The 57,305-nt window shown below is 37.2% G+C and carries 66 protein-coding genes, 1 pseudogene and 2 riboswitches; of the genes and pseudogenes, 15 read left to right on the top strand and 52 right to left on the bottom strand.

Going from position 1 to position 57,305, the window contains the following annotated elements:
- Window positions 1-359 precede the first annotated feature (359 nt).
- Complete coding sequence (locus tag ACQKII_RS19350) at window positions 360-1,406, top strand: Ig-like domain-containing protein (protein WP_427462059.1); 1,047 nt, start codon at window positions 360-362, stop codon at window positions 1,404-1,406.
- Between the two features lie 62 nt (window positions 1,407-1,468).
- On the opposite strand, the gene ACQKII_RS19355 is transcribed toward ACQKII_RS19350, so the two are convergent.
- The 8 genes from ACQKII_RS19355 to ACQKII_RS19390 form a co-directional block, all read right to left on the bottom strand.
- Complete coding sequence (locus ACQKII_RS19355; protein WP_427462061.1) at window positions 1,469-1,948, bottom strand: hypothetical protein; 480 nt, start codon at window positions 1,946-1,948, stop codon at window positions 1,469-1,471.
- 517 nt (window positions 1,949-2,465) lie between these two features.
- A complete protein-coding gene (locus ACQKII_RS19360; RefSeq protein ID WP_427462063.1) occupies window positions 2,466-3,152 on the bottom strand; it encodes a hypothetical protein in 687 nt (228 codons plus the stop codon).
- Between the two features lie 394 nt (window positions 3,153-3,546).
- Complete coding sequence (locus ACQKII_RS19365) at window positions 3,547-4,209, bottom strand: M15 family metallopeptidase (RefSeq protein ID WP_427462065.1); 663 nt, start codon at window positions 4,207-4,209, stop codon at window positions 3,547-3,549.
- The gene (locus tag ACQKII_RS19370; protein ID WP_427462067.1) at window positions 4,206-4,466 is read right to left on the bottom strand and encodes a phage holin; all 261 of its coding nucleotides are present in this window, start codon (window positions 4,464-4,466) and stop codon (window positions 4,206-4,208) included. Before ACQKII_RS19370 ends, ACQKII_RS19365 begins: the two co-directional genes overlap by 4 nt.
- A 13-nt stretch (window positions 4,467-4,479) precedes the next feature.
- Complete coding sequence (locus tag ACQKII_RS19375; RefSeq protein WP_427462069.1) at window positions 4,480-4,746, bottom strand: hemolysin XhlA family protein; 267 nt, start codon at window positions 4,744-4,746, stop codon at window positions 4,480-4,482.
- 97 nt (window positions 4,747-4,843) lie between these two features.
- The gene (locus ACQKII_RS19380; protein ID WP_427462188.1) at window positions 4,844-5,767 is read right to left on the bottom strand and encodes a polysaccharide deacetylase family protein; all 924 of its coding nucleotides are present in this window, start codon (window positions 5,765-5,767) and stop codon (window positions 4,844-4,846) included.
- A 194-nt stretch (window positions 5,768-5,961) separates the two neighbouring features.
- The gene (deoD, locus tag ACQKII_RS19385; RefSeq protein WP_427462071.1) at window positions 5,962-6,669 is read right to left on the bottom strand and encodes a purine-nucleoside phosphorylase; all 708 of its coding nucleotides are present in this window, start codon (window positions 6,667-6,669) and stop codon (window positions 5,962-5,964) included.
- A 115-nt stretch (window positions 6,670-6,784) separates the two neighbouring features.
- Window positions 6,785-7,006: a YozE family protein gene (locus ACQKII_RS19390; protein WP_427462073.1), complete on the bottom strand. Its 222-nt coding sequence runs from the start codon at window positions 7,004-7,006 to the stop codon at window positions 6,785-6,787.
- A gap of 273 nt (window positions 7,007-7,279) precedes the next feature.
- On the opposite strand from ACQKII_RS19390, the gene ACQKII_RS19395 reads away from it, so the two are divergent.
- Window positions 7,280-9,121: a methyl-accepting chemotaxis protein gene (locus tag ACQKII_RS19395; RefSeq protein WP_427462075.1), complete on the top strand. Its 1,842-nt coding sequence runs from the start codon at window positions 7,280-7,282 to the stop codon at window positions 9,119-9,121.
- Between the two features lie 55 nt (window positions 9,122-9,176).
- Here the strand turns inward: ACQKII_RS19395 and msrB are convergent, their stop codons facing one another.
- The 5 genes from msrB to ACQKII_RS19420 all read right to left on the bottom strand — a co-directional run bounded on the left by msrB (window position 9,177) and on the right by ACQKII_RS19420 (window position 12,838).
- Entirely contained in the window at window positions 9,177-9,605 is a 429-nt protein-coding gene (msrB, locus tag ACQKII_RS19400) for a peptide-methionine (R)-S-oxide reductase MsrB (RefSeq protein WP_427462077.1), read from the bottom strand.
- Window positions 9,602-10,132, bottom strand: a complete 531-nt coding sequence (msrA, locus tag ACQKII_RS19405; protein WP_427462079.1) for a peptide-methionine (S)-S-oxide reductase MsrA — start codon at window positions 10,130-10,132, stop codon at window positions 9,602-9,604. Before msrA ends, msrB begins: the two co-directional genes overlap by 4 nt.
- A gap of 13 nt (window positions 10,133-10,145) precedes the next feature.
- On the bottom strand, window positions 10,146-10,724 hold the full coding sequence (locus tag ACQKII_RS19410; RefSeq protein WP_427462081.1) for a YpmS family protein: 579 nt from the start codon (window positions 10,722-10,724) through the stop codon (window positions 10,146-10,148).
- A gap of 4 nt (window positions 10,725-10,728) precedes the next feature.
- Entirely contained in the window at window positions 10,729-11,658 is a 930-nt protein-coding gene (locus tag ACQKII_RS19415; RefSeq protein WP_427462082.1) for a GDSL-type esterase/lipase family protein, read from the bottom strand.
- A gap of 337 nt (window positions 11,659-11,995) precedes the next feature.
- A complete protein-coding gene (locus tag ACQKII_RS19420; RefSeq protein ID WP_427462084.1) occupies window positions 11,996-12,838 on the bottom strand; it encodes a DegV family protein in 843 nt (280 codons plus the stop codon).
- Window positions 12,839-13,113: 275 nt separating this feature from the next.
- Here ACQKII_RS19420 and trhA point away from each other — a divergent pair, with 275 nt between their 5' ends.
- Window positions 13,114-13,749: a PAQR family membrane homeostasis protein TrhA gene (gene trhA / locus ACQKII_RS19425; protein ID WP_427462086.1), complete on the top strand. Its 636-nt coding sequence runs from the start codon at window positions 13,114-13,116 to the stop codon at window positions 13,747-13,749.
- 380 nt (window positions 13,750-14,129) lie between these two features.
- On the opposite strand, the gene ACQKII_RS19430 is transcribed toward trhA, so the two are convergent.
- A complete protein-coding gene (locus tag ACQKII_RS19430; RefSeq protein WP_427462088.1) occupies window positions 14,130-14,618 on the bottom strand; it encodes a dihydrofolate reductase in 489 nt (162 codons plus the stop codon).
- 173 nt (window positions 14,619-14,791) lie between these two features.
- On the opposite strand from ACQKII_RS19430, the gene ACQKII_RS19435 reads away from it, so the two are divergent.
- Together ACQKII_RS19435 and ACQKII_RS19440 are read left to right on the top strand one after the other, a co-directional pair.
- Window positions 14,792-15,709 (top strand): alpha/beta hydrolase, encoded by a 918-nt coding sequence (locus tag ACQKII_RS19435; protein WP_427462090.1) that lies wholly within the window; start codon window positions 14,792-14,794, stop codon window positions 15,707-15,709.
- A gap of 62 nt (window positions 15,710-15,771) precedes the next feature.
- Complete coding sequence (locus ACQKII_RS19440; protein WP_427462092.1) at window positions 15,772-16,968, top strand: class I SAM-dependent rRNA methyltransferase; 1,197 nt, start codon at window positions 15,772-15,774, stop codon at window positions 16,966-16,968.
- 23 nt (window positions 16,969-16,991) lie between these two features.
- Here the strand turns inward: ACQKII_RS19440 and ACQKII_RS19445 are convergent, their stop codons facing one another.
- Window positions 16,992-17,663, bottom strand: a complete 672-nt coding sequence (locus ACQKII_RS19445) for a precorrin-3B methylase (RefSeq protein WP_427462094.1) — start codon at window positions 17,661-17,663, stop codon at window positions 16,992-16,994.
- An 86-nt stretch (window positions 17,664-17,749) separates the two neighbouring features.
- A complete protein-coding gene (locus ACQKII_RS19450; protein WP_427462096.1) occupies window positions 17,750-18,745 on the bottom strand; it encodes an ABC transporter substrate-binding protein in 996 nt (331 codons plus the stop codon).
- A 197-nt stretch (window positions 18,746-18,942) separates the two neighbouring features.
- Window positions 18,943-19,128: riboswitch (cobalamin riboswitch) on the bottom strand.
- A 181-nt stretch (window positions 19,129-19,309) separates the two neighbouring features.
- Here ACQKII_RS19450 and ACQKII_RS19455 point away from each other — a divergent pair.
- Window positions 19,310-21,250, top strand: coding sequence for a GTP-binding protein (locus ACQKII_RS19455; protein WP_427462189.1), 1,941 nt, complete (start codon window positions 19,310-19,312; stop codon window positions 21,248-21,250).
- Between the two features lie 133 nt (window positions 21,251-21,383).
- A complete protein-coding gene (locus ACQKII_RS19460) occupies window positions 21,384-21,818 on the top strand; it encodes a hypothetical protein (RefSeq protein WP_427462098.1) in 435 nt (144 codons plus the stop codon).
- Window positions 21,819-21,914: 96 nt separating this feature from the next.
- Here ACQKII_RS19460 and ACQKII_RS19465 read toward each other — a convergent pair whose 3' ends face one another.
- From ACQKII_RS19465 to ACQKII_RS19550, 18 genes are all read right to left on the bottom strand, one after another.
- Window positions 21,915-22,307: a hypothetical protein gene (locus ACQKII_RS19465; RefSeq protein WP_427462099.1), complete on the bottom strand. Its 393-nt coding sequence runs from the start codon at window positions 22,305-22,307 to the stop codon at window positions 21,915-21,917.
- Window positions 22,308-22,667: 360 nt separating this feature from the next.
- Complete coding sequence (locus ACQKII_RS19470; RefSeq protein ID WP_427462101.1) at window positions 22,668-23,450, bottom strand: hypothetical protein; 783 nt, start codon at window positions 23,448-23,450, stop codon at window positions 22,668-22,670.
- A 269-nt stretch (window positions 23,451-23,719) separates the two neighbouring features.
- Window positions 23,720-23,902: riboswitch (cobalamin riboswitch) on the bottom strand.
- Window positions 23,903-24,136: 234 nt separating this feature from the next.
- Window positions 24,137-24,730 (bottom strand): YdeI/OmpD-associated family protein, encoded by a 594-nt coding sequence (locus ACQKII_RS19475; RefSeq protein WP_427462103.1) that lies wholly within the window; start codon window positions 24,728-24,730, stop codon window positions 24,137-24,139.
- A 220-nt stretch (window positions 24,731-24,950) separates the two neighbouring features.
- Window positions 24,951-25,154, bottom strand: coding sequence for a hypothetical protein (locus tag ACQKII_RS19480; protein WP_427462105.1), 204 nt, complete (start codon window positions 25,152-25,154; stop codon window positions 24,951-24,953).
- 194 nt (window positions 25,155-25,348) lie between these two features.
- Window positions 25,349-26,071, bottom strand: a complete 723-nt coding sequence (locus ACQKII_RS19485; protein WP_427462107.1) for an ABC transporter ATP-binding protein — start codon at window positions 26,069-26,071, stop codon at window positions 25,349-25,351.
- Window positions 26,072-26,082: 11 nt separating this feature from the next.
- Window positions 26,083-26,832: an ATP-binding cassette domain-containing protein gene (locus ACQKII_RS19490; protein ID WP_427462109.1), complete on the bottom strand. Its 750-nt coding sequence runs from the start codon at window positions 26,830-26,832 to the stop codon at window positions 26,083-26,085.
- Window positions 26,825-27,637 carry an ABC transporter permease gene (locus ACQKII_RS19495; RefSeq protein ID WP_427462111.1) on the bottom strand — a complete coding sequence of 271 codons (813 nt, stop codon included), beginning with the start codon at window positions 27,635-27,637 and terminating at the stop codon, window positions 26,825-26,827. The genes ACQKII_RS19490 and ACQKII_RS19495 overlap by 8 nt, the downstream gene beginning before the upstream one ends.
- A complete protein-coding gene (locus ACQKII_RS19500) occupies window positions 27,637-28,605 on the bottom strand; it encodes an ABC transporter permease (protein WP_427462113.1) in 969 nt (322 codons plus the stop codon). Before ACQKII_RS19500 ends, ACQKII_RS19495 begins: the two co-directional genes overlap by 1 nt.
- Window positions 28,595-30,184, bottom strand: coding sequence for an ABC transporter substrate-binding protein (locus ACQKII_RS19505; protein WP_427462115.1), 1,590 nt, complete (start codon window positions 30,182-30,184; stop codon window positions 28,595-28,597). The genes ACQKII_RS19500 and ACQKII_RS19505 overlap by 11 nt, the downstream gene beginning before the upstream one ends.
- Window positions 30,185-30,219: 35 nt before the next feature.
- Window positions 30,220-31,026 carry an urease accessory protein UreD gene (locus ACQKII_RS19510; RefSeq protein ID WP_427462190.1) on the bottom strand — a complete coding sequence of 269 codons (807 nt, stop codon included), beginning with the start codon at window positions 31,024-31,026 and terminating at the stop codon, window positions 30,220-30,222.
- Window positions 31,019-31,648, bottom strand: a complete 630-nt coding sequence (gene ureG / locus ACQKII_RS19515) for an urease accessory protein UreG (protein WP_427462117.1) — start codon at window positions 31,646-31,648, stop codon at window positions 31,019-31,021. Before ureG ends, ACQKII_RS19510 begins: the two co-directional genes overlap by 8 nt.
- Before the next feature lie 20 nt (window positions 31,649-31,668).
- Window positions 31,669-32,409, bottom strand: a complete 741-nt coding sequence (locus ACQKII_RS19520; protein WP_427462119.1) for an urease accessory protein UreF — start codon at window positions 32,407-32,409, stop codon at window positions 31,669-31,671.
- The gene (locus tag ACQKII_RS19525) at window positions 32,351-32,797 is read right to left on the bottom strand and encodes an urease accessory protein UreE (RefSeq protein ID WP_427462121.1); all 447 of its coding nucleotides are present in this window, start codon (window positions 32,795-32,797) and stop codon (window positions 32,351-32,353) included. Before ACQKII_RS19525 ends, ACQKII_RS19520 begins: the two co-directional genes overlap by 59 nt.
- Before the next feature lie 103 nt (window positions 32,798-32,900).
- Complete coding sequence (gene ureC / locus ACQKII_RS19530; RefSeq protein ID WP_427462123.1) at window positions 32,901-34,616, bottom strand: urease subunit alpha; 1,716 nt, start codon at window positions 34,614-34,616, stop codon at window positions 32,901-32,903.
- Window positions 34,613-34,981, bottom strand: a complete 369-nt coding sequence (locus ACQKII_RS19535; protein ID WP_427462125.1) for an urease subunit beta — start codon at window positions 34,979-34,981, stop codon at window positions 34,613-34,615. Before ACQKII_RS19535 ends, ureC begins: the two co-directional genes overlap by 4 nt.
- A gap of 15 nt (window positions 34,982-34,996) precedes the next feature.
- Window positions 34,997-35,299, bottom strand: coding sequence for an urease subunit gamma (gene ureA, locus ACQKII_RS19540; protein WP_427462127.1), 303 nt, complete (start codon window positions 35,297-35,299; stop codon window positions 34,997-34,999).
- A 534-nt stretch (window positions 35,300-35,833) separates the two neighbouring features.
- Window positions 35,834-35,989 carry a hypothetical protein gene (locus ACQKII_RS19545; protein ID WP_427462129.1) on the bottom strand — a complete coding sequence of 52 codons (156 nt, stop codon included), beginning with the start codon at window positions 35,987-35,989 and terminating at the stop codon, window positions 35,834-35,836.
- 20 nt (window positions 35,990-36,009) lie between these two features.
- The gene (locus ACQKII_RS19550) at window positions 36,010-36,306 is read right to left on the bottom strand and encodes a HAMP domain-containing protein (RefSeq protein WP_427462131.1); all 297 of its coding nucleotides are present in this window, start codon (window positions 36,304-36,306) and stop codon (window positions 36,010-36,012) included.
- 245 nt (window positions 36,307-36,551) lie between these two features.
- Here ACQKII_RS19550 and ACQKII_RS19555 point away from each other — a divergent pair, with 245 nt between their 5' ends.
- A complete protein-coding gene (locus tag ACQKII_RS19555; protein WP_427462133.1) occupies window positions 36,552-37,112 on the top strand; it encodes a hypothetical protein in 561 nt (186 codons plus the stop codon).
- 277 nt (window positions 37,113-37,389) lie between these two features.
- On the opposite strand, the gene aspA is transcribed toward ACQKII_RS19555, so the two are convergent.
- The 7 genes from aspA to ACQKII_RS19590 form a co-directional block, all read right to left on the bottom strand.
- Window positions 37,390-38,808 carry an aspartate ammonia-lyase gene (gene aspA / locus ACQKII_RS19560; protein WP_427462135.1) on the bottom strand — a complete coding sequence of 473 codons (1,419 nt, stop codon included), beginning with the start codon at window positions 38,806-38,808 and terminating at the stop codon, window positions 37,390-37,392.
- A 154-nt stretch (window positions 38,809-38,962) separates the two neighbouring features.
- Window positions 38,963-39,592, bottom strand: a complete 630-nt coding sequence (locus ACQKII_RS19565; protein ID WP_427462137.1) for an NAD(P)-dependent oxidoreductase — start codon at window positions 39,590-39,592, stop codon at window positions 38,963-38,965.
- 76 nt (window positions 39,593-39,668) lie between these two features.
- Window positions 39,669-40,079 carry an Rrf2 family transcriptional regulator gene (locus tag ACQKII_RS19570; RefSeq protein WP_427462139.1) on the bottom strand — a complete coding sequence of 137 codons (411 nt, stop codon included), beginning with the start codon at window positions 40,077-40,079 and terminating at the stop codon, window positions 39,669-39,671.
- A gap of 148 nt (window positions 40,080-40,227) precedes the next feature.
- Window positions 40,228-40,434 carry a thymidylate synthase gene (locus ACQKII_RS19575; protein WP_143998982.1) on the bottom strand — a complete coding sequence of 69 codons (207 nt, stop codon included), beginning with the start codon at window positions 40,432-40,434 and terminating at the stop codon, window positions 40,228-40,230.
- Between the two features lie 53 nt (window positions 40,435-40,487).
- Window positions 40,488-40,694 (bottom strand): hypothetical protein, encoded by a 207-nt coding sequence (locus tag ACQKII_RS19580; protein WP_427462141.1) that lies wholly within the window; start codon window positions 40,692-40,694, stop codon window positions 40,488-40,490.
- 215 nt (window positions 40,695-40,909) lie between these two features.
- A complete protein-coding gene (locus tag ACQKII_RS19585; protein ID WP_427462143.1) occupies window positions 40,910-42,121 on the bottom strand; it encodes a M56 family metallopeptidase in 1,212 nt (403 codons plus the stop codon).
- 11 nt (window positions 42,122-42,132) lie between these two features.
- Complete coding sequence (locus tag ACQKII_RS19590) at window positions 42,133-42,492, bottom strand: BlaI/MecI/CopY family transcriptional regulator (protein ID WP_427462145.1); 360 nt, start codon at window positions 42,490-42,492, stop codon at window positions 42,133-42,135.
- Between the two features lie 300 nt (window positions 42,493-42,792).
- Between ACQKII_RS19590 and ACQKII_RS19595 the strand changes: the two are divergent.
- A pseudogene (locus ACQKII_RS19595) lies at window positions 42,793-42,930 on the top strand (BlaI/MecI/CopY family transcriptional regulator); the annotation flags it as partial.
- 139 nt (window positions 42,931-43,069) lie between these two features.
- On the opposite strand, the gene ACQKII_RS19600 reads toward ACQKII_RS19595, so the two are convergent.
- Window positions 43,070-44,047, bottom strand: a complete 978-nt coding sequence (locus ACQKII_RS19600; RefSeq protein ID WP_427462147.1) for a thymidylate synthase — start codon at window positions 44,045-44,047, stop codon at window positions 43,070-43,072.
- A 170-nt stretch (window positions 44,048-44,217) separates the two neighbouring features.
- The gene (locus ACQKII_RS19605) at window positions 44,218-45,138 is read right to left on the bottom strand and encodes a hypothetical protein (RefSeq protein ID WP_427462149.1); all 921 of its coding nucleotides are present in this window, start codon (window positions 45,136-45,138) and stop codon (window positions 44,218-44,220) included.
- A gap of 214 nt (window positions 45,139-45,352) precedes the next feature.
- Here ACQKII_RS19605 and ACQKII_RS19610 point away from each other — a divergent pair, with 214 nt between their 5' ends.
- The 3 genes from ACQKII_RS19610 (at window position 45,353) to ACQKII_RS19620 (ending at window position 48,800) form a co-directional block, all read left to right on the top strand.
- The gene (locus ACQKII_RS19610) at window positions 45,353-47,551 is read left to right on the top strand and encodes an ATP-binding protein (RefSeq protein WP_427462151.1); all 2,199 of its coding nucleotides are present in this window, start codon (window positions 45,353-45,355) and stop codon (window positions 47,549-47,551) included.
- Window positions 47,544-48,170 carry a response regulator transcription factor gene (locus ACQKII_RS19615; protein WP_427462152.1) on the top strand — a complete coding sequence of 209 codons (627 nt, stop codon included), beginning with the start codon at window positions 47,544-47,546 and terminating at the stop codon, window positions 48,168-48,170. The genes ACQKII_RS19610 and ACQKII_RS19615 overlap by 8 nt, the downstream gene beginning before the upstream one ends.
- Window positions 48,171-48,599: 429 nt before the next feature.
- Complete coding sequence (locus ACQKII_RS19620) at window positions 48,600-48,800, top strand: cold-shock protein (protein ID WP_010859201.1); 201 nt, start codon at window positions 48,600-48,602, stop codon at window positions 48,798-48,800.
- A gap of 68 nt (window positions 48,801-48,868) precedes the next feature.
- On the opposite strand, the gene ACQKII_RS19625 is transcribed toward ACQKII_RS19620, so the two are convergent.
- The 3 genes from ACQKII_RS19625 to ACQKII_RS19635 all read right to left on the bottom strand — a co-directional run bounded on the left by ACQKII_RS19625 (window position 48,869) and on the right by ACQKII_RS19635 (window position 51,357).
- The gene (locus ACQKII_RS19625) at window positions 48,869-49,297 is read right to left on the bottom strand and encodes a hypothetical protein (RefSeq protein WP_427462154.1); all 429 of its coding nucleotides are present in this window, start codon (window positions 49,295-49,297) and stop codon (window positions 48,869-48,871) included.
- Window positions 49,298-49,319: 22 nt separating this feature from the next.
- Window positions 49,320-50,474, bottom strand: coding sequence for a c-type cytochrome biogenesis protein CcsB (ccsB, locus tag ACQKII_RS19630; protein ID WP_427462191.1), 1,155 nt, complete (start codon window positions 50,472-50,474; stop codon window positions 49,320-49,322).
- Between the two features lie 271 nt (window positions 50,475-50,745).
- Complete coding sequence (locus ACQKII_RS19635) at window positions 50,746-51,357, bottom strand: CPBP family glutamic-type intramembrane protease (protein WP_427462156.1); 612 nt, start codon at window positions 51,355-51,357, stop codon at window positions 50,746-50,748.
- A 232-nt stretch (window positions 51,358-51,589) separates the two neighbouring features.
- Between ACQKII_RS19635 and ACQKII_RS19640 the strand changes: the two genes are divergently transcribed.
- The gene (locus ACQKII_RS19640; protein WP_427462158.1) at window positions 51,590-52,333 is read left to right on the top strand and encodes a class I SAM-dependent methyltransferase; all 744 of its coding nucleotides are present in this window, start codon (window positions 51,590-51,592) and stop codon (window positions 52,331-52,333) included.
- 132 nt (window positions 52,334-52,465) lie between these two features.
- Here the strand turns inward: ACQKII_RS19640 and ACQKII_RS19645 are convergent, their stop codons facing one another.
- The 3 genes from ACQKII_RS19645 to ACQKII_RS19655 all read right to left on the bottom strand — a co-directional run bounded on the left by ACQKII_RS19645 (window position 52,466) and on the right by ACQKII_RS19655 (window position 54,158).
- Window positions 52,466-52,885: a GNAT family N-acetyltransferase gene (locus ACQKII_RS19645; RefSeq protein WP_427462160.1), complete on the bottom strand. Its 420-nt coding sequence runs from the start codon at window positions 52,883-52,885 to the stop codon at window positions 52,466-52,468.
- 96 nt (window positions 52,886-52,981) lie between these two features.
- Window positions 52,982-53,467: a GNAT family N-acetyltransferase gene (locus ACQKII_RS19650; RefSeq protein ID WP_427462162.1), complete on the bottom strand. Its 486-nt coding sequence runs from the start codon at window positions 53,465-53,467 to the stop codon at window positions 52,982-52,984.
- Between the two features lie 100 nt (window positions 53,468-53,567).
- On the bottom strand, window positions 53,568-54,158 hold the full coding sequence (locus ACQKII_RS19655; protein WP_427462164.1) for an SMI1/KNR4 family protein: 591 nt from the start codon (window positions 54,156-54,158) through the stop codon (window positions 53,568-53,570).
- Window positions 54,159-54,718: 560 nt separating this feature from the next.
- Between ACQKII_RS19655 and ACQKII_RS19660 the strand changes: the two genes are divergently transcribed.
- Window positions 54,719-55,273 carry a GNAT family N-acetyltransferase gene (locus ACQKII_RS19660; protein ID WP_427462166.1) on the top strand — a complete coding sequence of 185 codons (555 nt, stop codon included), beginning with the start codon at window positions 54,719-54,721 and terminating at the stop codon, window positions 55,271-55,273.
- A gap of 59 nt (window positions 55,274-55,332) precedes the next feature.
- Here ACQKII_RS19660 and ACQKII_RS19665 read toward each other — a convergent pair whose 3' ends face one another.
- Genes ACQKII_RS19665 through ACQKII_RS19675 form a run of 3 tightly spaced genes read right to left on the bottom strand, consistent with a single transcriptional unit; the run spans window position 55,333 to window position 56,388 of the window.
- Window positions 55,333-55,455: a hypothetical protein gene (locus ACQKII_RS19665; protein WP_427462168.1), complete on the bottom strand. Its 123-nt coding sequence runs from the start codon at window positions 55,453-55,455 to the stop codon at window positions 55,333-55,335.
- A gap of 19 nt (window positions 55,456-55,474) precedes the next feature.
- Window positions 55,475-55,825, bottom strand: coding sequence for a DUF4440 domain-containing protein (locus tag ACQKII_RS19670; RefSeq protein WP_427462174.1), 351 nt, complete (start codon window positions 55,823-55,825; stop codon window positions 55,475-55,477).
- Window positions 55,816-56,388, bottom strand: a complete 573-nt coding sequence (locus ACQKII_RS19675) for a histidine phosphatase family protein (RefSeq protein ID WP_427462176.1) — start codon at window positions 56,386-56,388, stop codon at window positions 55,816-55,818. Before ACQKII_RS19675 ends, ACQKII_RS19670 begins: the two co-directional genes overlap by 10 nt.
- 719 nt (window positions 56,389-57,107) lie before the next feature.
- On the opposite strand from ACQKII_RS19675, the gene ACQKII_RS19680 reads away from it, so the two are divergent.
- Window positions 57,108-57,275: an aspartyl-phosphate phosphatase Spo0E family protein gene (locus ACQKII_RS19680; protein WP_010859191.1), complete on the top strand. Its 168-nt coding sequence runs from the start codon at window positions 57,108-57,110 to the stop codon at window positions 57,273-57,275.
- The last annotated feature ends 30 nt before the right edge of the window (window positions 57,276-57,305 follow it).

The following is a 57,305-nucleotide window of genomic DNA, read 5'->3' on the forward strand; positions in this document are numbered from 1 at the left end:
GTGATAAGATCTAGTGTCACGGGGACAATTGTTAGTTTGTTCGTTAGCATAAGGAAGCACCTCCTTCAATTGATACGTCTATCGTACCGGAGGTGACTGGTTATTTATATGCGTTATTTGAATACGGGCTTACCAAACAACAAACGAATTGCTAGAAAAAGGCTATACAATCGAGGAGATTAAAGCAGCCTTTGAGGAAGTAATTAATAAAGAAAAACAACCGAAGATAGATGATAAAACAGATAACTAACACAGTTGTCTGTTTTTTATTATGGTAAATAGATTAATTAATGGTTAGAGTTGTTATTGTAGGTTATTAAAAGAAATAACCCTAGACAATTTTAAAGGAGGATACATAAGTGATTAATTTATTTAAAAAAGGTTTTATTTATTTAGCATTAACGTTATTAGTACTAGTTAGTATCAGTTTTGAAAATGCTTCAGCTGCAGAAACTGTGGATTATGAAGAAGGGGTAATTAATTTAAATAATACTCCAGAGAATAGTGCTGTAGTAGGAAGTAAACTATTGAAACCTGAAATAGGTTGGAATAGATATGATGATTCAAACGAAAAAATAATATATGAAGGAAAATGGGATCTTAATACTATCTATGCTTATTCATGGAACGGAACAAGACATATTTCAAATAATACAAATAAAGCACTTAGATTTAATTTTAAAGGTACAAAACTTAGGATTATTGTTAACACATCTAGCAATCGCTCTAAGAATTCTACTATAGTTATTGATGGAAAAAGCTATAATTTTTCATCAAAATTCGAGTCTGCCCTTCATATTTATCCGACCTATTTAGCATTTGAAATAACAAATTTAGAGAATACAATTCACAATGTCATAATAAATGATACAACTAGTAATTATCTTGATATTGATGCAATTGATGTTGACGGAACTTTATTATCAGAAAACGAGAGCCCAAGTGAAGAATCAATTTTATTAGATAAAAACAACCTTGAATTGTTTGAAGGCAGCCAAGATAAATTAACGGCTACAGTTACTCCAGATACAGCATATATTATTTGGTCATCAAGTGATGAATCGATTGCTACTGTAGATCAGAATGGTAATGTAACTGCTATTCACGAAGGTGAAGCAATTATTACTGCTAAGGTAGAAAATACAGAACTAGTTGCGACTGCTACAGTTATTGTTAAGAAAATAAACAATGAATCTTCGAGTGCTATTTTGAGTATTACTTTAGTAAACGGTATTACCAAAGAGTATGATGTTACTAATAAAGTATTAAATGACTATTTGAATTGGTTTGATAACGCCCAAGGTACTTCAACATTCAAATTTTCTAAAATAATATCTCCTTATAAAAAAGTAACGGAATATATTGTTCATGATAAAATCTCTTCATTTGAAGTAAGAGAATATTAAATAAAAAAAGACCAGGTACTCACTATTAAAATGAGCACCTGGTTATTTACATGTTGTATTTTCTATTTAATCTTGTTTAAGACATGAACCATTTCATTTAGCCAGTGCTTGCCACCATAAACGACAAATGTTGTATTATTTTCTTCTCTATCAAAAATATGAATTCTTTGTGTAATAAGAAGATTTAAACCGAGTTCAGTTCGATCTACTCTGCCTAAACTTAATTCCCAATATAAATTAGGATTTATATTAAGAGCATGGGCACAAAAAATTATTCGTTGATTTGTTAATAATAGCCGACCACCATCAGAACGAGTTGCACTGTAATACATGTTTGCAACACCTGAGCGTAAAGGGAATTCATTTTCATTCATTTCAATTTCATGGAAGAAGATTTTTTTATATGTAGGGTTGAAAACGTCTAAATCATACGTGATTTGTTTTGCCTCAGACGTAATAATATAACTACCACAGTATTCACAAATATTTTCCTTTAGATTGAATGCTGCAGCACAGTTGGGACAATTTAAAGCTTTGACCATCGCTTCATCGCTCCTAATATGCGTTTTTATACAGTATACTTTGAATTACTAAATATACCAATAAATCAAAAGAAAAAAAGCCCAGGTACTCACTTTTAAAATGAGCGCCTAGTTATTTGTTGGTATGCGATAAATCCCTAAAAAAATCCTTTTTATTTAACTAAATAATGATTAAAAGCTTAAAGTTAGCTGTTATATTATTGTAGTCCCGGTCGTTACCACTGTCATTAAACCCAACAGTTACACTACCATCGACTAGGGATATAAATAAATAAAACGGTAGCCAAGGGAGTTTTCCACTGGCAACCGTTTTTCATTGTTACATTATTTTCTCTTTAAAAATACAACTACAAAGAGAACACTTAATCCCAAAAATATTAAAACTGGCACGAATTCATGTTGTTTCTTCCAAATAGCCAGATAACCAAAATATGCATCTAATGAAAGTATAATAATTAAAAAAATTATATATATTATATTATTATATTTCATTGCAACACCCCAGTTCTTTTTCTAATTATTGCGGCGTCATGTCATAAATAGTAGCCCAAGTCATATCTACGATAACTCCTCTACCATTATTATTTGCATCTAAACGTGTTGCAAATAACCAAAAATAACCTGATGTTAAACCAGAAATGACTCCACCAGCAAGAAATACAGGGAACCAATAACCAAGACCACCAAGAGCTGCAGCAGTTATAGCTCCCCCTGCTGCTACTGTATTCGAATCAGAAATTGCCTTTTTAGTATCACAACTATTTAAATATGTTTTATATCCCCACCAGTGATATTCAGCTCCTGTAGTTTTACCATTACAAGAAGCCTTTGCTAACATAGCCGAAGTCTTTTGATATTGATTATCTTCAGATAAATTTTGAATAGTTAAGTCTTGCGATACACTTATAGCATTACTTTCGACTTGTTGATTTAAATAGTTTAAATATTCTTGTTGACCTTTAATTAATTCATAATCAATACCAGCTTCACTAGCTGTGTTTTCATTAAGGATAAATAAACCATCCTCAACATGTACGTAAGGTTCTAAAGCTAGAATATCATCAAAAGTATATTCTTCGAAATCATTTACATTTACATTTAAAGAAGGCTCGTAGCTTTGAGCAAATGCTGTTGTTACTGTTGAGAACGAAAAAACTGTTAATAAAGCTGCAATGAATATTTTACGCAATTTTAATTCCTCCATTATGTATTGTCAACTACAACAGAAAATGATGCAGTAACAATTTAGTAATTTTTTGTTTTTCATTATAGCTATAATGTCTATTTCAACTCGAGTCATTAATATCCTATCATTTCCATCATAACCAATTCAATGGTAAATTTACGCCAATTTTTTGGCGGTATTTTTCTAATTTAGGATAAATCACGCCATTTGCCCCGCCACCTTTTGGCGTTACTATCACCTTTTTATATAACAAAAGTAACGTTTTTTATGAACTTTACACTAAACACTTGAAAATTAGAATTATTTAATATTCAGAATTATTATTTAATTTTCACAATTCTGTCAATTTTAATGTTAAGATTTCAACAAGACAAAGATCCTGACGGCAATTAAGCTATCTTGGTTTTTGTTTTTACTTAATACGTCGTTGCTGAATAGTAATATATAAACCTAACAACCTATCACTTGTCATAGTACCATTCTGTAAATCCTTCAAGTGTGAAGCCTGAATAATCCCATCCTTAACCGCCTGTGCAATAAAGTTTTCAGTTTCAGTTTTCATAGCTGGTGAACCTGGACTCCAATTTGTCACTTTGATTTCCTCCTTTTTGTCTTCCACAATTAATTGGACTTTATATTTACTGTTGCTTGGTACAATTACTTGTCCTTCTAACTTGCAACCTTTTGGCATTACCCAATTAGCTTTTACTTCAAAGTGGGGACGGTCAATAGCATTCGTCCATGTACCTCCCCACTCAATGCCTAACTTCTTAGCAATAGCCCCTACTCGATTCAATGTAGTCACATCATATAAAGATTGTGGAGGACCAACGGCAATATCCCATGCTAAACGAGACTTATGATTACTGTTTAATGTCCAAGTAACAATCTGCCCTGGTCGAGTACGCCCCTGAGCATATAGATATTTTTGCCGTTCCTGAGAGCGATATGTTTCAGTGATGAAGATGTTCTTAATGCCTGCCCTATAACACTCCTGAAATAGCAATCTACAGGCTGTTTGTGCAGCTGGTAATAGTTCAGATAAGTCTCGGCATGTTTTTGTTACGCTTGTCATTTCGCATCATCCTTTGGCTTGTTGTATTTTAGTGCCTGTGTGCTATCAGACGCCCCTTGTGTTGTTGGGTCGATGATAATACCAAGTAAGCCTAAAATGCTCAGGACTGTCTCTGAAATGGCTGTAACTTGATCGTTATAAATCGTAATATCGACATGAAAAATGCCCGCTATTTGATTAGCGAGCACGATTAATAATGCGATTAATGACACCCAAAATTGCTTATGTTGTAAACGTACTTTCCAGTTAATTTTCATTCTCAAAACCTCCCTAATTTGTTTTAATGACTAGTGCTAATAATGCTAAAATTACAGCTCCAATAATTGTTGTAGATGCCCACCATACAATTTTATCGATTTTATTTAATCGATGATGTGCGCTTTTCGTACTTGCCAGGGCTTCATCCGCTTTATCTTCAGCTCGGTTTGCTGTATCACGAATATGATTAATACCGTCTAATTTTTCACCAATAGCCCCTAAGCGCTCATATACATCTCTTACTAAATCATCGCCATAGGACACCTTCCCCTTTTGCAATATAAAAACCCACCACAATTATCTGTGGAAGGTAAATTCCCAAACGCTTGCGAATTTAGGCAATAAAAATAACGCTAAGCCAATGCTTGCGTTTCATTTAGCTTTTATTTCCAGATACCCATTCTGAAATAGTTTTGACATCAATCAAATCTTTTTTCTCATAAATATAGTCCAATAGCGTTGAGAAATCATTTCGATTATAGGTAGTTTCCCATTCATCTTGTTCGGTGCCGATTTTATGCAAACAAAAAACCAATGTGCTTTGTGTGGTAATCGCTTGATCCACATAGCTCATTAGTGTTGCAGCTGGAAGTGTGAGCACATTTTTTATTTTGCCTATCAGTGCCTCTAATGGGAAGGTAGGCTCTAATCCTTCGACTAACGTTCTGGCATAACGCAAGTGTGGCTGTAAAGCTTCTACAATTTCTTTATTATGAACACCGTATGGATAGGCTAAGATAGTCGAAGCTCTATTATAACCTCGCTCGTTTAACCAATTCTTGCATGTCAATACTTCGCTCACCGCAGTCTCAACAGTAACGTTTGTAAGATTTTTATGATTAGCAGAGTGGTTGAACATATCCCAGCCATGCCGATGCATTTCTTCGATTTGGCTTTCTGACATGATTTCATCCTCAATACCTATCCAGTTTGATATAACACCTATATTTCCCTTAAAACCTCGCTCAAGCATCATTGCGAAAGCTATTTCATATTGACTTGTCCATGCATCATCAAATGTGAATATCACAGACGGCTTCTTAGTTGTTTCCCCTGCAAAAATCGAATCAAACGTTACTTTAACGATAGAGGATTCTACTTGAATGTTTACATGTCCAAGTTGTTCTTGGATAATTTTAAAATTAACATTTTTACTTACCATAAATGATGCGTAGGTATGCCTTAGGCCATGGAATGTGAGTTTAGGTAATTCGTATCTTTCAACAATTTCGCGTGATCTTCCAGACATATCATCTGGATGGGAGGGAAAACCGTTATTCTTTGTGAATAATAGATTAATTAGCTATCCTTCATTATCCCTCATTGGGGTCCACGCTTCGCCTGATGCAAGCTGCAAATACCTATAGCCACCTAACCATGAAAGATAAAGAAAAAGCAACCGACCTCTTCGTTCCATTTTATAAAATGGTCGGTTTTTGGTCGGTTGCTCTTATTCTTATTGTTTTAGACTTGCTATAAACGTTGTTATATCAACTAGTCTTGAATAGCCGCTTCTAACGCAACAACGATCATATCGTTGAATGTTGTTTGGCGTTCTTCTGAAGTTGTTACTTCGCCAGTAATGATGTGATCACTTACTGTTAAGACAGAAAGTGCTTGACGACCAAATTTCGCTGCTAGTGTGTAAAGCGCTGCTGATTCCATTTCAACTGCCAGTACGCCGTATTGCGCAAGCTTTTCATTTTGGTGTTCATCCGAATAGAATAAATCTGCTGTGAAGATGTTCCCAACTTTTAAGCTTAGGCCAGCTTCTTGACCAGCATTATAAGCTTTTAATAGTAAATCAAAATCTGAAATCGGTGCAAAATCGATTGCCCCACCCCAAATAATTTGATTCATACGCGTATCAGATGTAGCTGCTTGGGCTAAAATTACGTCACGAACTTTTACATCTTTTTGAATTGCACCACAAGTACCTACGCGGATTAATTTTTGAACATCATATTCTTGCATTAACTCTGTTGCATAAATCGAAATAGATGGCACACCCATACCAGTACCTTGTACAGAAATACGTTTACCTTTATACGTACCTGTATAACCAAACATATTACGAACTTCGTTATAACAAGTAACATCCTCTAAAAAAGTTTCTGCGATGTATTTTGCACGTAGCGGATCTCCTGGAAGTAAAATTGTGTCAGCGATCTCGCCTTTTTTTGCATTAATATGAATACTCATACTGCAATCCCTCTTTTCTGTCAGTTATCACTTTAAATGATACTTTGTTTCTCATATTTAAGCAATGATAGACGTCTAGCAACTTAAAAAGAAAGAGTAATCAAAATATTTCGACTTATTGTTCATGCCCCACATATAAATCCCATAATTCATCAAATACTTCTGTTGTTAAATTATCCGTTGCATATGTTTCTATATATGTAGATAGCTCATCGAAATCCGAACTTTGTTTAGGAAAATTATGCTCATGAAACATCTCTTCTGCAAAACGCACCTTTCCATCTGACCAATCTCCACCACGGAATGTTAATACATATAAATAAAAGCTCTTTTTCATAACCGAAAAGTGCCTCCTTTTCTCACATTTTACTTTTCGCTAGTTTATCAAAAAAAATACAATTCGTCATAAAAAAGCATTCACTTTCTTTTAAGTAATTTTTCCTATTAGGAATAATAGAATAATTTTTAATTGTGTCTTATGACTATCGTCATGTAAAGATGACCTGCTTTTTTATCAGAAAAATGAAAATTTTATGAAATTATAATAGAAATATTTAGCAATATACGATAAAATTGAAATCGACTATAAAAATTTAGGAAGGTGATGGCGATGCAAAACTCTAATAATCGAAGTAGTTCAACGAAAAAACGCCCGTCTCTCTTTGGAACAAGCTTTTTCAGCAAACGGAAAAGTTCCACTTCAAAAGATAGTAGGCCTAATCTCCCTCCTACTAAAGAAAAACGACAACGTTTTTATCATTTAATTCGCGGAAAAGTGTTGATTATTTTTGCACTACTCCTCCTTATTAACGCCGTAATGGGTATATTGTCGTACGTCAATATTACGAATCTGCAGCAACAAATGAAAGATTTTACTGAAAAAAATGTCCAAGAACAACTAACTGTCAACCAACTTGCGTATGAAATTGCTAGATTAACTAATCTTGAACAAGCCTATATAATTACAGGAAACGGTAGTTATTCCACTTCCTATAATATGAAGATTGATGCTATCAATAAAAAAATTCAATCTTTACAAGAACAATTTTCAGACCGAGAACTCGAACTCGGCCATATGCAAGCAATCGGTCAATACTACAAAAACTACCTCGAATACTCAAAAAAAGTTATGACAATGCGGGATGAAATTGGCCTTGAACAAGCCCGAAAGCTCATGATAAACGGTACAGGTGAAACCATGAAAATCCATATTGATGATAATATTGAATCTATCAACTCTGTTATGGATGAATCTAATAAAGCGAAATTAAGTAAACTGAACCAACAAATCAAAGTTTCAAATATTACATTTTTTATCATATCGATGATTGGACTCATTGCGCTGATTATTTTTGGGAATATGTTATTTAAATCATTGAGAAACAATACGTCTGCTATTAATCACTCCATTCTAGATATTGCCCAAGCTGGAGGTGATTTGACACGACGCGTTCATGTTCGGAACAATGATGAATTCTCAACTATTGCCGCATCAACAAATACACTGATTATCTCTATTTCAAACTTAATTAAACGGGTTAGCCAACTTGCTGACCATGTTTCAAGTAGTAGCCAAGAGTTAATGGCATTGGCAGAAGATAATTCACGTACCATTCAAAATATTGCAGATACGACAGCAGATATTGCCAGTGATAGCGAAAATACGATTCATAGTATGACCAGTGCCCAACAGAAAATGAGTGATTTGGAACATTCTATGCATCAGCTAACCGAACTGACGAATGGCGTACAACAAGCCTCCCTTGCTATGCAACAAGCCGCCGATGAAGGGAGTCGTTCAGTACAGCAATCTTCTATGGTCATGCAGTCTATTGAAGAAACAATGGCTTCAACTACTACAACTGTTGAGGCACTTGGTCGAAAATCTACAGATATTACATCGATAATCAGTACAATTACAGCTATTTCTGAACAAACAAATCTTCTGGCATTAAATGCTGCAATTGAAGCTGCTCGTGCTGGTGTTCACGGTAGAGGCTTTGCTGTAGTAGCAGACGAAGTTCGAAAGTTAGCTGAGCAGTCTCAATCCGCTGCTAAAGAAGTGACATCCATTGTCCTGTCGATTCAAGATGAAGTAACATCCATTATTGCGCAAAACCATGAAGGGGTTATGTCTGTCATTCGAGGAGTCGAAGTGACAAATGACACGAATCAATCGTTGTCGAATATTTTAGCGCACACCAAAGAAACGACGACAATTATTACCGCTATGGTGGAGAAAATTGCTTTGACAATCGATTATAGTAATGCAGTTGCTAGTGATTTTGTGCATGTAAATGCTTTCACCGAGCAAACAGCTACGAATACTGTTACATCAGCTGCGGCAGCAACACAGGGTTCAGCATCCATGCAAGAAATCAACGCAGCGGCCGCAGAGCTAGCTCACCAAGCAGATAGTCTTCGTCATGTCGTGAGTGAATTTAAAGTGTAAAAAACTATCAGAATGCAAACGCCCAGTACATGGTGTACTAGGCGTTTTTACGTTGTTATTTAAATAATGAGATGTATTCAGCATAGCCTTCTTGTTCAAGATTTTCTTTTGAGATAAAACGAAGAGAAGCAGAGTTAATACAATATCGTAAACCGCCAAGCTCACTTGGTCCATCTGGGAAGACATGTCCTAAATGCGAATCAGCCTCATTGCTACGAACTTCTACACGACGCATACCATGTGTCGTATCAAAATGCTCTGTCACTTCTTCCTTTACCATCGGTTTAGCAAATGCTGGCCAACCACAACCTGCGTCGAATTTATCGAGGGAGCTAAACAATGGCTTGCCCGAAACAATATCGACATAAATACCGTCTTCAAAATGCTTATCATACTCATTGCGAAACGGTGGTTCTGTACCATTTTCCTGTGTGACATAGTACTGCATATCTGTTAGCTCTTTTAAACGTTGTTCTTTGCTCATTTTCTGTGCCCCCAGTGTTGCTCCTGAAACGCTTTGCGACCTGAACCGACTGCATAACGTTCATAGTGCATTGGATTTTTCTTATAATAATATTGATGGGTATCTTCTGCCGCATAAAATTTACTCGCAGGTAAAATTCTTACTGCAATCGGCTTATCAAATTTTCCTGATGCCGCTAAATCAGCCTTTGATTGTTCTGCTATTTCACGTTGTTCGTCATTATGATAAAAAATCGCTGTAGTGTATGACTCTCCACGATCATAAAATTGTCCACCTGCATCAGTAGGGTCGATTAATGTCCAAAATGTCGACAGTAATTGCTCGTATGAATAGAGCTCATCATCGAACATAATTTGAACGGCTTCTAGATGACCCGTCGTTTCAGCGCACACTTGTTGATAGCTCGGATTTTCGACATGGCCTCCTGTGTAGCCAGAGATCACGGATTCTATACCAGGTGTCTCATCGAATGGCTTGACCATGCACCAAAAACAGCCACCCGCAAACGTAGCATATTGCATTGCCATTTCTTCTCACTCCTTATTCACCAGGAACGATAATTTCCAATAAAATTTTATCGTTTGGTAAGTCTAGTTCCTTTGCACGCACACGTGAACCTGAAGCAATATTTAGACGTGATAAATCAATGTAAATTTCTGCTTTATTTGGATTCACTGTAATCCATGAAGGGAATTCCACCGAATCACGCATGATTTTCATCGTCGTTTCCGGTGGAATATTTAATAGTCCGACATTCATTTCCGTTTGCTTTAAAATAATATTGCCTTTTTCATCGACAATCGGTTCAAAATTCATCGTAATTGGAATTTCTGTATAAAATACAGTCAATTTACTTTTCAGTTGAATGTCGTCACCTATTGTGAAATCAATCGGTAACGGCGAACCCTTAGCCGCATCTTTTAAATACTGCTTCGATATTGATTCAAATTCCTTCGTAGTTGTTTGGACTACAAGTACATTGCCTTTTATTTCTTCACTTTCTGAACTCTTCGCTAAATTTACTTCATCTACTGGTTTCGTAGCTAAATAAACGACGAGGAGGATCGCAAAAAGCACCGTTCCCGCTAACGCGAAAAATGCAAATTTCCATTTATTCATTTTGTCACTCCTCGAAGCCTATTTCCTTGTTAATCTTCTTTTCCATACCGCATTGCCCCATCGCTTCTAAAATTCGCTCTTTCATTTTTTCATAACCTTTTGCATTTGGATGAAAGAAATCCGTATGATAAACGAGTTCTTCGTTCGAATCGAACAAATCTTCCACTGATACATAGCATGCATTTGTATCCTTACTAGCTACCCTTTCAATCACGTTATTCCATTCGGTAATAATCGTGTCAAACTCATTGGCCTCATTTGTGACGATTGAGAATGGATTATAAAAGCCAATTAGTAGTAGTGGTACTGTTGGATTTTTTGCACGAATACCATCAATAATTTTACTATAACGTTTTTCATAGGTCTGTAATTCAGCATCAAAAGCATCCCGCTTTAAATTAAATAGATCCTGTCTGACAACCTTCATTACATCATTTCCACCCATAGTCAATGAAATGAGCTGTGCTTGTTGTAACTCTTCATCATAATGCCCTTTTTTCACTAATTTTAATAGCTGATCACTACGTCTTCCCCTTTTTCCTCGATTATCAACTTCAACTTCTGAAATCGAAGGCCAAGTGAGCAAAGAATCTGCTAATCTTCCTACATAACCGTCTTGACTATACTCATCACCAACACCATCCGTTAAAGAATCTCCTAGTGCCAAGTAATGTAGTTGCTTCGCGTTTTCATCATCAATTTGCCGTAAATCCTCTGGTGATGGTTCAAAAAAATGTTCAAAAATTTGCGTCAACATATTTCTAGAGGGTTCACCCTCGTCTTCTGTTTGTTGCTCATCCTGTCTCATATCTTGCTCCGTCGCTGCCTGATCACCTACTGGTTCAGCCTGCGGATTCGGTTCATCTATTGAAATAGCACAACCACTTAGTACTAAGACGATCAAACATGACAAAAATACTCGCCAAATGTCCATTTGACCACCTTCCATCTTTTACTGTTACTACTATTATAGATAGTTCACGCTACAATGAAAAGCGACTATACTTCGGTTTATTAATAAATTCTCCTTATTCATTTCACTCACCCTGCTTTTATCCTTTGATCAACCACTTAGGCCTCGACGTCATCGCTACTTCCAAATAGAAGAAATCCTAGAAAAATGGCACACCAACATCATAGTGGAGAGTAATGCGTTGTATTTATCTATTAATTGCTAAGGACGACAAAATCCCACACTTCTGTAGCAGTTAAACGCCTAGTAAAAGTAAATAAAAAGCCACTACACTTATTTATGTAGCAGCTCTTGACTATTATTCTGAAAAATAAATAAATCCAATCGCACCTGGACCTGTATGTGTAGAAATAATCGGTGATGTAAAGGCAATTTCCACGTCATCGAAGCCTGTACTTTCTACTAATTCTTTTAAAGGTCCACCCATAGTTGTCAACCCATCTGCATGGGAAATTCCAACAGCCTTCACGGTTTTACCAGCAGTATCTGCTTGGAATTGCTTAAATAGGAAATTCACCACTTGTTTATGACTACGTACTTTTGACACTGGGTTATAAGCCCCGCCTTCTAAGTTCGCAATAACTTTAATATTGAGCAGTGAACCAATAAAGCCCGTACCTTTACCGATACGTCCACCTTTAATAAGATTCTCGAGTGTATCCACAATGACATATAAATGAGTATTTTCACGTACTCGGTCAAGGCGTTCGACGATTTGTTCAACTGTAGCACCCGCATCGCGCATTTTTATCGCTTCACGTAATTGGATAGCAAGCCCAATTGCGATAAATCGCGAATCGATTACCGTGACATCCGCATCTGTCATTTGAGCAGCTTGTCGAGCAGACTCTACAGTACCACTCATGCCACCTGTCATATGAATCGAGATGATTTGGTCGCCATCTTTACCGAGCTCATCATATAATTCTTTAAATTTTCCTGGTGCAGGTTGTGAACTTTTCGGTAAATTTTTGGCTTCCTTCATTAAACCTAAAAATGGTTGGGGTGCTAGATCTACACCGTCTATATACGTTTTACCATCAATTTGGATCGTTAACGGCACAATATGTATACCGTGTTGCGCTACTTCTTCTTTTGTTAAATCGCAAGTTGAGTCCGTTACAATATGAATTCGTCCCACTTTGACACATCCTTTTACTTCATTAAAATTAATTATATAGACTAATGTTTCAATATGTAAACATGACATTTGTCATTTGACGTGTCAGTTCTTAGTCTTTTTCGTGGACTTTACCTTTGATACTATAGCTTTTTTTAGTAGAATTTGTCTAATAAATGCCTTTAAAAGTGCAAGAAAACCCATATGACACTTTTGACATGAAAGATATGACAAATGTAAATAGTCGAATGCAAGCTATCGGGGTATAGTAAAAGTAACGAAAGGACGTGTTTAAAATGATAAATTCATTTGACTATAAAACGTTGAAGGAAGAGCTTTGGAATGCCATTACACACGGCGTCGGTTTTATAGCAAGTATTCCAGCACTTATTGTCCTAATCTTAACAGGTATACAACATGGCAGTGCGATGCATATTGTAACCTTCAGTGTATTTGGCGCTTCCGTCATCATCTTATTTTTAATGTCGACACTACTTCATAGCATGCCTGAAAAATACAAGTACTTTTTCGCCATCCTCGACCATTCCTCTATCTATATTTTAATTGCCGGTACCTATACACCGTTTCTATTACTAGCTATTGGTGGAACATTAGGCGTTACGTTACTTTGTATTATATGGACCCTTGCTATTCTTGGCGTGCTCTTTAAATGCTTTTTTATTAATCGCTTTGAAATTCTCTCTCTAGTCTTTTACATTGGTATGGGCTGGCTCATTATATTTGCGATTAAGCCCATTTATCTATACTTAGGGAATCATGGCTTTTCACTATTGTTAGCTGGCGGTCTTTTTTATACAATCGGTGCCATTTTTTACGCATGGCGCTCCCTTCCCTACAACCATACAATCTGGCATCTCTTTGTTCTAGCTGGGTGTGGTTCGATGTATGCTTGTATCTACCTGTACTTATGAAAAAATGAGAAAAGAGGCTGGGACAAAAGAGAAAAAGTGTTAGATCGACATCAGTCAATCTAACACTTTTTTGCTGTAAGCGTTGATATCCGCTACGGCGGACGCTTTCCGGGGGCGTGGCCTGAGCCTGTAGTCTCAGGCGTCACGCTAATCCCCCAGGAGTCGCCGCTTCGCTACCATCAACTAGTGCTCTCTTCTAAATTTTATTTATTCCAAAAGGAAGAACGTCTAAATTTTTCTTCATTTTAGATAGCGAAAATTTAATAACGTCTTTGCTCCTCTTTCTTAAAATTTAAAGTTTTGTCCCAGCCTCATCTTTTATGCTGATTGAATTTACGTTGAAAAGTAATTAAATTTAACGGATGCTGTTTACGAGTGATTTAACGAAGCTGATTTTTGCGTTCAAAAATTTGATATTGAAAAGTGTATCCCTCAGGTGCTGTCTCAGGTTCTAGTGTCGAAACTTTCTTAAAATCCTCTTCATATTTTGGGAAAAATGTATCCCCATTAAACGCATGATTAATTTTTGTAATATATAATCGATCTGCAATATCCATAGATAAACGGAATATTTGTTCGCCTCCGATTATCATAATTTCTGGGACACCTCCTGCAAGGTCGAGTGCCGCCTCTAAACTCGTAACCGCTTCAATGCCATCAGCATGGTAGCTTTCGTCACGAGTAATGACAATATTGCGACGCCCTGGAAGCGGTCTACCGATCGATTCAAATGTTTTACGTCCCATAATCATTGGCTTGCCCATCGTTTTTTCCTTAAAGTATTGTAAATCTCCTGGGAGATGCCACGGCATACCGTTTTCGTAACCAATTACGTAATTTTCATCATGTGCTACAATTAAAGAAATCATTTTGTCCCTCCTAGTTCACTAGTTCATTATATTATAAACATATTTTTGCTTTACAATCGGAATATTTCTGCTCATTCATAAATTTATTTTCTATTTCGCCATTAAATCCTAGTAAAATTATATGAATAGTTTATAATAAGATTAACAAACGCAAAATAAAGGACTGATGAAAAATGACACAGTTAACGAATGAAGCTGTAAGCTATATAAATGCAACGGATTCGGGTAAGCATTATTATGAAGTAACGCCACAAGAAGCAAGAGCCATTCGAGCAGTGCCAAAATGGCAATCTCCTCGTGTTCCACACCTTGCTTCGATTGTCGATAAACGAATTACAGTGCGCGATGGAGCAGAAATTACTGTACGTATTTATACACCTGTTCATGATGAAGTATTACCCGTTATCGTGTATTACCACGGTGGTGGTTGGGTATTTGGCGATTTGGAGTCAGCTGATGCAGGCTGTCAGTTACTAGCCGAAAAAGCACAAGCAATCGTCGTATCAGTAGATTACCGCTTAGCCCCTGAATATTCTTTCCCAACACCGCTGCTTGATGCTTATGATGGCTTACTTTGGGTATATGAACACATAGTAACTTTTGGTGGTGATGCTTCGCGTATAATTGTTGCTGGAGATAGTGCTGGTGGTAATTTAGCAACTGTTGTCGCCTATTTAGCCACAATTTTAAATGGACCCAAAATTTCTGCACAGGCACTTATTTATCCTGTCACAAATGTCGATTTCACTGCAACTTCCTACACAACTTATGGTGAACACTTTGGCTTAGACAAACAAGGCATGAAATGGTTTGCTCGTCATTATACAGATGTCGATAACTATACAAATCCACTCGTATCCCCCCTGCATATTGAGTATGTTAGCGTCTTACCAAAAACAATCATCATCGCGGCAGAAGCAGATGTACTCTATGACGAAGGCCTTGCCTATGCACAAAAATTAGCTGATGCAGGTGTCATTGTCGAACATGTACGCATGGCTGGACTCATCCATAGTTATTTCAGCAAAATGGATTATTTCGAGCAAGCGACCATTGATACAGTTGAAAAAATCGCTGCATTTTTGAAATAAGTTTGTCTTACCCTACCAAACAATGAGATAATAGAGCAAAATGTTTTTTAAAGGATGACAACATGACACAAACTATTGCATTACAAATTAACAATCAATTTGCCGGACCATTAAAAAAAGGCTATCCGCTTATTTCAAAAGATGCGGTCGACGTACGTAAACTTCCGCAAGAGGAAGGAGCCTTACTCCGACTCACGGATATCCATAATCGTTTTATTTGTACAGGCTATTATGGTTTACAAAATAAAGGCATTGGCTGGGTACTAACGCCGGATGCCAATGAAGAAATTGATACAGCGTTTTTTGCCAAAAAAATTAAAAAGGCCATACAAAATCGTGAAGCGTTCTTTAACAATGCTCATACCACAGCCTTCCGTGCCTTTAATGGTGAGGGTGACGGCATTGGGGGTATGACAATTGACTTCTTTGATGGCTATTATATGGTGAGTTGGTATAGCGCAGGTATTTATTCATTTAAAGAGGCAGTCTATGAGGCACTTGCCGAGACAGTAAACTATAAAGCCATTTATGAGAAAAAGCGTTTTGATAGTAAAGGCCAATATATGGAACAGGACGATTTCGTCATGGGTACGCCCGGCGAGTTTCCAATCATCGTAAAAGAAAACGGCATGAATTACGCCGTTAATTTAAACGACGGTGCGATGACAGGTATTTTCCTCGATCAACGCGAAGTACGTCTCGCTATTCGTGAGCGCTATTCTCAACATAAAAGTATGCTAAACACATTCTCCTATACGGGTGCATTTTCTGTAGCAGCATCTCTTGGTGGAGCAATGAAAACAACAAGTGTAGATGTAGCCAAGCGCAGTGTAGCGAAAACCATCGAGCAATTTAGTGTCAATAACATAGACTACGAAGCACAAGACATTAAAGTGATGGATGTCTTTCATTATTTCAAATATGCACAGCGACACAATTTAAAATTCGACCTTGTAGTAGTAGACCCACCTAGCTTTGCACGTACGAAGCAAATGACATTCTCAACTGCTAAGGACTATCCAAAATTACTAATGGATGCAATCGATATTACCGAAAAAAATGGCATCATTGTAGCTTCAACGAATAATGCAAGCTTTGGCATCAAAAAGTTTAAAGGCTTTATCGACCAAGCATTCAAGGCAACAAATACGCGCTATAAAATTGTAGAGGAATTCGGCTTGCCTAAGGATTTCCGCGTACCACGTGAATATCCTGAATTTAATTATTTAAAAGTTGTTTTTATTCAAAAGCTTAACTAAAAAAACGAGTGGCTCCTTTCGAGTCACTCGTTTTTTAGCGCTTGCCAAAATTCAGCGGTTTTTGTTCTACGATAAAATCTATAAAACGGTTCTTCCTGACGTCTATTTTCTTTATACAGAGTAATAATTTGCTGGAGAAAGCCTTCTATATGTTGAATCGGCACACGTTTAGCAAATAATGTACCCGCCTGCGCATGAGCCCCCATTGGTACTGCACCTAAATAGATGTCAAAGCTGTCCTTCTGATAAACAAGGCCAATATCGTCATAAACCGCATTATAGCAGGCAGATGCACATCCGTTTACATTTAAACGTACTCTTTTAGGTACGTCCATACCTGCCAATGCTTTGTATAATTGTTCTGTAATGGCAGCAGCCTCCATTTTATCGCCATCACAAAAATCACAGGCCTTCATCGCAACTACCGAACCTTGTTTTGCAATATACAAGCCAGCTTCTTGTAATGACTTTATTGTTTGCGCTACTTCATTGGTAGGTACAGACAAAAGGATACTGTACGATGCAGAATATTTAATTGCCCCACTCTCACCAACCACTTCCGCCATTTTTTGAAATTGTGCTGCTGTATAGTGCTTATTAATCATACCGGGACTTACGGCTAGACGTGTATATCCTCCGTGCTCATTGAGTGTTGCAAATGTTTTCTCCGGAATATTATTACGAAATGCGTTCACCAATCTCTCCTCCTATAAAAAAGAGCTAGCAAATTGCTAGCCCTCTTAAATTACAAATTTACTTTTTGGATTTCTGTGCTTAAGAGTTAGAAATTCTCCGGATAGAATCCTTGCGCTAAAATTTGAATCGCCTCTGCAGCACGTACCCCTTCTGATGCTGCTGAAAGCGGTAAAATAACAAAGCGCTCATTGCTCACGGCTGCTGTTTCTTTTAACGCTGGATCTTTTTTTAGGAAGTTGATTTTTTGCTCGGCTGTTGTTGCACCGTAATCAATGACAACAATCACTTCAGGATTACGTTCTACTGCGTCTTCTTTAGATACAGTTGTCCACCCGGACTCAACATCGCCAAAGATATTCTTACCACCGGCTACTGATACAAGCTCATTCATAAAATTTTGTGCAGCCGTAAAGACTTCCTTTTCTCCACTATCATAGACAAGAACACGTAGCGCTTCATCATCTTGTGGTAACTTTTCACGAACAGACGCTACCTCCTTCGTCATCTGTTCAATTAAATCTTTCCCTCGGTCCACTACTCGAAAAATAGATGCGATATTCCGAATATCGGTAAAAATATCGTCCAGCGTTGGATTCGTAATACTTGAAGATGTATGTAAATATGTGTGGATACCAAGTGCCTCTAATTCTTCTGGCGTACCAATACCCTTGTCACCAAAACCGCTTTTCCAACCTGCATATAAAAAATCGGCTTCTGTATCAATGACTTGTTCTTTCGACGGATACTGTTCAGCTAATACCGGTACTTTATTGTATGCAGCTTGTAATGGTTCATAAATTTTGTCATCTAAATAAGCCGTACCTACCATCGAATCTTCTAAACCTAGTGCCAGCATGATTTCAGTGACATGCTGATTTAAGCTAATTGCCTTTTTTGGTGCTTCCGTATAAATTTGTGTCGTACCATTATTGTCAATCGTTAGTGCCGTGGTTTCAGCTTGTGCTGGTTCTACCTTTTCACCTTGTGCAGCTGATTCTTGTCCTTCCTTACTGTTGCAAGCACCTAAAATGCTTAACATCGCAATAGCAACCATCAGCCATATACCCTTCCACTTGTTCATGTCGGTGTTCTCCTTTGTTGTGTAATTTGTATAGTAAGAAATCAAAGACTTCTTGGCTAATTAGTTTCCTATATTACGAAAAGGAATTTACTTTGTTAAAAAGGCATAAAAAAACCCTCTTGTTTACCAAGAGGATATCATAGTGAATTAACCAAGGTTCTGCAACCAATCACTACAACCATCCTCGTGGTCCTAAGTAAGTTATGTACATATTGGCAGGTATCCTGGCTCAGGCTCATCATCTATACACCTTCCCATAGTTTCCTACAGTGGCATGTTGTACAGACTCCCCATTTACAGTTGCGGGACAGCATCGGATTTACACCGATTTCCCTTTTAAGCAAATGACCTAAGTCATTTGCACCAATCTATTTTTTATATTTTGTTCTACCTGAAAGACTAGCAGAAGTGAAATTTGATAGCAATCACACAAAAATATCCAATAATAAAAAAAGTTAAAAACCTAGCACTATTCAAACATAAACACGAACTATTTTACCTGAAATCTTTTTATATTAATTCTGTTACAATAAAGAGAAATGAACGATGGAAATGAGGATTTATATGTACAAAACGATTGGCGTACTGGCTCACGTGGATGCAGGGAAAACGACATTCTCGGAGCAGTTACTTTATCATACAAATAGCATTCAAGCTCGTGGACGTGTCGATCACCAGGATACTTTTTTAGATAATCATGCGATTGAACGTGCTCGTGGCATTACTATATTTGCTGAACAAGCGCGCATGCAAATAGGAGACGATATTTATACACTTATTGATACACCCGGACATATTGATTTTTCCCCTGAAATGGAACGTGCAATTCGTGTCATGGACTATGCCATTATTGTCGTTAGTGCAGTCGAGGGCATACAAGGCCATACCGAAACAGTATGGCAGCTACTACGCCAATACCATGTACCAACCATGTTCTTTATCAATAAAATAGATCGTGAAGGAGCCGATGCCGATGCAGTAATGGCACAGCTTCAAAAGGAATGCTCAGCTGACGTGTTGTTAATAGATGAACCTCTCCGTACAGACTTTATACCAAGTCATATGAAGGAGTGGCTCGCTGAACGTGATGAACAGCTACTCGATGCTTTCCTTGCTGACACGTTGGAGAACCATACTTGTGTCACTCGCTTGCAAACAATGATGAAGGAGGAGTTAGCCTTTCCATGCTTTATCGGGTCCGCCTTAAAAGATATTGGCATAAAGGAATTTTTGATACAGCTGCCCCTCCTTACTGAAACGCATTATAATCATGAGGAACCTTTTCATGGTGAGGTATTTAAAATTCGTCATGATGGACAACAGCGCTTAACTTTTATGAAAGCATTACAAGGTACGCTACATGTGCGTGATGATTTTACTTTTGGTGAGACTTCTGAAAAAGTGACGGAAATACGCTTATATAATGGGAATCGCTTTGAAACGGCACAAGAAGTAAGTGCTGGAGAAATATTTGCTGTGAAGGGTCTTAGTCAGACAAAGATTGGTGACATATTAGGCAGTTCGATGAGTCCTCAGCCCTATGAACTAGTGCCAACATTACAAGCAAAGGTGCACTATTTAGGACAACAGCATATAAAGGACGTATTGAAAACCTTCCGTTTGCTTGAAGCCGAGGAGCCCTCGTTACGTGTTGTGTGGCACGAGAAATTCCAGGAAATTCACGTACATATTATGGGCGTTATTCAACTTGAGGTACTGAGCGAAGTGTTAAAAGATCGCTTTACACTGACAGTTACATTTGGCGCACCAAAAATTTTATATATGGAAACAATTGCAACGACTGTAACAGGCTATGGCCATTTTGAACCTTTAAAGCATTATGCTGAAGTGCATTTACGTATGGCGCCAACTACACGTGGTACTGGCAATACGTTTGCCAATGCATGTCACGCCGATGATCTATCTGTCGGGCATCAACGGCTTATTGAAAAGCATTTATTTGAGCGCGAACATCATGGTCTACTAACAGGTTACCCTGTAACAGATATCCATTTCACCCTTCTAACAGGAAGTGCACATATAAAACATACCGAAGGCGGTGATTTTCGAGAAGCGACATTGCGCGCACTACGTCAAGGTCTTGAACAAGCTGAAAATATACTGCTTGAACCCTATTACCGCTTCAAGCTAAAGGCGCCCAACGATTTTATCGGCCGCATGATGACCGATATTCAACAAGCAGCAGGTACATTCGATGCACCACTTTTGACAGAAGAGCAAGTAATATTAACGGGGCGTGCACCTGTCGCTACATTCATGAGCTATAGTACAATCTTTGCTGCCTACACAAATGGCAAGGGCTCACTGTCGCTACAATTTGGTGGCTATGATGTTTGTCATAATACAGAGGAAATCATTGCCCAAATAGCCTACGATAAAAATGCCGATCCTGCGTATAGTTCGTCTAGTATATTTTGTGCCAAAGGAAAAGGCTACTCAGTACCATGGCAGGAAGCACAAGCTGCCATGCATTGCATAAAATAAAGTGAAACTTCAATTAGTGGGGGTTTTCTTCATCTCCCACTGATTGTATGTTGAAACCATCAGGCTTTTACGGTTAGTTGATCGTTCACCTCGTTATCTGTTTCTCATTTTTCAAGAAGAAGGGGGTATATTGTTGAAATCATCGATGTGGCTAGTTTATGGCAGGAAATTTTTTTGGCTAATCGGCTTAATCTTATTAGTAATGTTATGTTCGAATATCGAAAAGATAATCCAACAAACGGTAAGTGAAACATTCAATTTTATGCCGGTCATATGGTCTAATCCGATTATTGCTGTTATTATAGGTTTCTATATTTCTCTTATTATTGTAAAAAAATGGTCATTCAACATAAATCCATCATTATTATGGTGCGTAGCTATTCCTTGTATGTTACTTACGTTTGCCTACCCGGTATTTGCTTCACTCGCATCTATTGAATCATACCAATTAGATATAAAAAATCCTATCATTATCAATTGGCTACTACAAATATATTCTACGGATGTATTCGGTATAATAGCTGGTATGACAGTCATCCTTAGTATCTTTAGCGCGCCTAAGAAATGATTGAAAACTGGACTCGGTTTTTAACATCACCAAACCAGGTCCAGTTTTATGCTTTTCGATTCATGCCTTGCGATCAATTATTTATATAAACTCAATTTACTTCAAAATAGCTGAACCAATGCCAAATACACAACCTGAAGATAAAAAAAATGCATGAAATAATAATGCTTCAGATGTAAATGGGTTAAAGCTGCCAAAAAGCACAAAAATGAACATAGTGGGGATAAAGAAAACACACATACAGCCTAATGGGAAAATAAATAAGCGGTATTTCTTACATTTTGTTTCCATCCAATTAATCAGACGTAAGTAAATAGGCGTTGCCACTAACATAAAGGCTAAAGCCCCACAAAATAAAACAGAATAAATATCATTTCCTAATGATTGATCCCACACTATATTTAATATTTTCTCATACGCATAAAATCCACATAAATAGGCGATTAATGATGTCAAAACATACTGTCCAAGATTCTTAAATAGATGCATTATACACCTCCTTTTTTAACTTTTAGTGCGCGAATGGCATTCTAGAAATTTTCCATCTGATTTAATTATAATAAAGAAAAATTTGGTATTTAAGGATAATATTTAAAGCATATAGTAAAAAGTAGCGACGTGTCCTGGGCAAGGCACGAGCATCGCTCTGCTTATGTATCCTGCTGTGGCTCGTCTTTTGCTTTTTTGAGGATCTGGCTGCCGTTTCAAAACATTTGCAGTTTCTTTCACGCTTTCATCGCCAATGCGATTCGCAGGAATCTACATGAATTTTTCCTTTATATCAAAAAAATAGCATACTAGGCGTACTCCTAGCATACTATTTTCACTTTCGAGATAAGCCCCCTACTATTACAAAGCTTGCGCGGTACTATTTGTCTCTTCAACGAGTAAATAAGCAGGTTCCACAATGACATAACCATGATTATTTGAAAAATCAACTAACACGGTGCCAGGCTGACTCTTTAATAATTGTAAATTATCGATAATTTGGAGCAATAGTTCATGACCATTGCCACGTGGGTGCCAATTTAAATGGTAATCGTTCAGTGCTTTTACAGCTTGCATAAATTGCGAGTAATCGTGCTCTACGTATCTTTTTAGATTCGTATATTTATTGGACTCACGTTTTTTTGCAACTACTAACGCTAAATCAGCCAAATACGTCTCATAAAAACGCATGACCATCGAGCACAATAGATCATTCACACGTGCAGCGCTTAAAATCGGATTTGGGTCAAAATGAAGTCTCTCTAAATTTGGTTTTGCACGAACCGAATCGATACGTGTAATTAATTGATAAGCTTCTCCATTCACTTCATAAACAATCGGATTTGTCGGCATATACATCATAAAGCCATTCTTTCTTGTTTTTAACTCATTAGCCACACTTGCCTTGGCGAATAGATGTCCATCATACCCTTCATTTTGAATCCAAATAATTTCTTTGTTATATAAAATGCGGTCAAATAATCGTTCGTTGCGAATAAGTCCTGTTGCTAAAAACTGATCGACAAGTGATTCAATGACGATTCTTGTCTTCGTCTGCTTGCCTACCTCTGTGCGTGGATGCTTACAAATTTTCATAGCTGATTGCTGTTTTTCCTGTGCTGTACATACATGAATATTCGTCATACGTGCATTCCTCTTTTCGTACATATTTTCAAAACGGCAGGTGTACGTCCACTAAAAAACGGATTTCTCCAGTAAGAGGAAATCCGTCATTCAATGGCTATAACACCTTATACATATCATTCATCACGTAACGTCAAACATTGCCCACATAGGAAAGAATCGGTTCGGTACCGAAGACTTTCATTTACTATTATGGGCGTTTGACGTACTGTGACGAACAGCATATTCTGTTTTGTCAACATGCCACCTCCTATTCCTCGTAGGGTTATGGTGTGTACTCGTAATAGGCAGGTCTCCTGACTTATGGTCAACGCATCTTTCCCCTTCCCGTCTAATGACAGTGGTATTGCAAAGACGCTCACATTTTACAGTTGCGGGACAGTGTCGGACTTACACCGACTTCCCTTTTAAGTAAATTGCACGCAATTTACACCTATTACTACACGCTATTCAGTTGTGAAGGAAAATGAACTAAGTCACATTCCTTATAGAATTACTACTATTAATTGTAAAGAACTCTATTTCCAATGTCAATTATAACAAAATATTCCATCTATTAATACTTTTCGTGTGATGTAGAGTAAAGAGGCTTGAATTTTAACTAAAGCTCCAGTTCGTTCAAAAAAGCAGTTTTTCAGCAAAAAAGAATATCTTATAGTTTGGTTAATTTACTTTCTCTCAATAAACTAATCGTTTAATCCTTTTCCATCGAGAATTTGCTGCATATATTTTTCAACCCTTGACTGTCGTGTTTTGGCTTGTTTGGGTTGAGAAAAATAAAGAATGTAAGCCCTTTGCCGACCCGGTGTCAATACTTCAAAAGCAGTTTCCAATGCAGGGACCTCATTGAATTTATTTTGAAGTTCTTCAGGAATGATGATTTCTGTATTCTTTTTATAATTCACTTCCAAACCGGCCTTTTCAACTTCAATGGCTTCATAAATATAATCTTTCAAGATAGTTTCCATTTCAACGATTTCTAGAACATTGGTAAACCGAATCTGGCGTGCCGCCTGTACATTTTCTGTTTGTTGGATTAGAATCCTATGGGGATCCTGTAACAAGGCACCTTTATGAAACAAAAGTGCACAATAGTCTTTAAATCCATGTATTAAAACGATGTTTTTATTGTCAAACATGTAACAAGGATGCTTCCACTTTATTTCTTCAGCCAGCTCACAGTCAAGAACGATATCTCTCAACTTCTCATATTCTTCCTTCCACTTTTTTGCTTTACTTAAAAATTCATCAACCTTCGGATTCATTCTACTATTTGTCATCAAGGAACACCCCGCTTCAGTTTTTCGATCAGTCGTAAGCCTAACCGTTATAGTGAAAAGTCTCCGTTGAAGCCCCGATTTCTTCACTTGAAATGCCTTCAAGCGTAAGTGAGGCACTGAATGATTGTGCAACATTGAAACATTGTACATCTTTGTTACGTTTGTAATGGCAATATCCAGATTTCCTCATCTTTCGTGTGTGAAACTTCTTGAACTATCATTAATCGCTAAGTAACTTAGCTCGAATCGTCTCAATAGGAATATGAGAAGTACCTAGCTGTTCAAGATTTTCAAGTTGATCGCGTGTCATATAGTACATGCTCATACTTCCGTTAATGCCAAGTCGAACTTCGAATAAATTATCATCTAGCTGCGTTATTTCTAACGAGTTATTGTGGTCAAGTTGTAAGTTTACACTTTTCATATGCTATCTCCCCTTTTAAATTATAACGTCAATACTGATAGAAGATATATTTAAGTACTTTGACAACGTGTTGTTGTAGCATATGAGGGAGTCTTCAATCGGCTCTCAGTTAATTTATCGAAATCTAGTTGTTTAACAATCGCGAATGTGTGTTAAATTTTACATTTAATAATATTTTGGAGCTTTTCAACAAGTCATCTCATTGCTTGAAATAGCTTTTGGGCGTAGTTGTCTGTCAATTGAAAAACACCTTTTTCTTTTTTACTTTCATCGACAATGACGCCATCCTTCATGACGTATACACGCTCACATAAATAGGAAACAGCCTTTAAATCATGGGAAATAAATAAGATCGCCATGTTTTGTTCTTTATTGAGGGAGATCAATAAATCAATAATCTCCCGCTGAATTAATCGGTCTAAGCTAGAAACAATTTCGTCGCACACTAACAATTTGGGCTCCACTAAAATGGATCTTAACAAATTAACTCGTTGCCTTTCTCCCCCACTTAGCTCATTGGGCAAACAACTTAACACAGTGATTGGTAGCTTGACCTTTTCGAGCATGACCAGTAAATAGTCGTTTGTCACTGATTGTTTATGCTGTAATGGTTCCAATAATGATTCCTTCACTGTCCACATGGGGTTTAAAGCAGCAGTTGCATTTTGGAAGATCAACTGACAGTGTTCATAAAATGACTGGCAATTTTTCTTCGTAATGGGCTTTCCATTAAAATGAATGTGACCTTGGTTGGCCTTCTCCAATTGCATAATGATTTTGGCAAGCGTGCTTTTCCCGCTGCCACTCTCGCCTACTAGCCCAACGACTTCACCATGTCCAATGCATACATTCACATGCTGTAGTACTTGCTGCCCTCTAGGAAAGCTTTTACTAACATTTTCAACTTGCAGCAACAATGACATTCCCCCTAAAAATGATTCGCTAATAGTAACTTTGTATATGGATGTGTCGGCATTTCAAATACATCGCTTACCTGTCCCGTTTCAACGACCTCACCTTTTTTCATGACAACTACTGAATGTGCGGCCGAAACAGCAATGTCCAAATCATGCGTTATCAGTAAAATGGTAGTTCTTTTTTCGTTATTGAGTTTTTTCAGCAAATCCATAAAATCCTTTTGAATCAGCATATCGAGTGCAGATGTTGGTTCATCAGCTATTAACAATTCAGGCTCAATATATAATGCACAAGCGATCATACACCGTTGCAACATCCCTCCAGAGAGTTCAAAGGGATAGCGTTCCATTATTTCTTCCGTTAAATCTAAGTCCTGTAAAATTAAAAGCATTTTTTGATAAAATGCTACTTTCGTATGACCTTTTTTCTGCCCTGTCAATAGAAATAATTGATGCTTCATTTTTTTTGAGGGTGAAAAGCTGTTGGCAGCATCCTGAAAGATTGTAAAGAAATGCATTTTCCGCAACTCTACTCTTTCTTTTAGGGACATTTCCAGTAAATTCTTTTCATTTAAAAAGATGCCCCCCGACGCATATGCATGCGCAGGTAATAAGCCCAGAATTGCAGATACAGTCATACTTTTCCCACTACCACTCTCACCAATAATCGAAGTAATACGGCCCTTCGGCACTGTAAACGTGACATATTTGATAAGTTGCTTACCATTAAGTACTACTGATAATTTATCAATATTAAGCATGTGAACGCGCACCTCCTTGCTGCTTCAATGCCTCCCCGATAAATTGAATACATAAAATTGTAACAAAAATTAAAAGTCCCGGAAATAGCCCAATCCACCATGCACCAACAAGTAAATCTGTTTGAGCGGCATACAACATCGTTCCCCAAGACGGCGTTGCGGGTGGCACACCTATTCCTAAGAAACTTAGTGATACTTCTGTGAAAATAGCACCCGCAAAGTTAAATAACGTCACAACAAAAATGGCCGGGAAACTATTGCGCAACAAGTGTCTAAACAAGATTTTCCATGTAGGTGTACGGAACATTACCGCCATTTGGACAAATTCAGATTCCTTTAGTCGCATAAATTCAGAGCGCACAATACGTGCAGTGACAAACCATCCTGTCAGGCCTATAATGACAGCCATAGTCCAAACACTTCCTCGCATTATGGCTTGAAAAGCAAGCACCAAGACAAGCGATGGAATGGTTAAAAATGCCTCTAGCATACGCATCATGATGACATCTACCATTCCTCCGAAATAGCCACTAATTCCGCCATATATGATCCCAATAACTGTGGAAATCACAACAGATACTACTGCTATCAAAAGAGTCACCTGCCCACCAACAAGCAAGCGCGAGAGCACATCACGACCTAGCTGATCCGTTCCAAGCACATGACTAACATTAGGGGAAGCATAAATATTATTCATATCCATCGTATTTGGCTCGAAAGGGGCTAGAAACGATGAAAAAGCAGTCGAAGCAAAAATGATGGAAAGTAAGATTAACCAAAAAAAGAGCATTTTTCGCGATTTCATCAGCGTAGCACACCCCTTCTTAGCTTAGGATTGATAACAATCATCATAACATCAATGACAATAAGACTAACAACAACGACAACACCAATAATCAGTACCCCACCCATTAATAATGGGAAATCTTTCACCATTACCGATTTGACGAGTAGCTGCCCTAAGCCTGACCACCCAAAAAGTGATTCTACAACAATCGAACCCCCAAAGAATGATGGAATCGTAACCCCTATGTAATTGACATAAGGAATGAATGAATTACGCAAAATATATTTTCTAATTTCCCGTTCGGCTACCCCATTTGCACGAGCAACCTGAACATAATAACTTTTACTTTCACGCTTTACGCAGTCCTGTAAAAATCGAGCAAATAGGCCGACATGAGAAAGTACAAGAACTGTCACTGGGAGGATGATATGGTGCAGTCTATCAGCAATTCCCCCTCCCCCTCGTACATCACTCATGCCTGATGAAGGCAGCCAGCCTAACTGTACTGAAAAGATCATCATGAATAATATCCCTAACCAAAACGAAGGCACAGCCGAGCTCGCTATACTAAAGATCGTCAATCCTCGATCCAGTAATGAATCTTCTTTCATCCCAGCCAATAACCCTAGCCAAGTAGATGTTATTGTGACGATCAATAAAGTAATCGCAACAAGCTGTAATGTATTCGGGAGCTTTTCTAATAAAATCGTTAAGACCGCCCTGCCTTCTTTTGCAGAATAACCTAAATTTCCTTGGACCGCCTCACGGAGCCAAATCCCGTATTGAGACAGGATAGGTTTATCTAATCCGAAAGCTTGTGCAATCCTTTCTTTTTCAGCTGTCGTTAATGTTTGTGAATTTCCACCATAATAAGCCGTGGCTGGATCTCCTGGTGCTGCATGCATGATGAAAAAAGACAGGAAGCTCACGATAACGAGGACAATTGTCCCCATTATCACGCGCTTCCCAATCCACTTAGCGGTCATGCCATTTCCACTCCTCGACATTCCATAAGAAACCTGCACCATGATGACCCAATATGCGTTCTTTCACGCCGCTTATATTTTTATCGATACCATATACTGCATCAACATATGCAAAATAAGCAAACGGTGGATCTTCTGCTAATTCCTGTTGTAATGCCCTATAAATTTCTTGTCGTTTTGTAGGGTCAACTGTTATACGCCCCTGCTCTAATAAAGCATCCACTTTTGCGTTTGAATAGCTACCATAATTGTAGCCAGCACTCGTTAAACTTGATTGGTTCGTATGGAATAAGCTATACGTATGATGGTCTGCATCATATGGACTGCCCCAGCCAACCATAAACGTTTCTGCTTCTTCAATAACAATACTACTCCAATCTAATGCATCTACGTCGACATCTGCGCCTACTGCTTTATAGCCCTCAGCAACATAGTTGGCCATATTGACACGTACACTATCTGTCACAGGCACTGTAATGGTAAAGCCTAGCTTTTGACCATCTTTATAGCGGAAACCATCCTTTGCTAATTTCCAATCTGATTGTTCAAGTAAGTCATTTGCTTTGTCTAAATTATACGCATAATGCTCAATATCCTCATTGACGAATGCATGCTTTTGTAATGGCGAGTATGCCTCTGTACCAAAGTCTTGTAAAATCCCCTTGACAATTCCTGCACGATCAATTGCAAAGCTCATTGCTTTTCGGATATTGACATCTTGCCATAGGTCAAATTGCATGTTAAATAAAATACCGCGGTAATCCGCTGAATCTACCTCATACATTTTTAAATGCGGTGCTTTTGACAGCTCAGCAATTTGCGTAGGATCCAGTAATGCAATGTCAACTTCTCCTGATTTAAGTTGTAACGCTCGAACATTGCTATCTGGTATAAACTTAAATATCACGTTATCTAAAGAAGCTTTTGTCCCAAAAAAGAAAGGATAGGCCTTCAATGTTAAACTCGTGCCGCGATCCCATTTGTCGAACATAAAAGGGCCTGCACCAATTGGTTGTTCATTAAAAGAAGCTGTGCGCATATCTTGTCCTTCAAATGCATGCTTCGGCAAAATTGGTACTGTTAGCTTATCCAGCATCGGTGTAAACGGCTCATCTAACATGATCTTCATCGTTGTTTCATCCACTTTTTCCATAGCGGCTACGTGAATAAAATCAGATTTTAAAAACGACGCATTGTGATCGTCTAAAATACTTTCTATTGTAAAGATGACATCGTCCACCGTTAAAACTTGACCATCATGGAACGTAACATCATTTTTTATTTTCACTGTGTACGTCAGCTGATTATCAGAGACTTGCACATCCTCTGCAATATCATTGATTGGTAAATTATTTTCATCAAAACGCATTAATCCACGAAATAAAAAGGCATCTAAATTAGTTTCCTCTAAAATTGGGTTTAAGCCATCGAATTCAGACTCTGAGGCATAAATAAGTTCATTCGCATGTGATGATGACTCAGCAGTCTTTTGTTTTTCTTGTTGATTAGACTCTTCCCCACATCCAACTAAAGTAATAACAAGAGTTGTAAGCAATATAAATAATGAAAACTTTTTCAATTCTCTCTATCTCCCTCAAAAATCAACATATATTCTTATATTAGATTCGATACATGTAAAAACATTCGGTTAATCTCTTTATGTAGTGTCCGTTGCTCTTTCGATAGCCATCTACAATGAATTGCATAATCGTTAAGCTTCGTTACACTCGCTTGTGTATCACTTTCGGCGTGCATCAATTCCTGTAAATCTCTTACATTTAGTTCCCTAACATTCGGCGATACAATCCATAGTGTACCGATGTACAACGCTTTTTCAAGTAAGCCAATTAATGAAAAATCCATTTCTTCAGGTTTGAAATGTAATGTATCAAAGGCAATTAAAGAATCTTCTACATATAATTTGTAGTGCGAACGAAACGATTGAAAATTAAAAATTTCCCCTCGCATTTCCCGGCCAGGGGCAAGTATTTCTCCCCAAATCAACGTAGAGCTTGCCATCATTCGAATCGTTGTATCCACCTGGAATTTTGCTCGTTCGAATGGAATTATTACTTCAGGCATCCATTCTAATCGAGCATTTTCTTCCAATTCCACGTGAATGGATTGTGTACAAAGTTCCCCTGTATGGGATGGATAGATTTTTAATGCTGATTGTTGCTTTAGTCTTACTTGGCTATCGGGCGCAAGTTTTATATCCATTTCATTTCTGTCTCCCGCTACCATGCCACCTGAAGATTCCATGATAAAAACAGTTGCTGTTGGCTTTTGCCCTTCATATAACTCTCGACTTGCCTTCAATGGTGGTTGTTGGTACACACGAACAAGTCGTGTGTACCCTCTTCTTGGCTCAAATGCCATTTCTAATTTGCCAAAATGATTTACTTTTCTTTGCTCAAACATTTGCGTCAACTGCTTCAGCACCTTCTAGTAACATCTGGTGCTGTATCCACGCTACCACCTTATCAACATTTGTTTGTGAGCGTACATCCGCAAAGATGTAAGGACGCCCAGCTCTCATTTTTTTCACATCTTCATCCATTAGGTCTAAATCCACGCCAACATGAGGTGCTAATGATGTTTTATTGATCAGTAATAGATCAGAACGCGTTAAGGCTGGACCACCTTTACGTGGAATATCTTGACCTTCTGCCACATCAATGACATAAATATACCCATCAACAAGTTCTGGACTAAATGTTGCCGATAAATTATCGCCGCCACTTTCTAAGAAAATAATGTCTAAATCAGCGAAACGTTTGTTGAGTTCATCAATGGCTGTAAAGTTCATCGATGCATCTTCTCGGATGGCTGTATGCGGACAGCCACCTGTTTCAACACCAACGATACGATCCTCATTGAGTACCCCATTTGTTATTAAATATTGCGCATCTTCTCGTGTATAAATGTCATTTGTAATAACAGCCACATTATATTGTTCATGCATAACACGTGTTAATTGGTCCACTAACGATGTTTTTCCTGAACCTACTGGTCCACCGATGCCAATTCGTATTGGTTTCATAAAAAATTCCAACTCCCTGCTTAAGAAATAAATAATCTTGAAAATAAAAATTCATGCTTCATCGATGCAAGTTCAATGCCTAATGCATTATTTGATAAATCATCAATCGTCAAATTCATTACTTTTTGTGCTGCTTCCTCTACATGAACGAGCAGTTCATTTAACGCTTGTACGCCGGTATTTTGTCCGAATGGCACAGCCCGCACTGCATTTTGTACTAAACCACTTATTGATGCGTACATAAATGTCATGACTGCGTGATAAACATTCACCCCAAGTGCCTCACTATAAATACCGTAAAGGACTGCATAATGGCCCTTCACATCTTCTTTATCTATCTTGTGCTCCCACTGCTCTACTAATGGACTGTCAATGAGTGGAGCTACAGTTCGCACAAATTGTTTGCCAACGTTCACGCTAGCATCTCTAGATTCTTTCGCTAGCTTAATAGCTCCACAAAGCTCATCAAGCTCTGCAAGACGTTTTTCATTTCTCTCTTTTGCTGCATGGAAGGCATCTTGAATGATTAGGGCATCTCCACATACTAAGTTGTGAAATAAATAGCTTTTACAAAATGCGATTAATTGCTGTTTCGTTCGAATCAACTCTTCCTGAATATACGTTTCCATGCCGTATGAATGGGTATATGAGCCGATAGGAAAGGCTGAGTCATGAATTTGTAATAAACGCAGCAAGGAGAAATCAGTGAGCGTGTCCACGGTATTTGAACGGTTGTTTGAAGCGTCGCTCTGTCGTTTCATAGTTGACTCCTACTTCGTCTAATAATAGGTTAATCGTATGATCGGCACGTACAATAATTTCATCATTTTCAATCAAACATGGTGTATGACGATTTCCTAATTCAAACGCCGCTTTCCCCATCTCTACCATATTTTCAGGATAGATAACAATAACAGGTTCTAATTTCGTACGGATTGCGATACGTCGATCACCGTCTTCGAATAATAAATCACCATACTTTAGTGGTTCTTCTCCGCTTAAACGTAAAGCGACGTCTGTCCCTTGATCTGTTACTGTACGAAGAATGCGTTTACTTAACTCTTCCCAGTCAAGTTCGATCCATTCTGTTAACTTACTGTCGATTTCTTCTTCTTGACCGATATTTCCGATAATTTTTTCAATTAACATATTGTTTGCACCCCTAATTAAATAATGGATTTCTAAAAACAGCTCACGCTATATTTCCTGCAATATTCTAACAATTCATCGCCGTAAAATACCTACAATGCGTTTAGAATAAGAAGTATCTTTGTGCCATTGGCAATACATCTACTGGCTCGCAAGTCGCTAATTCACCATCGATTTTCACTTCATATGTTTCAGGATTCACATCAATGTGCGGTGTAGCGTTGTTATGTTTCATATCTGCTTTACCAATATTCCGACAATTTTTCACTGTACCGATTTTTCGTTTTAAGCCTAATTTCGCCGGTAAACCTTCTTCTACAGCAATCTGTGGTAAAAATGTCATCGCACAATTTTGAGGACCTTGTCCATAGAAGCCAAACGTCTGACGACCTTTCGTAGGTTGCGGTGTAGGAATGGACGCATTGGGATCACCTGTGATGGCATAAACCGCAATCCCGCCTTTAATGACAACTTCTGCTTTAACTCCGAAAAATGCTGGGTCCCACAGCACAATATCTGCTAGTTTACCTTCTTCCAACGAGCCAACCTCATGGCTAATACCGTGAGCAATTGCTGGATTTATGTTCAGTTTTGCCATATAGCGTTTTACGCGGTAATTATCATTGTCTTTCCCTTCATCCTGTGGCAATGGACCCCGTTGTTTTTTCATTTTGTCTGCCGTTTGGAACGTACGTAATGTTACTTCTCCTACCCGCCCCATCGCTTGAGAATCGGAAGACATAATACTTAAAATACCTAAATCCTGCATAATATCCTCAGCCGCAATGGTTTCTGGACGTATTCGAGAATCCGCAAACGCTACATCTTCCGGAACATCATGCTTTAAGTGATGACAGACCATGAGCATATCTAAATGTTCATCAATCGTATTTGTAGTAAACGGTTTTGTTGGATTTGTCGATGCTGGCAAAATATTAGGTAATGATGCCATCACTAACTGGTCTGGCGCATGCCCTCCACCAGCACCCTCGGTATGGAATATGTGAATAACACGACCATCTATAGCATTAATCGTATCTTCTACAAAGCCGGCTTCATTCAATGTATCTGAGTGTAAGGCAACTTGGATATCATAGTCATCCGCTACAGTTAAACTTTGGTCAAGAGCTGCTGGTGTTGCACCCCAATCTTCATGTATTTTCATACCAATTGCCCCAGCACGGACTTGCTCAATAATCGGTTCAGGGTCGGAAGCACTCCCTTTTCCTAGAAGTCCAACGTTTATTGGTAAACTTTCGACAGCTTGAAGCATTCTATGTAAATGCCATTCTCCAGCTGTTAAGCTCGTCGCTTTAGAGCCAGCAGCGGGTCCTGTTCCACCACCAATAAATGTTGTTGTCCCTGCTAATAACGCTGTTTCCACCTGATCTGGACTGATGAAATGTATATGTGTGTCGATAGCACCAGCAGTTGCGATTAAGCCCTCTCCTGCATAAACCTCCGTACCAACACCAATGATCATATCTTGATCAACACCGTCCATGCCATTTGGGTTTCCAGCTTTCCCAATACCGATAATTCGACCGTCTTTAATGCCAATATCTGCTTTGACAATACCTGTATGATCAATCATTACTACATTTGTAATAACCGTGTCTAGCACGCCGTCACTTCTTTTATTTTTACCATTTTGCCCCATAGAAACACGAAGTGATTTTCCACCTCCGAAAACGCCCTCGTCACCGTAAGTTGTATAGTCCTTCTCTATTTCAATCCACAGTTCAGTATCTGCTAAACGAACCTTATCTCCAACAGTAGGTCCAAACATTTTTGCATACGCTTCGTGTGTCACCTTCATTTTTCTTCAGCTCCTTTAAAGCCACCTTCAATCGCTTTGTCTAAAATTTCGTCCTTATTATGCGTTGAACCTTCTGTTAATTTATTCAATCCAAAAATATGTCGTTTGCCGCCAAACTCCACGATTTCCACTTCTTTTTCCTCACCTGGTTCAAAACGAACCGCTGTACCTGAAGGAATATTTAAATGCATGCCAATTGCTTCTTGTCTATCAAACTCTAAGAATCTATTCACTTCTATAAAATGAAAATGTGAACCAACCTGAATCGGACGATCTCCTGTATTCGCTACAATAACTGTTTTAGTGGCCCGTCCTACATTCATTTCAATCTCACCTTGTGCTGGTCTAATTTCTCCAGGAATCATTCACAAATACCCCCTTTACAGTATTGGACGGTGAACTGTTACAAGTTTCGTACCATCTGGGAATGTACACTCAACTTGAACATCCGAAATCATGTCACCGACGCCTTCCATTACATCTGCTGCTGTGAGCACTTGTTTCGCATCACTCATCAGCTGAGCAACAGTTTTTCCATCTCTTGCACCCTCCATAATATAACTACTTATAAGCGCTACAGATTCAGGGTAATTTAACTTTAATCCACGTGCTTTTCTTTTCAGCGCAAGTTCTCCTGCCAAATGGAGAAGTAGCTTTTCTTGTTCCACAGGTGATAGCTTCAATCCAATCTCTCTCTTTCTTTATTCTGAATTTTTCCGCAGTATAAAACTACTTTCAACTTTCTGACGCTATTTACTTTTAGTTTGGTCCAACAGTTTATGATTTCGCAAGGACAAGCGAATAAGACAAAGAATTGACGATTTGACCCGGCAGACGCGGGTTGCAAAGTGTGAGGTGAATGATAAGAGGTAACAGCTAACCTATTATAAAAAACTAATTCAAAAAATTCAACATTTATATTACTCTGTCAATTCACAAGTTTGGCGAATGAAAAATAATAAAAGGACTATTTTGTAGAAGATTTATCTTCTTTCAAAATAGTCCCTATCATTCCTGTAAACAAAACTCCTCTGAAACCAACATGAGATGTCAATATTAACCAAGAAGTTACAGCGCTCAATCCCTCTAAATAATCTTACCTTTTTTGTTCCCACCAGCTTCTCTTCGTTAACACAATTTCAATTATCTGCCTGCACACTTATGCATCAGTAATCCGTTCAACCCCTTTAGCAGTTTCCTGCATAGAAATAGCACTTTCATTGGCAGATTGTGCAACTCTTCAGAGCGTCTGTAGTTTTTTCCATTTGTTGGTCAACTTCATCTACTGCCAGCGTAATTTCATTTGTACTTGCAGCTAGTTCCTCCATGCTCGCAGATAGATCTGTAGAACTATGCGTAATTTTCTGTGTCATTGTACGTATCTGCTCTTTCATCAAAAAAATGCCGTTGCCAATTCTGCAATTTCATCATTCGTTTTTACCTCCAAAGGCTTCACTTGTAAGTTACCCTCTGCTATCGTTCGAACAGCAACGGACAAATGTTTAAGAGGTGTAATAATTTTGTGTTTTACATAAAAAATGTCAGACAACGTAATCGCTATACCAACAAAGGTTAATGCCGTTGCAAGCGATTCTAATGAAGTTAAATTTGTTAAATCTATTATTAAAAACACGATCATCACTACATTTAAAACAGAAAAGCCAAGCATACTTTTTTTGCCTAAACTCATATTAAATCACTCCATCAACATCTTATTTTAATGGAGTCATTTTAGTTTAATTTTCCTAAAAAGCACAGCAAAAAGCCTGACTTTTGTATGATTACAACTATAAAAGGCTGTTTTCTCAAAGATTTTTGCGAAACGAAAGCACTCGTTATGAAAACATAAACGTTTGTAATATTTTGGATTACAGGGAGCCTGAATGAAATTGTATAATGAAGCGTAATTTGAATTATTTCGTTTGAGGTGTTAGTTTGTTTAAAAGGAAAATATTGATTGGAAAATCAGAAGATGCCGTCTTGACAATTATCGAACACTTAGAGGAAAATAATGTTCCGTATGAAATAGGAATCAAAGACATTTTAAAGCAATCGTCTGAAAGATTCCGCTCGAAAAAAAATGATGAAATATACAAGGTGTTTTATACGATCGAAGTTCGAAAAAAATATGCGGAACAAGTAGAAGCTATTGTTGCGCAGTATGTGTCGCAAGAAGATATGAAGCATTGGTATAAAATGGCGAAAAAGAAAAGTAGAAATTTAGAGAAGAAAGAACATGCTCTTTATTCATTTGTGATTTTTATCCACTGTATAACGATACAAGCCATCGAAACAGGTAAAAGTGTAGGAGCAAACATCGTTTCTTATATCGCTTGTGCCGTGTTATTAATGTGTGGTGTGTATATGACGACTAAATATTACAAAGAGCTGAAAAAAGAATCGAGCGATTTAAAAGTAAGCAATAGGCTATTGATGTTCTTAGGTATTACTGTGATATTTTATGCCGTTGCTTCTTTTTTAGTTTTACTGCGATAACATTAATTTTTTATAAGCTGAAATAAGCATTTGCTTTACTCGATTCCTTCTGGGACCTGTATTTAATAGGAGTATTCCCGGTATGCTATTTTTTGATATAAAGATAAAAATCCGCGTAGACTCCTGCGGGAAAGCAAGAGCACGAGACCCAGCAGGGAGCGTAAGCGAGCAATGCGGCTCGAGCCTTGCCCGCTGGAAAGCGTAGCGGATTTTCACCATATAGGAAGATAGCTATTATTGTTTGAAGGGCTTCTTAGACAGCCCCTTTCCACAGCTATTATTTTAATTTCATGATGCTGGCACCAGCAATACCTGGATGTGTCATTTCATACGGATCTAAAATCAAATCTAATTGTTCCGTCGTTAAAACACCTGCCTCAATGCAAAGCTCACGAATGGAACGTCCAGATAAAATTGCCTCACGTGCAAGGCGCGCAGCAATCTCATAACCGATATGAGGGTTTACCGCTGTTAATACACCTACACTCTTCTCAACGTATTCTTTCATGCGTTCTTCGTTCGCTTCAATATCCTTCAAGCAGTTTTCCGTAAATGCTCGGAACACATTATTCATAATACTAATTGATTGGATCAGGTTAAAGACTAACACAGGTTCCATAACATTTAACTCTAACTGACCCGCTTCAGACGCAAGGCAAATCGTTTGGTCATTACCGATAACTTGGAATGCTACCTGATTAAGCACCTCTGGCATAACTGGATTTACTTTACCAGGCATAATCGAAGACCCAGGTTGACGAGCAGGTAAAATAATTTCCCCTAAACCAGCACGTGGTCCAGATGCCATTAAACGAAGGTCATTGGAAATTTTAGATATATTAATCATACAAATTTTTAGTGCGCCTGACACTTCTGTATACGCATCTGTATTTTGCGTAGCATCCACTAAATGTGTTGCACCTTGAAGTGGTAAACCAGAAATTTCAGCAAGATGCTGGTCAACTGACTTAATATAATCAGGGAATGCATTTAATCCTGTTCCTACAGCAGTTGCTCCCATATTCACATCATAAAGATTTGGACGTGTTTGACGAATTCGATTAATATCGCGATTGATCACACGGCAATATGCTTCAAATTCTTGACCTAAACGGATCGGCACAGCATCTTGTAAATGCGTACGGCCCATTTTAATAACATGTGCAAATTGCTCAGCTTTTTGGTGGAACACCGCTTGCATGTTCTCCATTGTAACTAAAAGCTCATCAACTAAATGTAATACGGCAATATGAATCGCTGTTGGGAATGCATCATTTGTCGATTGTGACATATTGACATGGCTGTTCGGGCTAATCGATTGATAGTCCCCTTTTTCTTTCCCCATAATCTCTAATGCACGATTCGCAATCACTTCATTCGCATTCATATTAATCGATGTACCCGCACCACCTTGGATCGGATCGACGATAAATTCACTATTCCATTTACCATCAATTACTTCTTGTGCTGCTTCGACAATTGCTTCACCAATGTCCTTTGATAGCAGGTGTACCTCCATATTGCCTAATGCAGCTGCTTTTTTCACAATTCCCATTGCTTTAATTAGTGATGGATGAATTGTATAGCCTGTTATCGGGAAGTTTTCTGTTGCTCGAAGTGTTTGAATCCCGTAATAGACACTGCTTGGTAAGGTACGTTCACCTAAAAAATCTTTTTCAATACGTACTGTGGACATTATTGTCGACTCCTTTTATGTATACTCACACTGATAGTAGCTAATTAATGCCGGATTGTAAACAGTCAATTTTCTGTAAAATAAAGAATTTTTTGTTGATGGACAAGAAAAACAAAAAAAAACGAGCGCATTTCACACACGCTCGCTTAAAACATTATTTATTTGAAGTCACTGTAAAGCGACTATTTACATGTTGTGGGCTTTCTATTTCATCCACTACTGCAATCGCATAATCGCCATAGCTGACATAGCTTTCTCCTGCAGCATTCACTAATAGATGGTCGGTACCGGCTGTATAGCTACCTGTACGTGGACCTTCTGGGTCGAAAAATGCTGACGGACTTAAGAATGTCCATGTAACTTTCGAAGTTTGTAAATCTTTTAGGTTTTCACCTTGATTTTTTGCAGTTGCAAAGAACATTTCTGGGAAATCAGGTGTATCCATTACACGTACTGTTTTCTCTGGATTTACAAATAGGCTTCCTGCACCACCGACAACAAATAATTTTGTATCAATGCCCGTGAAAATAGCAATTAAATGACGCCCCACTTTTACATGTAATTCTTCTTGTCCAAAAGGAGCGCCAAACGCATTTACAACAACGTCAAAAACTTTGACATCTTCTTGTGATAGCGCAAGAACCTCTTTTTCAATGACAGCGATATCAGCTGTCACTTTTGCAGCAGAGCGTACAATTGCAGTCACATCATGACCACGTTGCAATGCTTCCTCAACAATTTTTTGTCCTGCTTTCCCTGAAGCTCCAATTACCGCGATTTTCATAGTTAAATTCCTCCTAAAAATTAGTTGTAACAAATTTAGTTACAGGTTAGATACAGTAAGATCGACCTCGTTTATATTAACGAAGCTGATCTAGTACATCCTGTAGAGTCTGTGCTTGTAACTGTTCTTCCATTGCATCCCAAACAGAAGTATAAACACCCTCCAAAGTACGTTGAATTTTTCGACCAACGCTACAATCTGGATTCGGCTCATCATGAATAGCAAAAAGTTGCTCGGGTCCATCGATCGCATGGTAAATCGTTAATAGTGACAAATCCTTAGGTTCAACTAAAAGGTCGTAGCCTGCTAAACCTGATTGTGACGAAAGCAAACCTGCTTTTTTCAGTACACCAATCATACGACGTACGACAACCGGATTGGTATTAACACTACCTGCCATATAATCAGATGTAAGCTGACTTTTATCTGATGTTGTTGCAATGAGCGAAAGTATATGGATCGCTACCGAAAAACGACTGTTCACCATATGTATCACCACCTGTTGTAACTATTATAGTTACAGGTTTAGAAAATAGCAAATACTTTGCTTACTAAGCCTGTACAAAATAAAACTTATATATACTGCAAACTAGCCATTTATGAGTGGACATGGGGAAATTTTATGGTTTGTCCAATTATATTTTCGAAACATAAATAACTAGTTCTTGTCTTATTTCACCATTTTCTTCATAAAAATCCAAGTTATGAAATTCATATTTAAAATGTCCAAGTGGAAACGTCACGCTCTCCCCTTGTGCCGCAGCCAATATTCCAGCTACATCATGCGACACCATTTGTAAAAGCTCTGTACCTGATAACGTTTCAACAAATACCACATTCATCAAAAAACACCTCCTTAGCCATTATAGCTTAGAAGGCGCTTACACTTATAGCGTTATTTTTGGCGATTAAGGCGAATCTCTTCAATTACCTGCATCATTTTATGTACTTGCTCCTGCGTTAACTCGTCTGAGATGCGTGATAAGTCATATTGTTTTTGTGAAATAGCCAATTTTTCAGGAGATGGTTCTTCGAGAGTCTTTTCCCTCAGTTTCTGTCCCCCTCCGACCCCTTCTATCTGGAACTTTACAATTTTACTCACCACAATCACCCCTGCAATTTTAGTTGGAAAATTAACCTTTATATACCATATACAATATTAAGGTCAATCGGTCTGCATAGCATCGGCCAACTAGCCTATTTTAGAAAAAGATTATTTCGACCTAAGTGGAAGGCATTTGAGTTTTATTATGAAAAAATGATGGTGTAAATGAAAAAACTAGTCCGGTTTCAGGACTAGTCTTTGGCGTAATTTATTTATTCTTCATTTGTTGCGATTAAACGTGGTTCCGTCGTACTATTTGATGCATCCGTAACAATAACTGCATTTCGTTCTTTGCCTTTATTTGTTGCGATTACATGTGGTTCCGTCATACTATTTGATACATCAGTAACAATAACTGCATTTCGTTCTTTGCCTTTATTTGTTGCGATTACATGTGGTTCGGTCGTACTATTTGATACATCAGTTACAATAACTGCATTTCGTTCTTTGCCTTCTTTCAGCGTTGGTGGCTCTTGGCCAGTTGCCGCAAAGACGGTCATCCCTCCAATGACTAATGTACATGCTAATGCTGTTCCTAAAACCGACTTTTTCTTTAAGGTCATAATGGACACTATCCTTTCTTCAATCCCGTTTTTACTAAAATGATTACAAAGCGGTGTAACTTTATAGGTTTCATCTGCCATATTGATGAGAGATAGTGCATATGCTGACTTTGCCTTATCTCCAAGCTGTCTAATAACCCTTTCGTCGCAAGACAATTCAATGTCTCTGTTTACTAAAAAATACATAAGCCAAACTAATGGATTAAACCAATGCAAAGCTACCATAATCGTTAAAATTACTTTCCATAAAACGTCAAAGCGTTTAATATGAATTAATTCATGCGTAAGAATAAACTGAATACTTGCAGCGTCTTCCCAATTTGTTGATTTCGGCAATAAGATGACTGGTTTAAAGAATCCATATGTTAACGGGGTTGTAATTCTATCTGATACAGCAATTTGAATTGTTCTTTTTAACTGATGATCGTTTAGCCATTGATCGAGATACTCATTATTCTTCACTGGAATGGCTGTTTGAAATTCTTTATAAAACCTAACATAGGCCACTATAAAGAATAGCAAAACCCCGATACCCCCACATGCCCATAGGTACTGAACGAAATCGTTTGTCATCACAAGCAAAAGCTGATGATAGAACGTGTTTGATGTTTGTGCGATTTCGATTGTATTGTGCATTCTTTCCGAATCATTTGAGTGAGTGAGCGTAACAAATAAGTTTTTCAGCATAGGCTGTATGCTCAACTTTGAATAAAAAGAGTAGGGGATGAGTAGTTTACATGCAACGAATCCCCAAAGAATTAAAAATGTTTGCTTTGGCACTTTATTTCTTACTAACATCCTCATCAATAGCACAATGATGAGGAGGAGAGATGCGTCTACACTCATGTTGAGAATACTCATATCATAATTCCTCACTCAAGATCTTTAACAATTTGCTTTAATTTATCAATCTCACTCGCGGACATTTTTTTCTTGTCTAGTAAGGATGCAAATAGTAAAGATTTAGAACCATTAAATATTTTATCAATCAATTCCGTCGTTTCTTGTTCTTGAATCTGTTCTTTTCTGATGATTGGATGACACATAAAGTTAGGTTCAATTCTTTCAATAGCCTCTTTTTTTATACATTTTTTTATGACTGTATAGGTGGTATTTTTATTCCAACCTATTCGTTCGTTTAACATTTGTGAGAGCTGTTTTGCTGTCAAATCGCCTTCTTCCCATAAAATATTCATGACTTGTAATTCTGAATCAAACAATTTAACTTGCATACGCGCATGCTCCTTTTCTTAAGTGGACTATTGCAATAGTTTGCCACACCCTAATACTACTGTGATAGTCTGTAGTTGTCAAGACTATTGAGATAGTCTGTTGGAGAGAAACCATTTTAAGGGCATAATAATACGGATAAATTAACCTTTGGTACTGTGTCTAAACCCATTTCAAATTCAATAAAAGCTTAATAAAGTCTCCTTCGATGATGACTCTTTTAATTTGTCTCGGCTTCACTTCACAGTTGACATCAATCTGAATTTTACGTGCAGGTACTAAAGCAAATCTGAATTCAATTTAAACGTTTCTATGGTGCTGCATTTAAACCTCTTCTTGTGAATTTCTTAAAAGAAGAAAAGCTGTCTTCAGAAGATATTAACGAACTTAAACGTATATTGGATGAAAAGACTGAGGAAAATCAGAGGAAGGATAGCTAAATAAATAAAAAAGTACACCACTATAAGTGATGTACTTAATTTTTATTTAATTGTGTGACATCTAAGACAAATATATACTCCGCCTATAAAAAGGTACATTCACTTGTCCTTAATTTTACAAAGCAGCTGCTGCTTTAAATTATACGGCAATTGGTGCTTTAATCGCTGGATGTGGGTCATAGCCTTCGATAGAAAGATCTTCAAGTTCTATTTCAAAAATTGACGTTATATTTGGATTTATTTTTAAGGTTGGTAGGTCCTTAGGCTCGCGTGAAAGCTGTTCTTTCACTTGCTCCACATGATTTGCATAAATATGTGCATCGCCAATACTATGAATAAATTCGCCAACTTCAAGCCCACATTCATGCGCAATTAAATGCGTAAGTAATGCGTAGGAAGCAATATTAAACGGACATCCTAGTAATGTATCAAGGCTTCGTTGCATTAACTGACAGCTCAGTTTTCCATTTGCAACATAAAATTGGAACATGACATGACAAGGAGGTAGCGCAGCTTTACTGCCCTTCGCTCCAGCATTAATGACATCCTCAGGGTTCCAAGCATTCACAATAATACGACGCGAATCTGGATTATGCTTAATCTGATGAATAACATCCTGCAGTTGGTCTAGTTTTTCACCAGTTGACGTTGTCCAATGACGCCACTGCTTGCCATAAACATTGCCAAGCTCCCCATATTTGCTAGAAAATTCGTCATCCGTTAGTACACGTTCACAAAACAATGCTAACTCTGCTTGGTAACTAGCGTTAAAAGCATCATCTACTAAGCAACGACGACCGAAATCTGTCATATCAGGACCCGAATATTCATCTGATTGCACCCATTTTTTAAAGGCCCATTCATCCCAAATATGATTGTTATTTTGCAATAGATAGCGGATATTAGTATCCCCTTTAATGAACCAAAGAAGCTCACTTGCTACAAGTTTAAACGGCACACGCTTTGTCGTTAATAGTGGAAAACCCTTACTTAAATCAAAGCGCATTTGATAGCCAAATACACTGTATGTACCGGTTCCCGTACGATCTTCCTTTTTTACACCGTTCTCTAATATATGTTGTAATAAATCTAAATACGCAGTTTCTGGATGCGTCATTACTGTCAACAGCTCCTTCAAGTTTGCTGTTGACCATTATACCATCAAAAAACGACAATTGAACGCCAAAAGGGAAAAACAATGCGCATCTTATAACTGGTTAATTGGGGAAAATCAGTGCTCGAAACTACATATTTTCACACGAATAGTTTTGTCACTATCCGTTAAAATTACATATCCAGGTCCAACGAATTATTGCGCAGTTCCTTGGAAATTTCATATTCTGTTGTCACAAAGAACATCGGTAAGACAATAATATTAAGTAAAACGGGTCCAACAATAAATAACAAGTCAATACCTGGGTTAAAATAGAGCCCAAATGCTGTTAGTAGTCCAGACATCACAAGAAATATAATTTGAGCAGTTATGATCATTAGCGGAATTATCTGATACATATAATTAAACTTTCTAAAATGATGCATATCCTCTGGATGTTGGAGGATTCGATTTTTTAAGCGCTTTGCTAAAAACAGACAAGTAGCCACTTGCACTAAAATGAAACTAAAATAGATGACACTATAGAGAATCATTTGTCCCTTAACGATAGATCCATCAAAATGACCCACACGTTGTTGTAATAGTTCATTGACAGCTCCCTCAAAGACATACTCTCGTTCACTTAAAAATGTAAATGGCTGCGCAAATCCGAGCGTTGCCCATTCCTTTGCATTGACCTTCCAATTTGTTAATTTACTTGCCATAATTCGTAATTGTATGCCTTCATCTTCACCAAACATTCCCACTAAGATACTGTAGGGTATGGCTATCTTTAGTTGACCATTTTGCTTCTTCTGAAATAAATCCTCAATGAAAAATGTATAGGCCACATTCGATTGATTTGTTTCATAATGGGCTTTCTCTACCTTCCAATGGCTGGATAAGGAATTTTCTATGTAATCCTTCATTTCAAAATAAGTAGTATCATTATGTAGATGCTTTGGAATCGTATAAACAAAATGATTGTCACCACCAATAATACAAATATCCACCTCTACAGCATCTGTCTGCAATGTTTCGGCTGTTGTCGTCATAGGATACACGATTATAGCAACTAGGAAAAACAGGATAAATGACATTTGGCATTTTTTCACACAATGCCCCCCTTCCCGTCACGCTTAATAAGTTCACACTAGCATAGACTTAACCGAAAAGACTATTTCGTTTTTCCGAAAAACTATTAGTGGTTTTCCGAAAGTCTCCTTTTCGGTCTTCCAAAATCACCAAAAGTTACGCATAATATAGAGCATACATTTTAAAGAAAAGAGACATTCACATGATTTTATTAAACATTAAAGAGAGATGTATATGAGCAAAATAACATACAGCGTTTTTATCACATACTTACTTCTGGGTATATATGTGCTTGGCGTTGCTATCCAGACCCCTTACATCGGGATTACTGTAAATACAGCTAATGGGCAACCAGTCATTGTAAAAACTTATTATACAGATTGGGGACGACAACAAAACATCGAAAAAGGCGACATCTTACTTACCATCGACCGCCAGCCTGCTGAAGAAAAAATAACGATGGGAAAACCACATGTTTTTAGAAGCGCGAAGGAACTCACCATTTTAAAGCCTGATGGCGTCGTTAGAGCTATTACAGTCAAGCATAAAGATATACCAGAAGAGCTTTTCATACAAATTGTTTTCCCTCTGTTATATTTTGTGCTTTCCTTTGTCGTGGCTATCTACTTATGGAAACGTACGAAAGAAAATCGAATCACTAACCTACTTACACTATTTTTATTAACGTGTTCTTTAGCCTATACAAGTGCTGGAGCCTCAGGCAGAGGAGATTTAGTTGGCATGATGGTTATTGGTCTCTGTTTAGTATTATGCTTAGTACTTTTCATCCATTTTTTACAACATTATTTCTACTTTTTACACATAAAGTGGCCATCTTTTCATACGAAATGGCTTTATCTACTACCTTTAATCATCTCATGCTTTTTACTTATGGAAATAGATAATTCTCGTTTCAGTCACATCACTACCATTCTGATACTCGGTTCGTTTGGTATCCTTGTTCTTTATGCCACTTATCTATTAATAATTACCTATTTACGAACAAAATCAGCAAAAATACGCTTGATAGCCATCGCATTAATCGTGCCTTTCCTACCATTTTTACTGTTATTTGTTGTGCCAGAAATTTTGCGCTTTACACCGATTATAGCAGCCGAATACAGCGCATTATTTTTATTGTTTATCCCTTTTTCATTTATTTTCATTCAAGTGAATGAGCGTTTATTTGATATTGAATACCAATTATCTCGATTGCGCTATTACTGTGCACTTGCGTTTTTCAGTGCCTCTGTCATAACAATTGGTATAGCCATATTTTTAGTGGGAAAACAGCTTTCTATCATCTTGCTCACAGCTATTTTTACCCTTGTTTTTTTAGTAAATATTGCGAGCTTCTATGTAAAAGAGCAACTTGATTTTAAGCATCGAAAAGTTATATTTTCTTCCAATGGAGATTATATACATAATTTATATGCAGCGGTCAATAGAATGGGCAAGACAAAAAATCAGCAGGAATTACTGGCCCGCTTCACGTATGAAATTACAGAAAAACTTGGCACAACAGCATTTACAATTGAAACCATTTCAGAAGATGTTCCTTTATCACGTGGTGAAATTATCTCAAAAAATCAAATGACACAGCTACTTTTATATGATAATACAGATGAGAAAATCGTGTTATTGATTAGCCATACATTACAAAAAGAAGAGCTTCTATGGTTAGAATTACTTGCCCTCTACGTCTCTATGTTTATCGAAAGTTTAAAACTCATAGAGGATTTAGTGCTTGAAATACAGCATATGAAAGTTACCCATGATACACCGCTACCTTGGCTTGATAAGTTATTATGGAATATTATCGAGAAAGAAAAGAGCATATTAGCGCAGGAATTACATGACACGATTTTACAAGAGCAGCTCCATTTGGCCAGAGAGCTTGATGTACTCGCGGGCGCACCAACCATTAAAGAGGATAAGGTACGAGCTATTCGAGAGCAACTTCTTGATGCCACCAAAGATTTACGAGAGTATTGTGAAAATTTAAGCCCCCCCCTACTTGATACCTTTGGTTTACAGATTGCTTTGAAAAAACTTGTACAAAAAGTAAATATCCGGGCGAATTTTTTACTGAATACACAAATAGAACCTGTTCATTTTCAAGATTTATCGTTACATTTAGTCGTATATCGTCTTGTTCAGGAGCTTTTCAATAATGCTATTAAACACGCTGAAGCTACAGAAGTTACTTTGAAACTTCTTGCAATAGATCGTGGCTTTGTGTTGCAATATGATGATAACGGTATTGGCTGTAATATCGAGGATTTAATGCAATCTTCTGCTTCCATGGGCATTAATGGTATTCGTGAACGTGTTCGCGCCTTTAACGGTGACATGACCATAACCTCCAAACAAAATGAAGGCATGCATATATATATCAAAGTACAAGAGGAAGGCGAACCTATAAATGATTAAAATACTGATTGTAGATGATCATCCTGTCGTTTTAGATGGCACAAAAACATTATTACAAGACCTAGTAAATGTACAAATCGAAACAGAGCAAGACAGTGCTGCCGTACATTCAAGAATGGACATGCAAACATTCCAACTCTTTTTAATTGATATTAATATGAAGCCACTGAATGGCATCCAACTTTCAGAGATGATTAAGAAAAAGCAACCAGAAGCGATTATTTTGCTCTATACAGGCTATGAACTGTCTGATTATTACGAGCTACTGGTCGAAAAAAAAGTAGATGGGCTATTATCGAAGCTTGCTACAAAAGAACAAGTTATTCAAACCATACAAGCAGCACTTCGCGGAGAAATTTTACTGTCAATCGACTTTTTAGACTTCGTGCAACGTCGCTCACATCATCAAAATAAGCAGCAAGAGGTTTTACTAAGTGACAAAGAACAAGAGATCTTACAACTTGTAGCACAAGGATGCACCAATAAAGCAATTGCCTCAGCACTTGGCGTCACACAACGTACGGTTGAAAATTATTTATCCAAACTTTTTGTTAGACTCCATGTAGAATCACGTGCCGAAGCAGTAATTGTCGCCAAAGAAAAGGCATGGATAGACTAATTAACAATTTATAATGAGATTTTTCACCTTCGTAAGTGATACTACTCGGCTTTAATGATGAGACTTATGAAATTGTTGTGAGGGACAAAGAAAAAAATGATTTATATCGAAATAAATTTTTTTAAGCAAATTTTTACTGATTAATCATTTTTAACTTAGGATTAGTTTATTAAAAAAGGCACAATCCTCACTTTTTTATTTATTTTACTTGTAAACATACCCATGTAATTTTTTCATACTAAAAAACGGAATATGCTGGATAAATGTATAAATCTGTTATATAATAAAGACAATAATTAAATTGCTTCATCGTAAACAATGAAATCACGCATTCAAAAGTGTCGTGTTCATGCGATCTTCTAGCTATGTGTTTTTTTATACTGAGTGAAGGAATATGATTGTTGAATTTAATTTTTGGAGGTTTTTCTAATGACACAAGGTACAGTAAAATGGTTTAACGCAGAAAAAGGTTTTGGCTTCATCGAAGTAGAAGGTGGAAACGATGTATTCGTACACTTCTCTGCTATCCAATCTGAAGGTTTCAAAACACTAGAAGAAGGTCAAAAAGTTGAATTCGGCGTTGAAGAAGGCAACCGTGGCCCTCAAGCTACAAACGTTGTGAAACTTTAATTCTCAATATAGAATTAACAGTTCAAAATCCAAGAGACATCCACATGTGGATGTCTCTTTTATTGTTATTATATCTGTACTATATCACTATTTTGTACATGGTACAGTAAATTCAAAAAACCAATACAGAAGGGGTAGCTAATAAGTTGCGCTAATAGTATTAAACCTTGTACAGGTGCTGGCATGTCGCCCTGATTTGTAATCGGAAAAGCAATGGCGAATAGGATAAGAAATAATACTGCGTAAGGTAACCAAAAAAGCATTGTCCAATAATTTGCACGCCTACACCCCAGCCATTTACAGGTCAATTTATACAGTAGCAAGCTGGCAGTAACGAAAGCAATTAGGTGTACGACCAACAATAAAGTATCTATAGTTTTGCTTTCCCAGCCCGTTAAACGCACAATACGATAATAATTCAATTGTAATTCTAGTAACGTAAAAAACAAAAATCCATAGAGAGCGCTTACTGCATTTAGCTTAAAAAAATAGTTCATACCCCATTCCTCCTGCAACTAGTTACGCATAGGAATGCAAGCCAGCAATAACTAAATTGACAAATACTTGGTTAAAGACGATGATGCCAAAGCCAACGATGGACAACCATGCCGTCTTCTCCCCTTCCCAGCCTTTAGAAAGTCTAAAATGCAAAAAGGCTGCGTAATATAAAAATGTGATAAGCGCCCAGACCTCTTTCGGGTCCCACCCCCAATATCGACTCCACGCAATTTGCGCCCAAATCATTGCGAATAATAATCCGCCAAGCGCAAACAAGGGAAAACCGATGACAACCGCTCTATAAGAAATTTCATCCATCAGTGCCGGCTGTACTCGGTTTGTTAAAGGCTTTAATAATACAGTAATTGGTTTTCTCATTATGAGTCGAATTAAACTATATAAAACAGTGCCTACAATAAATGCCCAAACGATTGAATTCAGCTTTTTCGCATCAACAGCATTTGTTATCTTCAAAAAGCCAATCGATTCCCCGCCATCTGTCACAGCACCTTTATTAACAATAAGCGGCATCATTGTATAAACTGTCTTTTCTTCCCTCCCCTGCGCATTTTCAAATTGGACCTTTACTTCATCGGTCGTTACGTTAAAAACCGTAGAAACGCCAATAAAACCGATGACAACAATTAAACAATACATAACAAACTCTAACGCAAAAGTACTAATTGACTTCTTAGAAAAATCTAAAGTTCTCAATAAGTAAATAATGCCTGTCGCAAACGAGATCGATAAAATCGCACTCGACATTGCTACAGTTATAACATGAATTGTTAACCAATTACTTTGTAGCGAAGGAACAAGTGGTGCAACCTCTTTTGCAAACACACTACCATAGCCAATAATGATTAATGAAACGGGTATCGCAAACAAGCCAACAACAATTTGCTTATACAAATAATGTATAATCAGGAAGCTCCCTGTTAACATAATGCCAAAAAACGTCATAAACTCATACATATTACTTACGGGTGCATGCTCAACAGCAATCCATCTTAAAACGAAGTAACTCAATTGTAATATAAATGCTGAATATGTAAGCAGTAGTCCTAGGCGCTTAAACATTTTTCCTTTAGATTTCACAGCAAGCCCTAGCGGTAAAATAGCAATTAATAGCAAGATAAATGCGATAAACAATGAATTACTACTTAAACTTAAAATCTCTTCTGTACTCAAATCAATTTCCCCCAACGTCCTTTTTTAGGAGAAGTTGTAAATTCACTTCTCTTATAAATGAACGTATCCTCGCAAATTAAGTGCCATTTTTTACGACAAATGCATTTATTTTCTTGAAAATTGTTACAAATTTATGGCGTATCAATAAAGTGCAGACTATTAGAGCCAACAGCATGCCGATAGCTTTTAACATTTCTTGACCATCAATGGCCACTGACAATTGCCCTTCACTTAAATAAAAGACATTTATCATTCCCTACATGATTGCTACCGGAACAATTGATTTTCCATATTCTCTTATCATCGTTAGAAGTATTGATAAAATAAAAAGCAACAATAAATAGATGATTGAAGTGATTTCTGGTGTTGCATAAGGTTTGTATAATAGAGCAATCGGTAAATGCCATATTGACCAAATAACGGCTGTTATGTAAGCGGTCGTCCACATACCGTACTTTTTACGGAAATAGTAATGAAAATTACCACGCCAAACCACTTCTTCTAATAATGCTGAAAAAGAGCTTATGGTAAGACCCATAAAAAGTAATAGTAGAAATTCTGTAAAATCAGTAAAAAGAAAAGATTCGGAATAAGTTATACGGATGTATGTATGATAACTGAAGCCCATAAAAATTGGTAGAAATATGCTGACAAGCAACCACTTCCAGGAGGGTTTTATGACTGAAAATGTATGTATGATTGGTTGCTTCATCATGATTTTTTGAAGTAGAAAAACTGAAAAAAGTGGAATCAACATTGTCAATCCTACTAAACTTCGTCCATTTTCACACTGATACAAAAAAAGATGGCTTATTATTGTAATGATATAGATATAAATTGTTGTAAACAGTACGATATGCTTTTTCAAAAGGTTGGTTCTCCCCCGCCCTTGACATGGTCGAAATTCATTTCGTAGCTAAAATTAAACCACCTATCCCCAAAAGGAAAAGATGGTAATCATAAAAAGTTTAAAGTTGACATGCCTCTATCTACATCCTACCAAAAATTGAATTATAAGTCTATTTCTTTTTATTTAGTTATGGGAGAATGAATATGCGCAAATGTTACATAACGTTATGTAAAACAACTGGAGGTTTCACATGAAGCAAAATATTTATGATGACCCTAATTTTTTCACACATTATCGGCAACTAAGAAAATCAAAGTACAACTTTAATAACTTGCTTGAACAACCAGCATTAAAATCATTATTACCTGATCTTTTCAATTTAAAGATGCTTGACATCGGTTGCGGTATGGGTGAATTTGCGAAATATTGTATTGAAAACGGAGCACAACATGTAACGGCTATTGATGTATCCACAAATATGCTTTCGATAGCGCAGAGCGAGCATGCCCATCCAAAGATTGATTTTTATCAAAAATCGTTTGAGGATTTTGAGGCAAATCCAAGCAACTTTGATTGTATTACGAGCTCTCTAGTGTTGCATTATATGGAAGATTTCCATACGACGATTGGCAAAATCACGACGATGCTACGTCCAAACGGTATAATAATTTTCTCGGTAGAGCATCCGATCGCTACAGCACGGCAGGAAATGGAAAATTGGATTTACTATCAAGATGGCAACAGGTGTCATTATGCCATTGATGATTATCAAGATGAAGGCTTGCGTAAGCAAACTTGGTATGTTGATGGTGTCATAAAATATCACCGTACCCTGTCATCCATTATCAACACACTTCTTTCGCACGGCCTTGCCATTGAAAAAGTTGTCGAGCCGATTCCCGACAAGGAAGCCATTGAAAAACTACCTTCCCTAGAAAAAGAACAGCGGCGTCCATCCTTTTTATTAGTTAAAGCAAGAAAAAGAATGACCTAATTTTTGTTGGTGCTTTATAATTTACGATAAGCCACTGAGTAGCGAGCCAAGCAGGTCCCACAGATGCTTTTAGCACCTGTGAGGCTTGTGGTTCACCTTTAGGTTTACTATTCAACGCTAAAAGACCGCTTACTATCTTAATTTAAAATAGATAATTTCTGGATCACCCTCATCTAAATTCTCTATAAATCCACTCCTTATAAACCCTGCTGTATCAAAAACTTTTTGCATATTGGTGTTCGATTGATTAGTCGAAGAAAATATTTTTGGGGTCGATGCTAACTCAACGAAATGTGCTAATAAGGACGTCGCTATACCTTTTCGCCGCTCTGTGGGTTTCACAATAACCAAAGAAATAAAACTACATTCAAAAAAATCAGTCGTGAAAATTAGAAATCCAGCGATACCATTTTGCGTTTTACGAATGATGCATCGTTCTTCTACAATCGCTTTTTCTATTAAATCGAGTCTCGTAGAACTACCAATCACCTGTTGATCGATGGTGATTAGTTCATGTAAATCCTCTATACAAGCGTACATCAAATAGTCCATTGTCCATCTCTTCCAATCGTAATCATATTATTTCGCTATTGATTTTTTACTGACCAACTAAATGCTTTAGCAAAAACAATCGAATGCTAATTTTTCTTAGTCTAATTTATTCCTCTCAAGGTCATAACTCATCACGATAAGCTCATCATCGAATCCTGTTACACGCACACCTTCATCCACGAAACCGCATTTCTTATACAATTCCTGTGCTGCTCTATTCGGCATGTCTACGCTTAATACAAGCTCATTGATAGCAGGAAAATACCTTTGAACAAAAGATGGTATTAATTGTAATGCCTTTTTCGCATAGCCCTTCCCTTGTTCATGAAAGTCTGTCGAAAATGAACGGATTAAAATAGCTTGTTCATTCGCTGAATAAGGGATTACGCCTTCCTTTTCATGGAGCACGAAAAAGGTAACGAACCTTCCTTCTTTCATCGCTAAAATCGGATGGCGACTTGCTTCGCTTTTTGCTAATTCGATGCTAGCCTGAGGGGATTTCGTATAACGAAGCTGTTGTTCTGTTATCGTGTACTGCTCAATCAATTGCTTATCGGTTTCTTCATAAAATTTCAGTTGCACTATACCCCTACTTTCTAATGATGATTTGAGTGAAAATTATCCATTTGTTGCCGCAATGCATATAAACGATTGTTCATAATAGCACTAAAAAAATATACGCCTACTCTTCCTCATAAATGGCGGTAAATTCATATTCACCGTCCACCAGTTGCTGTAAATACACATCAAAAGAAGGTGCAATGACTTCATAACTATCCGGGTCATGTACATAGCGAATTATTTGGCCAATTTCCCCTCGTTCATTTGGTGTAAAATCAATGTATAAGCTCGACGTACCACCATTATTCATACAATCTGAAAAACATAAGCGCTCTCTTAGTGGCACATGGACATTGATACGTTCATCAATTGCAATCTGCTCCAAAAACTCTCCATATCGATCTAAAATGCTGTCCTGATTATCCACATGGTAATCATCCGTGATTTGCTCAATTGACTTTAAATAATATGGATACTCATATAAATCGGAACCCAGGACTAGCACACAAATCGTATGCTCACCGTGCTTGCAATAATACGTTCCATTGACATCTTTTAATAGATTTATAAGTGCGTGTGGACATTGCGGAAATACTGCCAGTAAGGCTTGGATTTGGTTTTCAGTTGCCCCTGTAGTGAGTTGTAATTGAAGCCGTTCATCTTCAGGTAAGTATTCCATTAATTCACTAAAATATCGATCGAACTGTCGCATTCTTTATACCCTTCTTTCTGTTTGGTCAGCTTCTAAATTATAAGTGTCGAATCTATACAATTTTCAAAATCATTCCTCCAATGTGATTAGTCAGTTACTAACAACAATCTCTATTAAAATACAATCTGCTTCTTAATTATATGAAGTGTTGAATTACACTTACAAATATCACTAAAATTGTAAGAATCATAAATCCTTTAAAGGTAAAACCTGTTACAGTTCTTTGATTATTCGAATGCTAAAAATCTTTATGATTCCTATCACATGTCATCATAATCCCCCTTTTTCGTTGTCCTAACATTCAAACTATCGATTTGGAAATACATCTTCTTATGTGTAATACGCAGCAAAAAGAAAATAGTTCCATTTTTTAAAAATCTTCCGCTTCAATTAAATTTTTATTTTTAAAAAAATCTATATATGCTATTATTTGGATATTCTATTTTAAGGGGTTGCGAATATGATTGTGAAAAGTGCAGTAGACGTTTTATTTGTAAAACAAATAATCCAAGGGATGTAATACATACTGCAGCTCTTGAACGAGGGAGAATAAAAATTAAATGGAACGATATTTTAAAGAATTTCTTCATGGTCAATTGATTACTTTAAAACAAATGACTTCTATTGATTTAGATGCATTTGTAAAAATTGAGAGCGAGAAGCAATCATTATTACTCGCCAATGATGATATACCGTTTCCACATACATTCGAAGACCATTCTTCATTTTTTCAAACCATTAGTGGCAAAAAAGAAGAATTTATCTTTGGTATTTTTGAAAAAACTTCTCAACAACTTATTGGCTCCTGCAGCGTCTATTCGATTAACTGGAAAAACAGCACTTGCTCTGTGGGAATTTCAGTGGGAGAAGAGTGGCGAGGGAGAGGATTGGGGACAGATGCTATGCGGACCCTCATCACATTTATCTTTGATTATATCGCGATAAACAAAATTAAACTCCAAGTATTCAGCTTTAATGGACCAGCCATTCGTTCCTACGAAAAATGTGGCTTTACAAAAGAAGGCATTTTACGTAATGAAATTTTTCGCTTCGGCAAATTTCATGACATTGTTTTATTTGGTCTATTACGTGAAGAGTGGTCTGCATTGAATTAACGAAAATAACAACGCACGCATTCAAAATTAGCAGAATGCGTGCGTTAGCTATTTAAGAATTATAACCAACCCTCCACGTACGCAACAAGCCCTAAAACTGCCCCAATGGCTGCTCCAAAAAATACAAAATATCCTGTCTTAATCGCTGCAATGCTCCCTTTGTTTTTTGTATCAGTCATCATTATCGTCTCCCTTTTTTGTTTATATAGTCGGCGTCCCTTGATGAAAATACATTTTCCATGCCGTTTCATGTAACTGCCAAACGGAACTTCTTAATGATTTTTTACCATTTGCAATGGTCGTCGTACAATATGTGGAATGGATAATATTCGGTGCTAATTGTTTAATTGTAAAATCTGTCATTACATACGGTATTTTATGTAAGCCTGCTTCATCATCTAAAGAGCTTAATTGCATGGTCTTATCATATTTTAACCCTGAACTACCAAACTCCACATAATCATCTGCTAATATTTTTTCAAAATCGTCTTTTCTAGCATACATTAATTGTGTTTCTAACATTAAAATTTGTTCTTTTAGATCTATGTCCACTTCAAACTCCCTCCCTTCCAAATTCTTATGACATGTATCAACGATAGTTGTTGAAAGGTTAATTGATATATATCAGGCATTGATCGTTCTTTCCAAAAATCATAATCATAGTGCGAATCAAAATATTGCATCATCAGAATCATAATATTGCCATGAGTTCCTATCACAATGTGCTCATTTGGATGCGTAAAAATTATTTGTTTCAAACATTCTATCGCTCGTCCTTGTGCCATATTATTCGACTCCCCCCCTGCAAATGCATATGCAGGATAGCTATATAACTGAAGAATGGCATCGTCGAAATCACTAATTTTTCCTCTCGCCAGTATACGTTCTTTTAAACGATCATCTACATGTATCTCTAAATTATGCTCTTTTGCTATTTCTTCAACAGTCTGAATGGCTCTTTTATAGGGGCTTGCGTAAACAGCATGAATCGTTTTATCGCGAAATAGTTGTGTTAGATTGTCTCTATCTACAAGCCCTTTGTCGGAAAGTGGACGATTATATTCATCGTTCGAGTAGAAAGAATGTTCATGTCGTACAAAGTAAACTACAGTCATTTTGGCCTCCCTTTTTAAATCGATAAAATAAGATCAACGTGCTAACCTATTTTTTCATCTTTGGATCGTTATAAAATCAGCTATTCCCTATTGTTTTCCAACATTTTTTTATTCAACTTCTCGCCAAGTCTACAGTGATATAAAGTTTTCGGCTAGCTATTGTCAACATCATCATCAAACGTCCATCCGTGTAAAATAATTCTAAATCAATTATTCTATTTATTACAAAAATATACAACAAGATATTTATTTTTTTAATTTACGCTCAAAGTTGCAGAAACTATTCAATAAATAAACAACATAAAAGGTTATTTGATAAATTATGACAAGATGTGTAGTTGAATAAGTTTTATTGAATTCTATTACAATTCTAATAGATTCTTTACATAGTAAAAAAGACACCGGAAATAAATGCACTATTCTTAATGTTTTCTAAAATTCAATGTAAAAAAATAGCTATAAATCGATCGAATCAGCTATAATAGAACACAATAATTACATTAATAGTAAAATATATAGATACTAAAGCACCAAACGTGCAGATAAGGCATTTTATTCCCTTTTAAGATTTAAGCCACTTATATGTGACTAATTTACGAATTTCTATTCCTATACACAATATGACATATTTTTTAATTTAAGTGATATACAATGAAAAAGTTGAATCGAGGCCACTAGAATTTATTTCATGAATATGGAGAAAGTCATAGGAGGAAATTATGTTTGTGAATTTTTTACTTAAACAATTCTTGAAGGTTGAAATTGAAATTAAAAGAAGAATTATGTACAAAAAAGCAAAAGATTTAGGATTTACGCATCCCAAGGTAGTTGATTGTAGTCAAGAATTAGATGTCTTACTGAATAGATATTTAAAGCAAGCATCGTAAGTCGAAGGAGGAATTTCTATAAATAACTTT

Origin of the sequence: Lysinibacillus sp. NPDC048646, from assembly GCF_050272295.1 — a bacterium.
Taxonomy (GTDB): domain Bacteria; phylum Bacillota; class Bacilli; order Bacillales_A; family Planococcaceae; genus Lysinibacillus.

Bases quoted from the DNA above. Each gene is read 5' to 3' on its own strand.
- ACQKII_RS19355 (WP_427462061.1), bottom strand. From the start codon at position 1,948: ATGGTCAAAGCTTTAAATTGTCCCAACTGTGCTGCAGCATTCAATCTA.
- ACQKII_RS19360 (WP_427462063.1), bottom strand. From the start codon at position 3,152: ATGGAGGAATTAAAATTGCGTAAAATATTCATTGCAGCTTTATTAACA.
- ACQKII_RS19365 (WP_427462065.1), bottom strand. From the start codon at position 4,209: ATGACAAGCGTAACAAAAACATGCCGAGACTTATCTGAACTATTACCA.
- ACQKII_RS19370 (WP_427462067.1), bottom strand. From the start codon at position 4,466: ATGAAAATTAACTGGAAAGTACGTTTACAACATAAGCAATTTTGGGTG.
- deoD (WP_427462071.1), bottom strand. From the start codon at position 6,669: ATGAGTATTCATATTAATGCAAAAAAAGGCGAGATCGCTGACACAATT.
- ACQKII_RS19390 (WP_427462073.1), bottom strand. From the start codon at position 7,006: ATGAAAAAGAGCTTTTATTTATATGTATTAACATTCCGTGGTGGAGAT.
- ACQKII_RS19395 (WP_427462075.1), top strand. From the start codon at position 7,280: ATGCAAAACTCTAATAATCGAAGTAGTTCAACGAAAAAACGCCCGTCT.
- msrB (WP_427462077.1), bottom strand. From the start codon at position 9,605: ATGAGCAAAGAACAACGTTTAAAAGAGCTAACAGATATGCAGTACTAT.
- msrA (WP_427462079.1), bottom strand. From the start codon at position 10,132: ATGGCAATGCAATATGCTACGTTTGCGGGTGGCTGTTTTTGGTGCATG.
- ACQKII_RS19410 (WP_427462081.1), bottom strand. From the start codon at position 10,724: ATGAATAAATGGAAATTTGCATTTTTCGCGTTAGCGGGAACGGTGCTT.
- ACQKII_RS19415 (WP_427462082.1), bottom strand. From the start codon at position 11,658: ATGGACATTTGGCGAGTATTTTTGTCATGTTTGATCGTCTTAGTACTA.
- trhA (WP_427462086.1), top strand. From the start codon at position 13,114: ATGATAAATTCATTTGACTATAAAACGTTGAAGGAAGAGCTTTGGAAT.
- ACQKII_RS19430 (WP_427462088.1), bottom strand. From the start codon at position 14,618: ATGATTTCTTTAATTGTAGCACATGATGAAAATTACGTAATTGGTTAC.
- ACQKII_RS19435 (WP_427462090.1), top strand. From the start codon at position 14,792: ATGACACAGTTAACGAATGAAGCTGTAAGCTATATAAATGCAACGGAT.
- ACQKII_RS19440 (WP_427462092.1), top strand. From the start codon at position 15,772: ATGACACAAACTATTGCATTACAAATTAACAATCAATTTGCCGGACCA.
- ACQKII_RS19450 (WP_427462096.1), bottom strand. From the start codon at position 18,745: ATGAACAAGTGGAAGGGTATATGGCTGATGGTTGCTATTGCGATGTTA.
- ACQKII_RS19455 (WP_427462189.1), top strand. From the start codon at position 19,310: ATGTACAAAACGATTGGCGTACTGGCTCACGTGGATGCAGGGAAAACG.
- ACQKII_RS19465 (WP_427462099.1), bottom strand. From the start codon at position 22,307: ATGCATCTATTTAAGAATCTTGGACAGTATGTTTTGACATCATTAATC.
- ACQKII_RS19470 (WP_427462101.1), bottom strand. From the start codon at position 23,450: ATGACGAATATTCATGTATGTACAGCACAGGAAAAACAGCAATCAGCT.
- ACQKII_RS19475 (WP_427462103.1), bottom strand. From the start codon at position 24,730: ATGACAAATAGTAGAATGAATCCGAAGGTTGATGAATTTTTAAGTAAA.
- ACQKII_RS19480 (WP_427462105.1), bottom strand. From the start codon at position 25,154: ATGAAAAGTGTAAACTTACAACTTGACCACAATAACTCGTTAGAAATA.
- ACQKII_RS19490 (WP_427462109.1), bottom strand. From the start codon at position 26,832: ATGCTTAATATTGATAAATTATCAGTAGTACTTAATGGTAAGCAACTT.
- ACQKII_RS19495 (WP_427462111.1), bottom strand. From the start codon at position 27,637: ATGAAATCGCGAAAAATGCTCTTTTTTTGGTTAATCTTACTTTCCATC.
- ACQKII_RS19500 (WP_427462113.1), bottom strand. From the start codon at position 28,605: ATGACCGCTAAGTGGATTGGGAAGCGCGTGATAATGGGGACAATTGTC.
- ACQKII_RS19510 (WP_427462190.1), bottom strand. From the start codon at position 31,026: ATGTTTGAGCAAAGAAAAGTAAATCATTTTGGCAAATTAGAAATGGCA.
- ureG (WP_427462117.1), bottom strand. From the start codon at position 31,648: ATGAAACCAATACGAATTGGCATCGGTGGACCAGTAGGTTCAGGAAAA.
- ACQKII_RS19520 (WP_427462119.1), bottom strand. From the start codon at position 32,409: ATGAAACGACAGAGCGACGCTTCAAACAACCGTTCAAATACCGTGGAC.
- ACQKII_RS19525 (WP_427462121.1), bottom strand. From the start codon at position 32,797: ATGTTAATTGAAAAAATTATCGGAAATATCGGTCAAGAAGAAGAAATC.
- ureC (WP_427462123.1), bottom strand. From the start codon at position 34,616: ATGAAGGTGACACACGAAGCGTATGCAAAAATGTTTGGACCTACTGTT.
- ACQKII_RS19535 (WP_427462125.1), bottom strand. From the start codon at position 34,981: ATGATTCCTGGAGAAATTAGACCAGCACAAGGTGAGATTGAAATGAAT.
- ACQKII_RS19545 (WP_427462129.1), bottom strand. From the start codon at position 35,989: ATGACACAGAAAATTACGCATAGTTCTACAGATCTATCTGCGAGCATG.
- ACQKII_RS19550 (WP_427462131.1), bottom strand. From the start codon at position 36,306: ATGAGTTTAGGCAAAAAAAGTATGCTTGGCTTTTCTGTTTTAAATGTA.
- aspA (WP_427462135.1), bottom strand. From the start codon at position 38,808: ATGTCCACAGTACGTATTGAAAAAGATTTTTTAGGTGAACGTACCTTA.
- ACQKII_RS19565 (WP_427462137.1), bottom strand. From the start codon at position 39,592: ATGAAAATCGCGGTAATTGGAGCTTCAGGGAAAGCAGGACAAAAAATT.
- ACQKII_RS19570 (WP_427462139.1), bottom strand. From the start codon at position 40,079: ATGGTGAACAGTCGTTTTTCGGTAGCGATCCATATACTTTCGCTCATT.
- ACQKII_RS19575 (WP_143998982.1), bottom strand. From the start codon at position 40,434: ATGAATGTGGTATTTGTTGAAACGTTATCAGGTACAGAGCTTTTACAA.
- ACQKII_RS19585 (WP_427462143.1), bottom strand. From the start codon at position 42,121: ATGAGTATTCTCAACATGAGTGTAGACGCATCTCTCCTCCTCATCATT.
- ACQKII_RS19590 (WP_427462145.1), bottom strand. From the start codon at position 42,492: ATGCAAGTTAAATTGTTTGATTCAGAATTACAAGTCATGAATATTTTA.
- ACQKII_RS19600 (WP_427462147.1), bottom strand. From the start codon at position 44,047: ATGACGCATCCAGAAACTGCGTATTTAGATTTATTACAACATATATTA.
- ACQKII_RS19610 (WP_427462151.1), top strand. From the start codon at position 45,353: ATGAGCAAAATAACATACAGCGTTTTTATCACATACTTACTTCTGGGT.
- ACQKII_RS19615 (WP_427462152.1), top strand. From the start codon at position 47,544: ATGATTAAAATACTGATTGTAGATGATCATCCTGTCGTTTTAGATGGC.
- ACQKII_RS19620 (WP_010859201.1), top strand. From the start codon at position 48,600: ATGACACAAGGTACAGTAAAATGGTTTAACGCAGAAAAAGGTTTTGGC.
- ACQKII_RS19625 (WP_427462154.1), bottom strand. From the start codon at position 49,297: ATGAACTATTTTTTTAAGCTAAATGCAGTAAGCGCTCTCTATGGATTT.
- ACQKII_RS19640 (WP_427462158.1), top strand. From the start codon at position 51,590: ATGAAGCAAAATATTTATGATGACCCTAATTTTTTCACACATTATCGG.
- ACQKII_RS19645 (WP_427462160.1), bottom strand. From the start codon at position 52,885: ATGGACTATTTGATGTACGCTTGTATAGAGGATTTACATGAACTAATC.
- ACQKII_RS19655 (WP_427462164.1), bottom strand. From the start codon at position 54,158: ATGCGACAGTTCGATCGATATTTTAGTGAATTAATGGAATACTTACCT.
- ACQKII_RS19660 (WP_427462166.1), top strand. From the start codon at position 54,719: ATGGAACGATATTTTAAAGAATTTCTTCATGGTCAATTGATTACTTTA.
- ACQKII_RS19665 (WP_427462168.1), bottom strand. From the start codon at position 55,455: ATGATGACTGATACAAAAAACAAAGGGAGCATTGCAGCGATTAAGACA.
- ACQKII_RS19675 (WP_427462176.1), bottom strand. From the start codon at position 56,388: ATGACTGTAGTTTACTTTGTACGACATGAACATTCTTTCTACTCGAAC.
- ACQKII_RS19680 (WP_010859191.1), top strand. From the start codon at position 57,108: ATGTTTGTGAATTTTTTACTTAAACAATTCTTGAAGGTTGAAATTGAA.